This window comes from Seonamhaeicola sp. NFXS20, from assembly GCF_049132085.1.
Lineage (GTDB): Bacteria > Bacteroidota > Bacteroidia > Flavobacteriales > Flavobacteriaceae > Seonamhaeicola.
In genome coordinates this window covers 1-57,671 of the sequence record NZ_JAFMPU010000007.1, presented here as the reverse complement: position 1 = coordinate 57,671, position 57,671 = coordinate 1, and the positions used below count along the sequence as shown (strand labels likewise).

The following is a 57,671-nucleotide window of genomic DNA, read 5'->3' as shown; positions in this document are numbered from 1 at the left end:
CAATTATAATATTTCTCAGGTAGTCCATTCCAAAGTTTTATACTTCTTCTCCTTATTTCTTTAAAATTTAAAATTATAAGTTCAGATTGGGTCATTTTCTTTGTTTTTGGGAATGTTGTTTTACATTACACAGCCAACTACTGTATAATTTCAACCTCAAATAATTTGTCCCAACGTTTACCAGTTACAAAAATGGTTTTAGTATCAGGGTTGTAGGCAATGCCGTTTAAAACATCAAGTTTTTCATGTTGCGTTACCATTTTTTTAAGTGGCGAAAAATCTATAACTCCAATAACACCTCCATTTTTAGGGTTTATAATAGCAACCCCATCTTTTTGGTAACGGTTGGCAAATATTTTGCCATCAACCCATTCCATTTCATTAATTTCTATTATTTTGCCTTTATTGGTAAATACTTGTATATAGTCTTCTTCAGCTAATGTTTCTGGATTAAGCGTCCATATTTTTTCTGTACCATCACTTTTGTAAATAATGTTGTTATGGTTACATAAACCCCATCCTTCTTTGCTGTTTCCATATTTAAAGCTGCTTAGTTTTTCAAGCGTATCAACATTATAAACAAACCCAGTGCCTTTACGCCATGTTAATTGATATACTTTGTTGTTTAATATAGTTAATCCTTCGCCAAAATAGTCATCGGCAAGGGCTATTTCTTTTAAAACCTTTCCGGTTTTATAGTCAATTTTTCGGAGTTTAGACTCTTTATATTGTCCTGTGCTTTCATATAAATACCCATTATGAAATTCTAACCCTTGTGTGTATGAAGTAATATCATGAGGATATTCATTAATTATTTTATACTTAAAAATTTTAGGAGCCACATTATTAAGTAAGGTTATAGGCGTATTAATAGTCTCTACCTTATTTTCAAAATAAACTTTAGATTCTATTGTTTGTTTGCCTAATTTAAAGTCTATTAATGGTGTATTATCTGTAATTATTTTTTTATTTAAAGTATGAATAACAGAATCTACCGTATGATTTTTTTTATTTATTAACGATAGTTTTAGCGTTTCAGCAATAGAAATATTACCTTTTTCGGCATTGGTTTGTAGGGCAAATTCATTTTTTTTATTTCCTGAGTTAGAACCACAAGAAATTATTAAACCGCTTAAAAATATGATTAATAGATACTTGAGTTTAGACATGGTTTTATTTTAATTTGAAGCAAGATATTTATTTAAAATCATATAAGAAAAAACATTGTAAAAAAATTAAAAGATTGTATCTTTGCACCCGGCAAGTCCTACACAACCAGCTCCTGTAGAATCCTCCAGGGCGGGAACGCAGCAAAGGTATACGGTTGTAGCGGTGTGATGTAGGTAGCTTGCCTTTTTTTATGCGCTAAAATTAAATTTCTTTTTGCTTTTTTATGTTGTAATTTGGTGCATTATTTTTTTGAAATTTATAGATATGTCTAAAGTTGTTTTAATTACAGGAGGTTCTTCCGGAATTGGTAAATCTATTGGCGAGTTTTTAGTTAACAAAGGTTTTGTTGTTTATGGTACTAGTAGAAACCCAAATAACTATAAAAACAGTAAATTCCCTATTTTAGAATTAGATGTTAAAAATATTACCACAATACATAAAACTGTTGAAACGGTAATAGAAAAAGAAGGTAAACTAGATGTGCTAATTAATAATGCTGGTGCGGGTATTACCGGGCCTATAGAAGAAATACCAGAATCTGAAATAAAGAATAATTTCGATACCAACTTTTTTGGTCCTATAAATGTTATTAAATCTGTTTTACCACAAATGCGTAAACAGCAAAGTGGCTTAATTATAAATGTTACTTCTATAGCTGGTTACATGGGCTTACCTTACCGGGGTGTTTATAGTGCAAGTAAAGGCGCTTTAGAATTAATTACCGAAGCCTTTAGAATGGAAATTAAAGACTTTAATATTAAAATGACCAATGTTGCTCCTGGAGATTTTGCAACCAATATTGCTGCAGGTAGGTATCATGCACCTCTTTTAAAAGAGTCGCCTTATAAAAAAGCATACGGAAAAACTTTAGATTTAATGAACCAACATGTAGATTCTGGTAGCAACCCTAACTTAATGGCGCAGGCGGTTTATAAAATTATTAACACCAAAGAGCCAAAAATTCACTATAAAGTAGGAGAGTTTATGCAAAAGTTTTCTATTGTGCTTAAGCGTATTTTACCAGATAAGGTTTATGAAAAACTCTTAATAAACCATTACAAGCTTTAATTTATTGGTACGTTATTTGATGTCATTGTTTTAAATTGAAACAATGAATAAAAATCTTTCTTTAACATTTCTTTTATCTTTATTTTTATTCACCTCTTGTGCAGATATATTAGAATGTATAATTAATGTTAGACCAGAATTGGCAGACAAATCTTTAGAGCATGCTCATGTAGATCAACATTATTTTGAAACCATATCTGCAGAGGTTAAAAACGAACCACATGATAATGGTTATGATTATTATTTTACGGTTTCGGGTGATATACCCGAAGGTATTGAGATTTTTTATGACTATAGAGAAGTAATTTTAGAAGGCAAACCTAAAGAATCTGGCAGCTTTACTATAAGAGTATCTTTATATGTAGAAGCTGTTAATGAGTGCTATTACGATGAATTTGAAGAAAGAGAAAAATGCCACGACCCATTGTGCTCTAATAACACTTCTAGGGTTTATACTTTGGTTGTAATATAATTATCGGTTTATTAAACCTAATAATTGTTGCTCAAAATTTCTAGTAAACATATTTGAGTTAGGGCTAACTATTTTTTTGTTTTCATCTAAAAGAATAGTTTTTGTCATTGGGTAAACAGCTAACATTTCTGTTGTTTCCTTAGGGGTTTTAAATAAATATTGGTCGTTATATTTAAACCTGCATTCTTTTAAAGTTTGTTTTGGTTTTTCAGCATCAATATTGTCAATATTTATAGTAATAAATTTAACCTCAGGATATTTCTTTTTAAGTTCTTTTATTTTGCGCTGGCTTTTCTTAAAGTGATCATAGTAGATATGAGACCAGAAGCTCACTACTGTAGGAGATTCTACTAAAGAATTTATTTCAAACTCTTTATTGTTATAATCTAAAACCTTAAAACTAGGTAATGTAGACCCAATTTCTAATTTTTTTAATGAGTTGGCATAATTAGTTAAGGTTGTTTTTGCTTTTTTGTCTGTAGATCTATTAACGTATGATTTTAAAATAATGCTATTATTTTCTTTATTATTGCTTAAAGAAATATATTTTAAAGCATAATGATGCAACAATTGGTTTTTTATATCATCATTTTTAATTAAACTATCAACAAGGTGTAATCTATCTAAGTTATAACATAACCCTCCCCAATTAAACCCTTTTTCGTTAGAATGATTAGAATGAGTTTCAAGAGAAATAGTATTAATATTATGCCTTAAAAATGTTTGATATATGGGGTAATTTTTAAAAAAGGTATCATTGTAATTAATATGCTTTCTGTAGCTATAAAAATCTTTTGGTAACGATTTTAAAAATTTACCTTTATTTCTACCATAATGAACAAACGGATATACCTCTTTGCTAGAATAGTAACTGTAATTAATATTAGCTTTAGCTATTTTATTAAATAAGTCAGATCCTCCATATTTTTTATTAAAACGCTCAAGCTTTTGTAATTTTTTAGCTCTTAAAGAGTCTATATGTTTTTGATATGCTTTAGGTTTTAGTTGGCATAGTTTAAGAATGTACTTTTCATTCTTTTCATTTTCTAAAAACTCATTAATAATGTAGTTATTCTTTTTTGCGCCTTTACCAGTATACACTAAAGATTCATCAAATTCTAAAGTGTTTAATCTAAAAAGCACACTATCTTCTGGTTCTAACAAAATAAGCTGGTATTCACCACCATGCCTAAACGTATATAATCCTTTTTGTAAATTTTCTATTTTATAAATAAAGCGGTTTCTACCATCAAGCCTAATGGTATCGGCAGTTTCTTCGTTTTTTTCAAGAATAACAAACTTAGAGTTTGGATTAATTATTTCGCCTCCAAAATAGGCGTAATCCATTTTTGAATTAGCTCTATCATCATTGCAGCTAAAAATAACAAACAAGATTAATATTGCTGGAAAATATAATTTCATGAATCCCTTTAGGGTTACCATTAGTTTTACAAAAATATGCCTTGTATTTAAAAATTGTTGTTAATGCGTTGTTAAATGTTGAATTTATTAAGTTATTTAGAAGCATTAAAGCATTTATTATTGATTAAAATTAAAAGATTTAAGTTTCCACTTACCAATTCATTTTTCTACTTTTGCCAAAAATTTAAAGCAAGCATATGTTATCAGTATCAAATCTTTCTGTTCAGTTTGGAAAACGTATTCTTTTTGATGAAGTAAACACCACCTTTACCCAAGGTAACTGTTATGGTATTATTGGCGCCAATGGTTCGGGTAAATCTACATTCTTAAAGATTATTTCAGGGAAAATGGAGCCTACCTCAGGGCATGTATCGTTAGAGTCTGGTAAACGTATGTCTGTTTTAGAGCAAAATCATAATTTATATGATGAGCATACGGTTTTAGAAACCGTTTTAATGGGTAATAAACCATTATTTAAAATAAAAACAGAAATAGATGCATTATATGCTGATTATTCTGATGAAAATGCCGAAAAAATAGGGGAGCTTCAAGTTCAATTTGAAGAAATGAATGGTTGGAATGCCGATAGTGATGCTGCAGCAATGTTATCTAACTTAGGCATAAAAGAAGATTTACACTATACTTTAATGGGTGACTTAGATGGTAAACAAAAAGTACGTGTACTATTAGCGCAAGCCCTTTTTGGAAATCCAGATGTGTTAATAATGGATGAGCCTACCAACGATTTAGATTACGAAACTATTAGTTGGTTAGAAAACTTTTTGGCTAATTATGATAACTGTGTTATTGTGGTATCTCATGACCGTCACTTTCTAGATGCTGTTTGTACCCATATTTCTGATATTGATTTTGGGAAAATTAACCACTATTCTGGTAACTATACCTTCTGGTATGAGTCTTCTCAATTAGCGGCCCGCCAACGTGCACAACAAAACAAAAAAGCCGAAGAAAAGAAAAAGGAATTAGAAGAGTTTATCCGTCGTTTTTCTGCCAATGTTGCTAAAAGTAAACAAGCAACGAGTAGAAAAAAGATGATTGAAAAGCTAAACATTGAAGATATTAGACCTACAAGTCGCCGTTATCCTGCAATAATTTTTGAACAAGAAAGAGAAGCAGGTGATCAAATATTAAATGTTGAAGGACTTTCAGCCTCAATAGACGGAGAAATTTTGTTTAAAAACATAGATTTAAACTTAGCTAAAGGCGATAAAGTAGTTGTGTTTTCTAGAGATTCTAGAGCTACAACAGCTTTTTACCAAATAGTAAATAATAACGAAAAAGCCGATTCTGGTAAGTTTTCTTGGGGAATTACAACAACACAATCTTACTTGCCTTTAGATAATAGCGAATTTTTTAATAACGATTTATCGTTAGTAGATTGGTTACGTCAATGGGCAAAAACCGAAGAAGAACGAGAAGAAGTTAACATTCGAGGCTTTTTAGGAAAAATGATTTTTAGTGGTGAAGAAGCTTTAAAAAAATGTAATGTACTATCTGGAGGTGAAAAAGTACGTTGTATGCTTAGTAGAATGATGATGATAAGAGCCAATGTTTTAATGTTAGATGAACCTACCAATCACTTAGATTTAGAAAGTATTACGGCATTTAATAACTCACTTAAAAACTTTAAAGGCACTATTTTATTTACAACGCATGACCATGAGTTTGCACAAACAGTAGCTAATAGAGTAGTAGAGCTAACACCTAATGGCGTTATAGACAGATATACTACTTTTGATGAGTATATGCAAGATCCAAAAATTAAAGAATTACGTAATAAAATGTATGGAGAAACAGTTTAAGGCTGTAATTTAGAATTTATTTCTTCAATTATAGGGATAGCTTTATCTAGTTCATCTTTGTGTACATATATTTTTTGAAGTAAGTGACCTCCATAAATTTTAGGGTCAAGTCCAGATTCGTTTTCTTCCTTAACAATGGCATTAATATTAGAGTCTCTTAAGGTTTGAATGATACGCTCTGTTATAATTAAATTACCAGTAAAAACTTTTATATAATTAGAATCTGTCATAATACTCAGTTTTAGGTTCTTTTAAATATACAAAAAACACCACTATTTTCATAGTAAAAAAGAAACGATTACTATAGAGCGTAATAGGAAAATTAAAAAGTACCTATAACCCCAATTTTATTAGCTCCAAAAGACATATTCCAAGTAATTCTTTTGTTTGGTTTAGGGTTAGATATACCGTGAGATTCATTTTTAAATAAGAATTTATCAACACTATCAACTACAATTATGCTTAAAGCTGTACTAAAAGCCACATCTGTTAACCAATGAGCTCCATCAATTAATCTAGAAATTGGAGGTATAGCTCCTACAGTGTAAATTCCAATTTTAGTCCACGTATTATTAAATTGTTTTGCTATTGCGTGAGACATAGTAACCGATAATATTGTATGTCCTGAAGGAAAAGCATGATGACCTGCTTCTTTTGAAAATAGTTTAAAATAATAGCGCCCTAAACCTGTATCTGGTCTTGCTCTACCAAAACCATTTTTAGCTATAGTTTGAAGAAATCCGCTAGTTATAGAAGATGTAATAATTAAAACACTGGTGCGTCTTACTTTTTCGTTTTTTGTTAGTAACCCAAAACCATATATACCTGCATTGGCCATAAAATAGTTTTGTGGACTACCAAAATACCATCCAAAATCTCTAACTAAGTTTGGAAAATCTTCTTGTTGACGATTAAAAAAACGTCTGCCTTCTTCATCTGCTAAAGATAGGGTAGCGGTGCCTATAATTAACCCGCCTAATTTGGCAAAATCTTTACCTTTCCAATCTAATGGTTTGGTGAATGAATATTTTACCCCTTGCCATGTAGTATTTACATCATACTTAAATAGCGTCCAGGTTGAAGAACTATCTTGGTCTATTTTATAAAGCTCATTTTGACTAAACAAAGCACTGCTTTGTAAAACACAATAACAAAACAGAATAAAAACGTATTTAAACGGCATAATTTATCTTAATTCTGCTCCTAATTGCTTTTCAAAATTGGTTTGAAGCTTATTCATTATTTTGTCAATTTGCTTATCTGTAAGTGTTTTGTTTTCATCTTGTAATGTAAAACTAACGGCATAACTCTTTTTACCTGCTGGTAAGTTTTTGCCTTGGTAAACATCAAACAAATCAACATCTTTTAACAGTTGTTTTTCTGTTTGAGAAGCTATTTTATCAATATCTTCAAAAGAAACAGATTCATCTAAAAGTAAGGCAAAATCACGTCTTACAGCTGGGTATTTAGGTATATCTTTAAACTTTACTTTATTGTGTTTAGCCATATCTAAAATAGTATCCCAATTAAAATCTGCATATAGCACGTTTTGAGAAATTCCAAAATGTTTTAAAACAGATTTTTTCACTAAACCAAAATCAACTAATATGTTTTTTCCTAAAGACAAGCGAATACCTTCACTAAACACATCATTTTTAACAGGAGATACTTTATAACGAGATAAACCGAGTCTTTCTAAAACACTTGCAATAGTTCCTTTTAAGAAGAAGAAATCACTTTTTTGAACACTATTGGTCCATCGTTCTTGATTTCGGTTTCCTGTTACAAATACAGATAAATGTTTAAATTCTTCTCTGTTTTCACCATATTGATGATATGTTTTACCAAATTCAAATAGTTTTAAATTATCTTGTTTACGGTTAATATTGTAGCTAACAGCTTCTAAACCAGAGAAGAGTAAACTTTGACGCATAACTCCTAAATCACTACTTAAAGGATTTAACATGCTTACGTTGTGTTCTTCTTTTAGCATATTGGTTAACTCAATGTATTTGGGAGTTGTTAAGGAGTTAGCCATAATTTCATAAAACCCCTGAGAAACTAGTTGATTACCAACTACATTTTGAATTCTGTAATCATCAAATTTTGATGTACTTGAAATAGAAGCATTAAGTTTTTCTGTAGTTTTAATATTGTTATACCCATATACACGAAGCACTTCTTCAATAACATCAGCTTCACGTTGCACATCATTTCTATATGCAGGAACGGTTAATCCTAAACCAGCTTCGGTAACGTTATTAACTTTAATTTCTAATGAAGTAAGAATACTTTTTATGGTTTCTTTAGGTATATCTTCACCAATAAGTTTTTTAGCATTTTCAAAGCTTAGACGAACTTGGAAATCTTCAATTTTTTTTGGATATAAATCAATTATATCACTTGTTATTTCACCGCCAGCAAGTTCTTGAATTAGCAAAGCAGCACGTTTTAAAGCGTATTCTGTAATATTAGGATCTATACCTCGCTCAAACCTAAAGGATGCATCGGTATTTAATCCGTGGCGTTTTGCAGATTTTCTTATAGAAACTGGATTAAAATAAGCGCTTTCTAAAAAGATGCTAGTTGTGTTTTCAGTAACTCCAGAATATTCACCACCAAAAACACCCGCAATACACATAGGTTTTTCGGCATCACAAATCATGAGGTCATCTTCATGTAATTCGCGTTCAACGCCATCTAGAGTTACAAATTTGGTTCCTTTCTCTAGTGTTTTAACTTCAATTTTATTGCCTGCAATTTTTACAGCATCAAAAGCGTGTAGTGGTTGCCCTAAGTCATGTAATACATAATTGGTAGCATCTACCACATTGTTAATAGGTGTTAAACCAATAGCTTTTAATCTATTTTGTAACCAAGTGGGTGATTCTTTTACTTTTAGTCCTGAAATTGTTAGTCCGCAATATCTAGGAGCTAGTTCCTTATTAATGACGTTGACATCAATTTTTAAGATTCTGTTATCAACATGAAATGCACTAACTGATGGTGTAATTAACTCTAAGTTTATATCTTTTTGTAATAAGCCTGCTTTTAAATCTCTAGCTGTACCTAGATGACTCATGGCATCGGCTCTGTTTGGAGTTAAGCCAATTTCAAAAACATAGTCATTTTCAATGTCAAAAATATCAGCACAGGGTGTTCCAACTTCTAAAGTTTCATCTAAAACCATAATGCCATCATGAGATTGACCCAAGCCTAATTCGTCTTCGGCACAAATCATTCCGTGGCTTTCTTCACCTCTAATTTTACCTTTTTTAATTTTCCAGCTTTCTCCTTCTGGAGTATATAAAGTAGTACCAATAGTTGCAACAGGAACTTTTTGACCCGCTGCTACATTTGGTGCACCGCATACTATTTGTAGCGGAGTTTCTGCTCCAATATTAACTGTGGTTATTTTTAGTTTGTCTGCATTTGGGTGTTTGGTACAGGTTAATACCTCTCCAACTACTACACCTTCTAAACCTCCTTTTACAGATTGATAGGTTTCAATTCCTTCTACTTCAAGTCCTAAGTCTGTTAGCAGTTCCCCAGTTTTTTCGGGTGTCCAATCTATTTTAATAAATTGCTTTAACCAATTGTATGAAATCTTCATAAGACGTACTTCTGTTTAAAGCAGCAAATATAAAACTATTGAGACTAGCATTCAAATAAAGTGTGTGGATTTGAAGTAAGGTTTTAATAGACAAATAAATATAAAAAAAGGGTTTAAAATTATATTTAAACCCTTGATTGTGTTGTGTTTAATTGAATGTTTTAAATGTGGTTTATTAGTTTAATGCTGGTTTGAAGTATTTTTTTCTAAGCCAGAATGATACCCTAACTAATAAAATAAGTGCTGGTACTTCTACTAAAGGACCAATAACACCTGCAAAGGCTTGCCCTGAATTTAAACCAAAAACAGCTATAGCAACAGCAATTGCCAATTCAAAATTATTACCAGCAGCAGTAAAAGCAACCGAAGCTGTTTTATCATATTCTGCACCCATAGCTTTAGAAAAGAAGAAACCAATAATGAACATTAAAGTGAAATACACTAACAACGGTACTGCAATAATAAGTACGTCCATTGGTATTTCAACAATAAGTTCTCCTTTTAAAGAAAACATTACAATGATGGTAAATAAAAGAGCAATTAGTGTTAAAGGCGAAATGGTAGGAATAAATTTTTTGGTGTACCATTCTTCACCTTTTAGTTTTACTAATATAACACGACTTAAAATTCCTAAAAGGAAAGGAATACCTAAATAAATGGCTACACTTTCTGCAATGGTTGCAATAGAAATATCAACTATAGCACCTTCAAAACCAAAATAAGGAGGAAGCACAGTAATGAATATCCACGCATAGAAACTATAAGCAAACACTTGAAAAATACTATTTAAAGCTACCAAGCCAGCACCATATTCGCTGCTGCCTTCAGCAAGGTCATTCCATACTAAAACCATGGCAATACACCGCGCTAAGCCAATTAAAATGAGTCCTACCATGTATTCTGGATAATCTCTAAGAAAAGTAATAGCCAAAATAAACATTAAAACGGGACCAATAATCCAATTTAATACCAGTGAAATAGATAAAATTTTCACATTACGGAATACTTTTGGTAAAAGTGAGTAATTAACCTTTGCTAATGGTGGATACATCATTAAAATTAACCCAATAGCTATGGGAACATTAGTAGTGCCACTATTAAATGAATTTATAACGTTTGGAAAGGTTGGGAAAAAATAACCTAACCCAACTCCAATAGCCATTGCTACAAAAATCCAAAGCGTTAAATTTCTGTCTAAAAAACTTAATTTTTTTATTGCCATGATTTATTTATTGATTTGAGAAAAAACGTAAAATAATTCGGTTGCGATTTGAAGACTTCGTTCATTATATTTTTCGGCCTGTTGCGGCGTATTGTCAAATGCTTTTGGGTCTTCAAAAGTTATAGGAATTCGTTTTTCAGCTCCTGGTACAAATGGGCAAGCTTCATTAGCAGAATCACATGTCATGATAGCTGCAAAAGCAGATTTTGGATTAAAATCATCATCTAATTTTTTAGAAAAACCAATAACAGGATGTGCGTTATCTGCGTATTTAATACTGTACACAGGGTTGTTGCTTTTAGACAAGGTTTTTACTGTAAACCCTGAATTTTTAAGAGTTTCTGCAACCATTGGAAAAAGCGCTGTTGCTTCTGTGCCTCCAGAATAACAAAACACATTTTTAATATTGAAGTAATTTGCCATGGTTTGTGCCCAAATCTGTGATAAATGACTTCTTCTTGAATTGTGTGTACAAATAAAATTGATACGAATATCTTCATTATTTGATACTTTTTCCTGAATGAAATCTACTAGAGGTTGTAAAACGGTTTTACGTTCTTCTGAAATAGAATTTGGGTCTAAGGTTTTAATTAAATTTTCTATTTCAGAAAATACGTTTGATTGTGTAGTTATCATATTTTTATTTTTTTATTGTATAATATTTAACAACAGTTTCCATCAGGAGAGCAACAAGGTTCATTATTTAAATCTGATAATCTTACTTTTGGTTTTTCTGTTGGAATACCGCATTTGTCTTTAGCCAAACAATCGGTTTGTTTGGTTGTTAGTAAGAAATATTTGCCATCGAAATCTATTCCAAATTTTTCAATAGTATTTCCTTGGTATTCAACTTCAACTTCTAAATCTCCAATGTTTAGTGTTTTTTCAGAAAGTTCAATAATGTTTATTAATTTTTCTGGGTGTAATCTATGGTCGTAATCATTGGCATTCCAAAGTTGAAAGTTTACTACTTCTTCATTTCTAACGGTACCACCACAGTCAATAAAATGTTTGGTTATTTTACCAACTTCGGTAACGTGAAAATGACTAGGAACTAATTCTCCGTTAGGTAATTGAAACCCAATGGTGTCTAATTCTTTTAAAATTAATTTAACTTCTGATAATTTCATGATATGATTTTTTATTTATTGTAATTTTACGATTAATGATTTCAAAATTTTTTTAGCAGCAATCTTCTTTGTTAGCTAAGTCTTGATTTAAGAAATCTTGCATAATGTTTTTCATTTCTGTCCAAGTTTCAGCATCAATACAATAGCAAACGCTTGTGCCTTCTACATTTCCTTTTATTAAGCCTAAAAGTTTTAATTCTTTTAAATGTTGCGAAATAGTAGGTTGTGCTAAACCAATTTCATCAACAAGGTTGCCACAATAACAGATATCTGTTTTAAATAGTTGTTGCAAAATAGCTACCCGTGCTGGATGCCCAAAGGCTTTAGCAAACACTGCTATTTTATTTTGTTGATCTGTGAATATTTCTGTTTTGGCTAATCCCATCTTTAATATTTATATATTGCAATATTACGATTAATAAAATAATTCACAAACTATATTTTAAATATTTACTATAATTCTTCTAAAATTAAGTTATAATCATATTGTAAATCTTCATGAAAGGTAGTAATATGTTTTTTGGCTAATTGTAATTGCCGGTTATACATATTTTGAAGTTGGGTGCTTTTACTAATACTAGGTTTAAAATGTTTTAATTTTTCACAAAAATAGAGTAGTAGTTCTACTTCGGTTTCTTTGTTTTGTGAATAGCGAACAAACTTTTTAATATTTCTTAAAATTTTTCTAACGCTTTTTCTAATGTAATAATAGCTGTCTGTATTAATTAAATTGAATTCTTCATCAATGTATTGTTTTACACTTGTAATATAACCAGCCTCATTATGAGATTCAAATAGTAAATAGGTGAGTAGTTCTTTGTTTTCTTTTTTAAACCTTGCTAATCTTAAACAAATGGTTTGAATTTCTTTGTGTGAAAGCGTATTTAATTCTTGCTTAATTTCTTTTTGAGATACGGCTTTCATTTTATTTTGTAATGTTTTTTTATTAATTTTTTAACATAAAACAGACGAATTAATCCAATGATTAGAATAATGGGTGATATAATTAATAGTATTACACCAAATGATTCCATTTCAGAAAAAAATTCTAATTTCAAAATAGTTATTCCTGTGCCTAAAAACACTATAAAGGTTCTGAAATATGCTAAAAAAGTTCTTTCATTAGCTAGTTTAGTTCTTTCTATTGCTAACCAGTCTCTGGTTATAAGATGAGATTCTTTATTCATTAAATATTGATTAGACTATAAATATAAAGTCTTTAAACTAACTTGAAGAAAAATGTACTTATAACTTTAATTAACTTGATTAGTTTTGTCTATAGCGTATTTTCCGGGGCCAGTTAAAAATAAAATCAAATAACACATAAGGTAAAGTAAGGCTTTTTCTTTTGTACCAATAGGGTCATTAAGATGTACCACAAAGGCAGCTACTAACATTGTTATTATTACAGGTATAGAAGCCATTTTAGTTTTATAACCAATTATAACTAATATAGGAGCAATAACTTCACCTAGTAATGTTAATATGAGTGAAGGGGTTTCTCCAATACCAATAGGGTCTGCAAATTTAACGGGAGATTCAAAAAGTTTAGATATTTTAGGAATGCCATGAGTTAGCATAAGCCCACCAGCACCTAATCTTAGAATTAGTAATGCTAGATTATTATAGTTTTTAGTCATCACATTAAATACTTTAGATTGTTTGTTTCACTTAATTTCTATCTAAGTTTTGGATAATTTGAAGGGTTAAGTTCATGCATAACGTCATACACAGCTTCAAAAATATCTTCGGCAGAGGGTTTAGAAAAATAGTCACCATCATTACCATAGGCGGGTCTATGCGCTTTTGCAGTAAGTGTTTTGGGTTCTGAATCTAAATATTGAAATGCTTTTTGCTTGCTTAATAATTCGTCTAAAATATATGCAGAAGCTCCACCGGGAACGTCTTCATCAATAATCATAACTCTATTGGTTTTGGCAATACTTTTAACAATGTCATGATTTAAATCGAAAGGTAGTAGAGATTGAACATCAATAACTTCGGCATCAATACCTACAGATAATAAATCTTTAGCAGTTTTTTCAACTAATCTTAAGGTAGAACCATACGAAACTAATGTGATATCTGTACCTTCTTTAACAGTTTCAACTACTCCAATGGGTGTTTTTAGTTCTCCTAAATTGTTTGGCATTTTCTCTTTTAATCTGTAACCATTAAGACATTCTATAACTATAGCTGGGTCATCACCTTGTAAAAGGGTATTGTAAAAACCTGCAGCTTTGGTCATGTTTCTAGGTACTAATATGTTAACACCTCGGGCTAAACTAAGAAGTCCGCCCATTGGTGATCCAGAATGCCAAATACCTTCTAGTCTGTGCCCTCTGGTTCTAATAATTAGAGGGACTTTTTGTTTGCCTTTGGTACGGTAGTGTGTGGTAGCTATATCATCACTAATTGTTTGTATTGCATAAAGAATATAGTCTAAGTACTGTATTTCGGCAATAGGTCGTAAGCCTCTTAAAGCCATTCCAATACCTTGACCTACAATAGTGGCTTCTCTAATACCAGTGTCTGCAATTCTAAGTTCACCATATTTATCTTGTAAGCCTTCAAGCCCTTGATTTACATCACCAATGTTTCCGGTATCTTCACCAAATACTAGAGTATTTGGGTTGTTATTAAAAATAACATCAAAATTATCTCTTAGTATTATTCTGCCATCTACAGTTTGCGCATTATCATCATATGTTGGTTTAACTTCTTTAATTCGTGTGTTAGAATGTGCAGTTTCAGAATATAAATGCGAGCTAAATTTAGGTTCGGTATTTTCAATTATTGTATTAATCCAATTTCTTAGATTTTGTTTTTCTTTTGAAGATTCACCTAATAACAGTCTTAATGCTTTTCTTGCATGCGATAGAATATCTTTTCTAGTAGGCTCATCAACAGCGGCAATACTTTCTCTTAATTTATTAATAAAAACGCCGTTGGTAGACTTTTGAGTTATTTGGGTTAGAAGAGAAATTAATTCATTTTTTTCTTTAACTATGGGATTTAAAAACCTATTCCACGCATTCTTTTTAGCTTCTCTAACCTCTCTTTTTACGGTGCGTTCAATTTCTGTTAAATCTTCATTTGAAGCAATGCCACTTTCAATAATCCAATTACGCATTTTAAGGTTACAATCATGCTGTCTTTCCCATTCTAAACGTTCAGCATTTTTATAACGTTCATGCGAGCCAGATGTTGAATGTCCTTGAGGTTGTGTAAGTTCTGTTACATGAATTAAAACAGGAACATGTTCTTCTCTTGCAATAGCACTAGCTTCTTGATAGGTTTCAACTAAATTGGCATAATCCCATCCTTTTACGCGTAAAATTTCATAACCTTTATTTTCATCATCGCGTTGAAAACCTTTTAATATTTCAGAAATATTTTCTTTGGTAGTTTGGTGTTTAGCATGAACAGAAATTCCGTATTCATCATCCCAAATGCTAATTACCATAGGAACTTGAAGAACACCAGCGGCATTAATGGTTTCAAAAAATAAGCCTTCGCTTGTACTAGCGTTACCAATGGTACCCCAGGCAACTTCATTTCCGTTAATTGAAAAGTTGGTGGTTTTTACGCCTTCAACATGTCTGTATATTTTAGATGCTTGTGCAAGACCAAGTAAACGAGGCATTTGACCTGCAGTACAAGAAATATCGGCACTAGAATTGTATTGTTTTGTAAGATCTTTCCAGTTGCCATTTTCGTCTAAACTATGTGTTACAAAATGTCCTCCCATTTGTCTGCCAGCAGACATAGGTTCTTGTTTAATATCTGTATTAGCGTATAAGCCAGCAAAAAATTGTTCAATATTAAGAGCGCCTATAGCCATCATAAAAGTTTGGTCTCTGTAATACCCAGATCTCCAGTCGCCTTTTTTAAAGGCTTTTGCCATGGCTAATTGAGGTACTTCTTTACCGTCTCCAAAAATTCCGAATTTAGCTTTTCCTGTGAGTACTTCGCGCCTTCCTAATAAACTACATTCTCTACTTCTTACAGCTATTTTATAATCATTAATAACTTCTGTTTTAAAGTCTTCAAACGATATGTTTTTTAAGTCAGGGATACTTTGCATACTAAGGCGGTTTTGCTTTTGCAAAAGTACTTAATGTTTATCTTTTTTGCAATTATAGTATGCTTTATGTTTTTGAGAATTATTTAAAAAAAACTTAAAAAATACAAAAATACTATTGAATTTATATTAAAATATTAATTTTGGTAAGAATCCTTAAAACCAGCGTCTTCTAAAAAGACCTAGTAGTACTTGTGGGTCTGCTGTAAATTTAAATCTTATTTTTTGGTCGTAGTTAGGTTGTCCTATTTCCCAGCCTAAGTTTGAATATACTGGAAAGTATATTTCAAAGTAATCTGTAACTAAATTTAATCTAATACCAGAATCATATACAAAGCGTGTAGAGTCGTATTTATTTTTAACCAACCCAACATCTCCATAAGCTAATATGTATTTCCATAGGGTAGTACTAGTGTTAATGGTAGATATCCATTGATTAGCAAATGGTGTGTTTAATTTAGATTTAAAACCTCCTTCTGCAGTTATGTATTGTTGACTAAAAATTCCTGAAGATTCAGAGCGCCCCAAATAGGCATAATCAAACAAGTAATCTGTTGGTCTATCTAGAGCAAAACTAAAATAATTAGCGTTTAAATCGGTATTGTTTTTTAGAAATATTCCTGTAAATAATCTTAAATTAAGTTGTCTGTTACTTTCAAAAAGTTTTCTGTACTCATAATTAAAAGCTACTTTGCTAAACTTATCGGCTAACTGTAAATCTATATACCATTTATTAAAGTTTATTAAGTTGTCATTAGAGTGGACGTAGCGTGTATTAAAAATACCGTAGTTAGGTTCGTTTGAGGTTAGAATGTTATTAGCATCTTTATCTCTGTTGATGTCTACGTATCTAAAAATTAAAGATTGTCTTTTATTTGATCTAAAATCATTGTCTTCTCTAAATTGTAAAATTAATGAAGGTGTTATTTGCCTTACAAATAAATCTTGAGCGTATGATGAATAACCTGCACCAATACCATAACTTAAGTAGTAAAGATCTGAATCTTCAAAATAATGAATTTTAGAAATTGATGCAGAACCTGTTAAAGTTCTAGATTTTAAAGCATATTGAGGTTCAAATTTATAATTAAAAAGCTTACGAAGCACTGTTTTGTTATACACTCTTGCTCCTAAGGTAAAACCATCATAAATATTATTAAACTCTGCAATTGGCATAAAGAAAACTTGATTGTAATTAGGGTCTTCAATATCTTGAAACAGCCTAAACTGAAGTGGTTTATTGTTAAAAAAGAAGCCTTTTAAAGATTTCCAGTTATCTCTAATATTAATTTCGGGTATAACTTTATTGTAGTTTAAAACAAGTTTATTTGCATCATTTCTAAGAATAGTTAGTGTTTTGCTGTTAGATATATTCTCAATCCAAGTTTTAGAAATTATGCTATCATCTTTTAGTGTGTATAATGACACAGGCATGCTGTTTCCTCTCTTATTTTTAATAGTTAAGGTTACAGAATCTTCTGTTTTTCTTACTTTTTTAATTTTAAAATCTATTTTTTTTCTAGTAGCTAGATAATCATTAAAAAACCAATCTATATTTTTATTTGTTTTAGATTTTATAAAGATTTCAAAGTCTTTAGCCGATGTTTCTTTTAATTTTTGTTGTTTAATGAAAGATGATAAGCTGTTTTCTACTACATCATGATTTACAAAATCATCAAGATACCTAAACCCAATACCAGCCTTGTATTTGTTTGCTATATGTGCATTAAACTTTAAAAGAGAATCTTTTGCCATAGTTAGCTTTTGGTCTCTATTGGTTCTTGCCATAAGCATAAAAACAAGAATATACTTGTCATTAAACTTCATGTCTGCTGCATGAAACGAACGCACTCCCCAAATATCTGCAAAAGACCCTAAAAACTTCATGTTAGGGTAGTGTACATCAACATATTTCATTAAGTAATATACCAAAATACCATCTAAAAGCCATTGTTCTTTTCTAGGGTTAAGTAGTATGGTGTTTTCTAAATAATTATGAATGGCAACTTTTAAAAGTTTGAGTTCATATTGAAAATGATTTGGGTATGGTTTAAGAAATTTTGGTAAAAAGTTTAAGCCATAAATGGGGTCTTTATCATAATCAATTTGAGAAAGTAATAATTTTTCATGCGGATATTTACCCAAATTGTTTTCTATAAAATCTAGAACTTTTTCGGTAATTAAAACCTTATCTATAACTTCTAAATCTTCGTCTTCAATACTAGATACTAGTGATAAGTTTTTATTTTGAATGGTTGTAAAGTCTTTGTTTTTTCTTAAAAACAATTTGGTGTTTAATCTGTTTTTACCATAAAGCGTAATGTTTTGATTTGCAGTATTTTGAAAATGTTTTTTTGAGTTTAATTCTGAAGTTATATTGTAGCCCTTTGGAAATTGAATATTAAGAGTAACATTTGCTTTTGGTATATATAAATCGTCTAAATCTTTATTGCTGTAATATTGCCATTCGCCATCATAAACTGCAGGTGTTATATACCAGTATCTTAAGTTGATATCTCCCGTTTCGGTAATACCATACTGTGTGAATTTAGAGTTTGGTATTTGTACAATATTCTCTATTTTTAAATTATAAAACTCACCCGGAATCAGCTGTTTGTTTAAATTTACTTTAATGATATCTGGTGATTTTTCTAGCTCACAATAAACCAAATTTTCATTGTTTTGCTTAATAGATGTAACTATAGAATAGCCTCTATCTTCGTTTTTAGCCAGATGAAAATCATTTTTATATTCTTCTGCAATTCGCTTAGCTAAAGGCGTGGTTTTAGTAGCGTAACTATTGGCCCAATTGTTAAGATAAACTACTAATAGTGTATCTTTTGATGTGTTTTGATATTGTATAGTTTGAGAAATTGTAATTTTCTTGCTTTCAACATCAAACACAGCATTTAGGTCAATTTTATTTTGACCCAAGCTATATATGCTAATAAAACTATATAGTATAAAATTTAGAAAGCGAAAATTCAAATTATAGTCAAAACATTAATAAAGGTTACAATTCTACTTTTAAGGCAGTGCAATATATAAAATTATGATATTATAAAGTATTACAATGCTTTAGATAATTATATAACAGATAAAACTATTAAAAGCCTAATTAAAAATTAGGAGTTAATTGTGATTCTTCATAGAATCCATCAAGAATTTCAGTAACTTCCTCTGGAGTATCAACTAAATGAATTAAGTCAAGATCTTTTGGGCTAATGTTGCCATAACCGTTTAAAAGTGTTTTTTTAATCCAATCTATTAGGCCTTCCCAAAAGTCAGTACCAACAAGAATTATTGGGAATTTTCCAATTTTATGTGTTTGTATTAATGTAAGGGCTTCAAAAAATTCATCTAAAGTACCAAAACCACCAGGCATTACCACAAATCCTTGTGAATATTTAACAAACATGACCTTGCGGACAAAAAAGTAATCAAAATCTAAATTTTTATCATGGTCTATGTATGGGTTATCATGTTGTTCAAAGGGCAATTCAATATTAAGTCCTACAGAAGTTCCTCCACCAAGATGAGCACCTTTGTTGCCAGCTTCCATAATTCCTGGGCCACCGCCAGTTATAACACCATAACCAGCTTGCACAATATTTTGAGCAATTTGCTCGGTAAGTTTATAATATTTATCTTCTGGTTTGGTTCTTGCAGATCCGAAAATTGACACACAAGGTCCTATTTTACTCATTTTCTCAAAACCATTAACAAACTCTCCCATGATTTTAAAAATAGCCCAAGAGTCGTTTGTTTTAATTTCATTCCATCCTTTATGATGCAGTTCTTTTCTCATTTATTTAAATTTTTTATTTAAATTAGTTCTTTTCTTAAAAATTTAGCTGTGTGGCTTTTTTTGTGTTTTATAATTTCTTCTGGGGTTCCCTCAACAATTATTTGTCCGCCGCCTTTTCCTCCTTCGTAACCAATATCAATAATGTGATCAACGGTTTTAATAACATCTAAATTGTGTTCTATAATTAATACAGTATTGCCTTTATCTGCAAGTTTATTTAATACTTGCATAAGTACTCTAATATCTTCAAAATGAAGTCCTGTTGTGGGTTCATCTAAAATATAGAAGGTGTTACCGGTGTCTCTTTTACTTAATTCTGTAGCTAATTTAATGCGTTGAGCTTCTCCACCAGATAGTGTTGTACTTTGTTGCCCTAAAGTTATGTAACCCAAACCTACATCTTGTATGGTTTTAAGTTTTTTGTAAATTTTAGGAATATGTTCAAAGAAATCTACCGCTTCATTAATAGTCATGTTTAAAACATCACTAATAGATTTTCCTTTATATCTAATTTCTAATGTTTCTCTGTTAAAACGTTTTCCTTGGCAAGTTTCGCATTCTACATAAACATCTGGTAGAAAATTCATTTCTATAACGCGTAAACCACCGCCTTGACAAGTTTCACAACGTCCTCCTTTAACATTAAAGCTAAAACGTCCAGCTTTATAACCACGTATCATAGCTTCTGGAATTTTAGCAAACAAAGCCCTAATTTCACTAAATGTTCCTGTATATGTTACAGGGTTGCTTCTTGGGGTTCTTCCAATAGGAGACTGGTTTATGTCTATTACTTTATCAATATGTTCTAAACCTTTGATGTTTTTATAAGGCATAGGTTTTTTTACCCCATTAAAATAATGAGCATTTAAAATAGGGTAGAGGGTTTCATTAATTAAAGTAGATTTTCCGCTTCCCGAAACACCTGTAACTCCAATCATTTTACCTAAAGGAAATTTAACCGATACATTTTTAAGGTTGTTACCAGTACAACCATTTAGTTCTAAAAATTTTCCGTTGCCTTTTCTTCTTTTTTTAGGAATTTCAATTTCTTTATTCCCATTAAGGTAATCTGCCGTTAGTGTATTATGCGTTTTTAATTCTTTAACATTTCCGGTGCTTATTATTTCACCTCCGTGTTTTCCAGCTTTAGGACCAATATCTATCACATAATCGGCACGTTCTATCATGTCTTTATCATGCTCTACAACAATAACAGAGTTGCCAATATCGCGAAGCGAAACTAGAGAATTTATAAGTTTTTCATTATCACGTTGGTGTAAACCTATGCTAGGTTCATCTAAAATGTAGAGTACACCCACTAGTTGAGAACCAATTTGTGTAGCTAACCTAATACGTTGCGCTTCACCGCCTGATAAGGATTTTGAACTTCGGTTTAAAGATAAATATCCTAAGCCTACATCTAATAAAAACTGAAGTCTTGATTTAATTTCTTTTAAAATTTCTTCAGCTATTTTAAATTGTTTATCAGATAAATGTTCGTGTAAATTATTAAACCAATTTGCTAATTCAATAATATCTGTATTGGCTAGTTCTGCAATGTTTTTGTTGTTTATTTTGAAGTAAAGTGATTCTTTTTTAAGTCTGCTGCCGTTGCATTCTGGACATTTAATTTTGTCCATATAACTTTTGGCCCATCGTTTTAATGAAGTAAATTCGGCTGTTTTGTATTGGTTTTCAATAAAGTTAGCAACACCTTCAAAATCAATATTATAATTTCTAGTTACACCAAGGGTTTTACTTTCAACAGAAAACTTTTCATTGCCACCAAAAAGAATCATGTCTTTAGCTTCTTTAGGAATGCTTTTGTAAGGATCTGTTAATTTGAAATTGAAACGTTGCGCAATGGTTTCAAATTGTTTAAAAATCCAACTATTTTTTTGAGGCCCATGAGGTGCTAAAGCCCCATTTGCAATAGAAAGGGAATCATCTGGAATAATTTTATTAACGTTTACTTTGTAAAGTTCTCCAATACCGTTACAGTGTGTACAGGCTCCTTTTGGAGAATTAAAAGAGAAATTATTGGGCTCTGGGTTTGGGTATGAAATACCAGAGGAAGGGCACATTAAATTTCTGCTAAAATAACGTGCATTATCAGTATCTTGGTCTATTACTAATAAAACATCATCACCATGATACATGGCAGTATTAATAGTTTCTGTGAGTCTTTTATCGTTATCAGCAGAGTTGTTTATAACCAATCTATCAATAACAATTTCAATATCATGGGTTTTGTAACGGTCTAGCTTCATACCTTTTACAATATCTCTAATCTCACCGTCGGTTCTTACCTTTACAAAGCCTTGTTTTGCAATTTGCTCAAATAACTCACGGTAATGCCCTTTTCTAGAGCGCACCACAGGCGCTAAAATATTAATGCGCTTACCGTTAAAATCTTTTAAAATGAGTTCTTTTATTTGCTCATCACTGTAGCTAATCATTTTATCGCCAGTATTATAGCTGTAAGCGTCACTGGCACGTGCAAATAATAAACGTAAAAAATCGTAAATTTCAGTAATGGTGCCTACAGTAGAACGAGGCGACTTACTCGTAGTTTTTTGCTCTATGGCTATAACTGGCGATAAACCGTCAATTTTATCAACATCAGGACGTTCTAATCCGCCTAAAAACTGGCGTGCATAGGCAGAAAAAGTTTCTATATATCTTCGTTGGCCCTCGGCATAAATAGTATCAAAAGCTAATGACGATTTTCCACTACCCGACAAACCAGTTATAACTACTAATTTTTCACGAGGAATGGATACATCTATGTTCTTTAAATTATGAACACGCGCACCTTTAACTTCAATAAAATCTTCAAATTGACTCATAACATAGCAAAGTTGCGAAGTTACAATTTTAGTTGTTAATTTTTTGTAAAGATTTCTTTTGGATTTATTATAATTGTAAGAGGAATTAATAAAATGTAAATAATGAAATTATTAGGAATAGGTTCTAGAATTAATCATAATGAATACGGAAAAGGCGTAATTACTAATGTAACTTCACAACATTATTGGGTTACTTTTATTGATAAAGGTTTAGAAACTATAGATTTAGACAGTGAATTTGATGTTATAGAGGCTGCCTATGATGATGTTGATGCAGTGAGTTTTTATGATGTAGAAACTAGTTTGGTAAATATTTTGAAGCAATGGAGTGATGTTAGCGAAATTGTACCCATTGCAGATAAATATAAAGGCGGAAAGTTAATATTACAACCAGCAGATGAAAGTTTAAAACCTTATGAGTTACCTATTGATAAGTTTTTTCATAAAATTACCATGGTAAGAGATAGGTTGCGTGTTATGGAGCAGCGCATTAATGCCAGTGATTTAGATGAACAAGGTAAGATTGATTTACAGCAATATATTACTAGAATTTATGGAAGCTTAACTAGCTTTAATGTGCTGTTTAAGTCTAAATCTCACAATTTTGTAGGGCAAAGAAGTAAGTAGTACATTAATTTAGTCTGTACCTTTAATATCTGATATTTCCATTCCAAAAAACAAAATTTTGTGAAATGTAGGCAGATAAACACCTGTTTCGGTATTTGCCCAATCTGTCCAAGAGGCTTCTAAACCTTTAATTGGTAATTCTGATGTCCACATTTTAAAACTATTAGGCATACCGTTATCATCTAATTGCCATAAGTAAGAATTGCCATTAGAATAGGTTACTAGTAAATCATTACCTATAAGTTCTCTTTTTGTATTTTGATTAAAAATCCTGTAAGGAGCAAATACCCAAAATGAATCATTTTTGTAATATTTCAGGGCTTTTTTTATAAGTTTTTCGGCTAAATCTCCATCAACCTGAAAGCTGTGTACATAAGCTTGATGGTTATTTTCATCTTTTAAATCTAGGTTAACTTTATATTGTTTCCAGTAAACATCACAATTGTTTTTAGATTTTTCCCATTTGTAATGGCGTCTTTTTTTATAAGTCCATTCAAAAACTTCGGTACTTACAAAAGCCTCGTAATTTAGGGCAATTAGCATTTTGGTAGCTACTGCATCTGCTTGTTTTCCTTCTGTTCCTTGTGGTAAATCTTCGTTATATTTAAAATAGAGGAAGCCAAAAAATAATAGGCTTGGTAGGGTTAAAAAAATAACAGTACCAAGAATTATTTTTAATATTTTTTTTGGTTTCAAAATGTAGGTTTTAGCGTGATTTGAGTGTCTAAATTATTAAATACAATTCAGTTACTGAAAGAAAATTATTAAAAACCGATAGTATGAACTACTTTTCGATAATCTGCATATTAAGTTTTAGATAATCTATTAAACATGTATTTGGTCAAACTATTGTTGCATTTAGTTCTTTTAATTTAATGTTTGAAAAAGTAATGAGTTCATGAAAAAAAGAAGTGAATTCATTTTCAAATTCATTATAAAACGCTTCTAGTTCGTGTACAGCTTCATTCATGCTAGATTTATTTTTTGTGCGTTTGTTCATACCATCTAAAACTCTAGAAATGCCTTTAATAGAAGCGTAACTTAGTAACCAGTTGTCTGCAATCATATATGGCATCATTTTTTGAATTCTTAGAGGTAAAATTTCAAAATTACCTTCTAATGAATCATAAAAATTATCAATATAAACATTTAATGGTGTTTTAGAATAAGAACTCCAGTTTTTTGCTAAAAAATGGTCATAAAGAATATCAACAATAATACCAGCGTAATGCCCATATTTTTCATGTAAACGTTTAGTGCTAATTCTAACTGTTTTGTGAGCATCAGTAAAAGTATCAATATGCCTATGAAGCATGATTCCTACTTGTATGTCCTTCTGATATTTTTTGTAATTACTTCCCTTAATGCCATCTGCAATAAAATTACCAATAGTTACTAATTCATTATCTCCAGAAAGATATATATGTGCTAAGTAGTTCATCTGTGAAATATATGTATTTTTGAAGTTAAAAACACTAAATTAAATTTGAAAAAATTACCAAACTTAGATGCGCTCCGTTTTTTTTTAGCGTTTTTAGTAGTTATATATCACCTACCTAGTCTGTCTAAAAACCAAGGACTACCTTACTTTAATGATTTAGCTATATTTAACAGAGGTACAGAAGCTGTTTATATGTTTTTTTCTTTAAGTGGCTTTTTAATAATTAGAGGAATTTATATAGATAAACTAAATAAAACGTTTTCAATTAAAAAGTTTTATATGCGGAGGATTTTGCGAATTTTTCCGCTTTATTATTTAATTGTAGCTTTTGGCTTTTTATTTTATTGGGTTATATTACCAATTTTAAATATTCCTTTTGAAAACAATTATGAATTAATAGATGGAATTTTACTTACCGTTTTTTTTCTTCCAAATGTTTTTGCTTTTTTACATTATCCAGGAGGTATTTTAGAAATTTTATGGTCTTTAGGTATAGAAGAACAATTTTACCTTTTAGTTGCACCTGTTTTATATTTTTTTAACAAAAGATATATTGTATTTGTTTTAGCTTTAGTAGGTTTTGGTTTTTTAATAATCTATAATTTAGATGTATTTAAAATTCTTAAAACCTATAAATTCGTTTACTTTTTTTTAATTTTTGGAGGGTTAACAGCAATTTTAGAGGTGAAAGGAAAGTTACAGTTTTTAAAAACAAGTGTGTTTTTCCCAATCATTATAGTTGCGATAACCATGCTATACTTTACAACTAACTATTTACAAATAGATAATAGGTTTATGTATTATTTCTTTTTATCTGTTTTATTTGGGCTTTTTATTCACACTTTAAGTTTTAATAATAGGAGTATTGTAATTAAGCAAAAAAATATTAATTATTTTGGTAAAATATCATACGGAATTTATATGTATCATGTTATTGCTTTGAATTTAGTTGTATTTATTTTTTTAAAAATTCATCACTTTTTTAATGATATTGTTACAATAGTTTTAATAAATATTGCAACATTTGTACTTACTATTGTTATGGCGCACCTATCATATAAACTATACGAAACCCCTTTTTTAAACTTAAAACGAAAATTTAGATAAATGACACTTATAAAATCAATTTCAGGAATTAGAGGAACCATTGGTGGTCAAGTAGGCGATAACTTAACCCCAATTGATGCCGTAAAATTTGCAGCTGCTTACGGTGTTTGGCTAAAACAAAACAGACCTAATAAAGAAAACTACCGAGTAGTTGTAGGTAGAGATGCACGCATTTCTGGTAAAATGATTCAGAATTTGGTTATGAACACGTTAATTGGTCAGGGTATTAATGTTATAAATATAGGGCTTTCAACTACACCAACAGTTGAAGTTGCTGTACCTATGGAACATGCCGATGGAGGAATTATTTTAACAGCTAGTCATAATCCGAAACAATGGAATGCTTTAAAATTATTAAATGAAAAAGGAGAGTTTTTAGATGCCGTTGAAGGTGCTAAAATTTTAGAAATAGCCGAAAGTAATGCTATTGATTTTGCAGATGTAGATAGCTTAGGAAAAATAACTAAAAATGATGCCTACATAGATTTACACATTATTGAAGTTTTAGATTTACCTTTAGTAACAGTAAAACCTATAGAGAGTGCTAAATTTAGAGTAGTAGTTGATGGAGTAAATTCTACCGGAGGTATTGCTATTCCATTACTTTTAGAACGATTAGGGGTTGATGTTATTAAAATTCATTGTGAACCAAACGGACATTTTCCACACAATCCAGAGCCTTTAAAAGAGCACTTAACAGATTTGTCTGAAGCGGTTAAAAAACACAAAGCAGATTTTGGTATTGTAGTAGACCCAGATGTTGATAGACTTGCTTTTATGGATGAAAATGGTGAGATGTTTGGTGAAGAATACACCCTAGTAGCCTGTGCCGATTATGTGTTGAGTAGAACACCAGGAAACACTGTAAGTAATATGAGCTCTACCAGAGCATTAAGAGATGTTACTGAAAAATATGGAGGCACTTATGAAGCTAGTGCAGTAGGAGAGGTTAATGTGGTTAAACTTATGAAGAAAAATAAAGTAGTAATTGGAGGTGAAGGTAATGGAGGTATTATTTATCCAGAAGCGCACTATGGGCGTGATGCCCTTGTTGGTGTAGCACTATTTTTAAGTTTATTGGCTGATAAAAATATGTCTGTTAGTGAACTTAGAAAGACATATCCTAACTATTTTATGAGTAAAAAGAAAATACAACTAACACCAGATTTAGATGTTGATGCTATTTTAAAAGAAATAGAAAATCGTTATAAAAACGAACAGTTAACTACTATTGATGGCGTAAAAATAGATTTTCCAGAAAATTGGGTGCATTTGCGTAAAAGTAATACAGAGCCTATTATAAGAATTTATACCGAAGCAAAATCACAAGAAGAAGCCAATAAATTGGCAGATAAATTTATTGAAGAAATAGGAGAAATAGCTAAAAACTAATTAGGTTTCTTGTTTCGGTGTTTCCAACGTTTGTGTGTCCAAAAATAGTACTCTGGAGTTTCATAGATTTGTTTCTCTAATTCCCTAAGAAACATATCTGTTAACTCATAATCTTTATAAATATTAGAGTCTTCTGCTAAAGTTATTATCTCAGCTTGATAATAACCACGCTTAACTTTGTTTATTTTTAAATAAGCTGTAGAAAAATCTAATTTTTTGGCTAACCGTTCGGCACCTGTAAAACACGGCACTTCAATGCCCATAAATTTGCCCCAATAAACTTCTTTTTTTCTTTTAGGTGATTGGTCACTTAAAAAACCTGTAATGGTTTTTATTCCAGAGGTTTCATATTCAGTAATGGTGTTAATGGTTTCTTTAGTACTAATTAGTTCTGTGTTAAATTTAGAACGGATGTTTCTAACTAGTTTATCAAAATGTTTATTTCGTAATTTTTTATAAACCGCCAACCCTTTAAAATTAATGTAACGCTGTACAACTATAGCCCATTCCCAACTGGCATAATGACCAAAAATTAAAATAATACTTTTATTTAATGTTTCTAGTCTTTTAAATTCTTCTGGATTAGTAATAAAAAAACGTTTTTTAAGTTCTTTTTCAGAAATAGACATGGTTTTAATCATTTCTAAAAACATATCACATAAATGTTTGTAGAACTTTTTTCTTAAAGAAATAATTTCTTTTTCAGATTTATCTGGGAAAACAAGCTGTAAATTACTAGTAACCACTTTTCTTCTGTATCCAATAATATAGTATAAAAGTAAGTAAACACCATCTGAGATTAAGTAAAGCAATTTAAACGGAAGTTTAGAAATACACCATAAAAGCGGATAAACAATAATATAAGTTAGTAATTGCATGAATTAATTTTAGATTTGTAACAGCAAATATATATTAATTTGATTTTAAACGTTAATACCTTATGGGTGATTTAGATGCAATAACCATTGTAATTATAGCAGCAAATGTATTAGTCTCATTTAAAGGCTTTAATGACTATAGCTTTTTAGATAAGTATAAGTTTCATGTTGGAGGGGTTCAAAGAGGTGAAAAAATAAGATTATTCAGTTCAGGATTTCTACATATAGATATGCAACATTTATTATTTAATATGATTACCTTATTTTTCTTTGCAAATATTGTAATAGATTATTTGGGTAATGCAGGCTTTGTAGCGGTTTATATAGGAAGTTTGTTGTTAGGTAATTTACTATCACTTTATTTTCATAAAAACGAATATCACTATAGTGCAGTAGGGGCTAGTGGAGCCGTTACAGGAATTTTGTATTCTGCCATTTTGTTAAGACCAGAGATGAATTTACTTGTGTTTTTTGTGCCTATGCCAGCCTATGTTTTTGGTATTGGGTATTTATTATATTCTATTTACGGAATGAAAAAACGCATTGGTAACATAGGTCACGATGCACATTTTGGAGGCGCCATAGGCGGTTATGTTATAACCTTGTTTTTAGCTACTTGGATATTTGAAAGAAATCTTCTTATGGTAGGGCTTTTAGCAGTGCCTATTGTACTCTTGTTTATTTTAAGAAAGGCTGGAAAAATATAATTTTTCTCAATAAACTTAGTTGTGGCACACCTATTGACTTTATTTAAGTGATTTATCTTTTAGGTTTTAATCAACTAATTGATAATCAGATAATTGATAATTTATTAATAATATAAAACAGAATGGTTAATTTGTTTTAAATGACAGATTGACTTAATTATATATATGAAGAAATCTAATTTTATAACGCTTGACAGTTTGTCATTACAGGAATTTGACGAAAACGCAGAGTTAATTCCTTTAATGACTCCCGAAGATGAAGAAGAAATGAATAACGAGGCATTACCAGAAACATTACCAATTCTTTCATTAAGAAATACTGTTTTATTTCCTGGTGTAGTAATTCCAATTACAGCAGGACGCGATAAATCTGTTAAGTTAATAAACGATGCTAACAAAGGTAGCAAAGTTATTGGTGTAGTAGCACAAAAAGATGAATCGGTTGAAAACCCTACAGCCAAAGAAATTAACGAAACAGGTACTGTAGCCAGAATTTTAAGAGTTTTAAAAATGCCAGATGGCAATGTAACCGTTATTATTCAAGGTAAAAAACGCTTTAAAGTAGCCGAAGTTCTTACAGAAGAACCATACATGAATGCTACTATAAGAGATTTACCCGAAGCTAAACCTGCCGTAGATAATGAGGAGTTTAAAGCTATAATAGAATCTATTAAAGATTTAGCGTTAGAGATTATAAAAGGAAATCCAAACATTCCTAGTGAGGCCTCTTTTGCAATTAAAAACATTGAAAGTAGTTCATTTTTAATAAACTTTGTATCATCTAACATGAACTTAAGTGTTGCTGAAAAGCAATCACTTTTAGAAATGGATGACCTTAAACAACGTGCTTTAACTACGCTTAAATATATGAATGTTGAGTATCAAAAGTTAGCACTTAAAAATGATATTCAATCTAAGGTTCAAATGGATATGAGCCAGCAACAGCGCGAGTATTTCTTACATCAACAAATGAAAACCATTCAAGAAGAATTAGGTGGTGTAAGTCATGATGAGGAGATTGAAGAAATGAAAGCCAAAGCCAAAGAAAAGCTTTGGGACGAAAAAGTGGCTAAGCATTTTGATAAAGAAATAGCAAAGCTACAGCGTATGAATCCGCAAGTAGCAGAATACTCTATACAGCGTAATTATTTAGAGTTATTTTTAGATTTACCTTGGAATGAGTTTAGTGAAGATAAATTCGATTTAAAACGTGCTAAAAAAATATTAGATAGAGATCATTACGGTTTAGATGATGTAAAACGAAGAATCATAGAGTATTTAGCAGTATTGAAACTTCGTAATGATATGAAATCGCCTATATTGTGTTTATACGGACCTCCAGGGGTAGGTAAAACATCGTTAGGTAAATCTATAGCAGAGGCTTTAGGTAGAGAATACGTTAGAATTTCATTAGGTGGTTTACGTGATGAAGCAGAAATTAGAGGACATAGAAAAACCTATATTGGAGCTATGCCAGGGCGTATTATTCAGAGTCTAAAAAAAGCAGGAACCTCAAACCCTGTTTTTGTTTTAGATGAAATAGATAAGCTGTCTAATTCACATCAAGGAGACCCTTCTTCTGCTATGTTAGAAGTATTAGACCCAGAGCAAAACAGTGAGTTTTATGATAACTTTTTAGAAATGGGTTATGACCTATCTAAAGTTATGTTTATAGCCACTTCAAACAGCTTGTCTACCATTCAACCAGCATTGTTAGATAGAATGGAAATTATTAATGTTACAGGCTATACTATTGAAGAAAAAGTTGAAATTGCTAAACGTCATTTACTTCCAAAGCAATTAAAAGAACATGGTTTAGAATCTAAAGATTTAAAAATAGCAAAACCTCAGTTAGAAAAAATTGTTGAAGGTTACACGCGTGAGTCTGGTGTTCGTGGGCTAGAAAAACAAATAGCAAAAATGGTACGTTATGCTGCCAAAAATATTGCTATGGAAGAAGAATACAACATTAAGGTATCTAATGAAGATATTATTGAAGTGTTAGGAAGCCCTAAATTAGAGCGTGATAAATATGAAAACAACAACGTAGCTGGGGTAGTTACAGGTTTAGCATGGACTCGTGTTGGTGGAGATATACTGTTTATAGAATCTATTTTATCAAAAGGAAAAGGTTCTTTAACTATTACAGGAAACCTAGGTACTGTAATGAAAGAGTCTGCTACCATTGCTATGGAGTATATAAAATCAAATGCAGAGGAGTTTGGTATAAACCCAGAAATATTTGGTAAATACAACGTACATATTCATGTGCCAGAAGGCGCTACACCTAAAGACGGACCTAGTGCAGGTGTAACTATGTTAACATCGTTAGTATCATTATTCACCCAAAGAAAAGTAAAGAAAAGTTTAGCCATGACTGGTGAAATCACGTTAAGAGGAAAAGTGCTTCCAGTAGGCGGTATAAAAGAGAAGATTTTAGCTGCTAAACGTGCCAAAATAAAAGAAATATTACTTTGTGAAGAAAACAAGCGAGATATTGACGAAATAAAACCAGAGTATTTAAAAGGTTTAACATTTCATTATGTTACAGACATGAGTGATGTTATCAAAATAGCAATAACAAATCAGAAAGTAAAAAACGCTAAAAAGTTATAGAAGGAGACCTGACTGAAAAATTAATATTTGTTAAACTGAGTTTATTTCAGGTTGGCAGATTAATTATTTTTTAGTCAGGTTTTTTTATAATGTAAAATAAAAGATACTTACTATCGTTTTAAGATAGATTTACTTTCTTTGTACCTAAATATGCTAAGAAAAATCATTTCTTTATTTTGTCTGTGTTTTAGTGCCTCAATCTTTGCGCAAATAGGAGGGGAACACACCTACCAGTTTCTTAACTTAATTTCTTCTCCCAGACAAGCAGCTTTAGGTGGTAAAGTACTTACTAATGTTGATTACGATGTAACTCAAGGTTTGTTTAATCCAGCTACTATAAATGTAGAAATGGATAATCAGTTAGCTTTAAACTATACAAGTTATTTAGGGGGTATTGGTTACGGTACAGCTTCTTATGCATATACAATAGATAGAAGAACCCAAACGTTTCATGCAGGTATAACCTATATTAACTATGGTTCTTTTGATGGTTATGATGAAGATGGTAACTCTACAGGAACTTTTTCTGGTGGTGAAACTGCATTATCTTTTGGCTATGCACGCCAAATAGGATATTCTGATTTTTATTTAGGAGGCAATATAAAATTTATAAGTTCTAAATTAGAGCAATACACCTCATTAGGAGCTGCAGTTGATGTAGGATTGTTGTATATTAATGATTATTTAGATTTTAATGCAGCTTTGGTTATAAGAAATTTGGGAACTCAAATAACAACTTATGCTGGGCTACATGAAAGTTTACCTTTTGAAGTTAGCTTAGGCATGTCTCAACGTTTAGAAAATGTTCCAATTCGTTGGCATGTTACTTTTGAAAACCTTCAAGAATGGCCCATTGCTAGTCCAAATCCAGCAAGAACAACTAGCGATTTAAGCGGTAATCAAACTAGCGAAAAAATAGGGTTTTTAGGCCAAGTAATAAGGCATACCATTGTTGGAGCCGAAATATTTCCAGAAGGCGGATTCAATATTAGATTAGGTTATAATTTTAGAAGAGGAGAGGAGTTAAGAATTGTAGACCAAAGAAATTTCTCAGGACTTTCGGCAGGTATTTCAATAAAAATGAATAAAATGCGATTTAGTTACACGCATGCCAAATATACTAGTGCTGCTAACTCAAACTTTTTCGGATTGCAAATAGATTTACAATAAATGAGTAATAAAATTACAATTGCTATAGATGGGTATTCTTCTACAGGAAAAAGCACCATAGCAAAACAAATAGCAAACAAATTAGGTTATGTATATGTAGATTCTGGAGCTATGTATAGAGCTGTAACTTTATACGCTATGAAACAAGGCTTAATTAATGAAGATGATTTTAATGTTGAAGCGCTTATTAATCAATTAAATAAGATTGATATTAGTTTTAAATTTAATGAAAACTTGGGATTTGCAGAGGTTTATTTGAATGATGAAAATGTAGAAAAAGCCATTAGAACTTTAGAAGTTTCAGGATTTGTTAGTAAAGTGGCAGCAGTACCTGAAGTACGAAAAAAACTAGTAGCTATACAGCAACAAATAGGAAATAACAAAGGTGTGGTTATGGATGGTAGAGATATTGGTACTGTGGTTTTTCCTAATGCAGAACTTAAAATATTTATGACAGCCTCAGCTGAAACTAGAGCAGAAAGACGCTATAAAGAGCTAATAGATAGGGGTGATGATGTTGTCTATGAAAATGTTTTAAAAAATGTTCAAGAACGCGATTATTTAGATTCTACACGAAAAGATTCTCCCTTAATAAAAGCATACGATGCTATAGAAATTGATAATTCTAATTTATCATTACAAGAACAATATGAAAAGGTGTTGGGTTTAGTAACAAAAATTATAAAATTAAATTAATAATAGTCTCATTATAATAATAAGTCTTTTTTCATTCAAAAAAAAAGCTCATCACTAATAGATGAGCCTTAATATTATAGTTTTTAAGAAAAACTTATTCAGCACTTGAAGTCAGATATAAATAAGTACCTTCATAAGTTCCTGTGATTTCTTTACCGTCTGCTCGTGTAAAGCTGAACGATAAACTAATAGCCTCCACAGTGTAATCTATAACTGTAATACTACCATCAACTACTCTTAAGTCCGAAGTTCCATCACCTAAATAAAATTGACTCACGCCATTTTCAAAGTCGGCACCAATAAAATCACCATCAACAACAAACTCTAAACTTGAAATTTCTGATAGGTTGTAAGTTCTATTAGGTGTAAGATCCAACGCATTAATTCGAGCCGAAAACAAATCCACATTATTGATTGTCGTCCCATTAATAGCAGCTGTTATTTCTGCCTCAGATTTATTGCTTACACTTAAATATACATACTGACCTATTGAAGCAGGTTCTACAATGGCTGTTTTCATTTCATAAACCGATGCTCCTACTGTAATATTGTTTTCGTTGTTGGTACCTGAATTATCATCATCAGAAGAACAAGACACACTTAAAATAACTAAGATTGCGAATGCAAAACGTTTTATATGTTTCATAGATATGACATTTTAAAAGTTAGAAAAGGCCCACCTCTTACAATGGACCATTTGATATAGATTCTAAAATATGGACTTATTTTTTAAGGAATTTTTGAGTTGTAGTATTGATATTTGTTTGTATTTGCACCATATATAAACCGCTTGGTAACTGAGATACATCAACACCGTTTGCTAGTGCATTTGTTTGCTTTACCAATTGACCATTGATATTGTAAATAACAAGACGTTCTACTTGTGCCGTTGTACTAATAAACAATTTGTCGCTTGCTGGATTTGGGTATAGTTTTACTGAATTTGTATTTAAAGATACATCATCAATTCCTAATGTTGAATTGTATTCATAAGCTCCTAAATCTATAGTAGTATTGAAAACTCTATCATTACCAGATAGGTCTAAATCACCAAATAAAGCGACATCATAAAGTGAATTATCTCCTTGGTCTATGATATAATTTGAAGCAGATGTTGGTTTGTATTCTGCATCTAAATTTAAATTATCAGTAGCCGGATCTAAAGTGGTTAGGTCAGTCGTTGAAAACGTTCCGTAAGTTCCAGCATTTGAAGGTACTGCTGCAATGGTATTTTTAATAAACACATCGTAATAACGTTCCGCACCATAAGAAATATCTCTAGTTGCTGCTGCTCCATTAACAGTATTCTCCCAAAAAATAGAATTATTAACATTTAGGTTGACACTTCCATTACCTGATGCTCTAATAGAATTACCATAAGTACCATTATAATCATTATTAACAAACGTACTATTATTAATTACAACGTCTAAAGTACTTCCGTTACTCCAATCTGATCTATAAATATCTAAGGCCGCAACATTAATATCGTTATCTGCCACTAAAACGTTTGCCCAACGTGTAAAAATATAACTGTTTGTACTATCAGACTGTATATAAACCAATCCCATGTTTACAATGGTATTATTAATAAATTTGCTGTTTTCAATAAGTAATCCTTGATTAAATTTTCTAATTTTAAGTAAATAGCCATTAGAATAGTTGTTCCTAAATACCGAATTTTTAATTTTCAAATTATTAGCATTTAAACTATTTGGTATAAAAATCACACCGTTTTCTTCTACTCCACCAGATTGTGAAGTGTCATAAATGTTTTCAAAAATAATACCATCAAAAGTGACGTTGCTAGTTCTTAACTCAAATAAACGTTCTGCATTATCTGTTTTGTTGGATGAGAAATCTCCATCAATATCATCACCATTGATATCACCCGTAAAAATGGTTGCATTGGTGGTGTGAATAGCCGTTAAGTCTCTATCTGCTAGAGTCATTTCTGTTCCTGCAAAACCTCCAATAATATCTACCTCGTTTGTATTAACAGCTATTGGTGTATTTTTATCTGCTAATGTATATGTTCCTTTTGCTACCCAAACAGCATCATTTAAATTGGTAAGTGCTAAAGCGTCTGTTACGTTTGTAAAAGCATCTGTCCATGAGCTACCATCGTTGGCGCCTGTTGCATTTGCATCTACATAATAAACTGCTGGTATACAATTTTCGCTATAACTTGTTTGATTATCTTTAGTCCAACCTACATTATACTGACCGCTATTTGCTGGTGGCGAAAAGCCTGCATCAACTTGAATACAAGTTAAACTTGGATTATTATACGCTTTCATGTAGATGAAATTGCTATTATTTCCGTTGGCTACGTTTAACTCTACCAATTGATTGTTTTGGCAATGAACTTGCTCTAATGTTGAAATGTCACTAACATCTAATATAGTTAATTGATTACTTCCACAATGTAATCTTGTTAGATTAGTGTTGTTACTAACATCAATAGTAGTTAAGTTATTATTAGGAACATCTAAAAGTGTTAAATTTATAAATGCTTCAATACCTGTTAAATCTGCAATACCAATACCGTTCATAATTAACTCTGTAGTCGCTTGCGCTTCTGCCATCGTTATTTCAGAATCTCCATTTAAATTGATATTGTTATCGCTTACTAAAAAGTTTTTAAAATTGGCATCAGGAATGTTTACTACTTGATTAAGAGCAACACAATCGTCGCCATAAACTGCTGAGTTACCTTTAGTCCAACCTTGGCTGTATATTCCGGCATCTGCTGGTGGTGTAAAACCAGCATCTATTTGAATGCATGATAAGCTATTACCATAGGCTTTCATCCAGTTAATATTACTGTTATTACCATTGGCAATGTTTAATTCATATAAAACACCATTATTATGGCATTGTATATCTGTAATTGATGTATTTGCACTAATATCCAACGTTTCAATTTGATTAGAACCACAATGTAAACGTGTTAATGCTAAATTATTACTAACATCTAATGACGTTAGATTATTGCTATAGCAATCTAAACGCGTTAATGCCAAATTATTACTAACATCTAAAGACGTTAAATTATTATTGTAACAATCTAATCTTGTAATGTTTATAAATTCTTCTATTCCTGTTAAGTCTGAAATTGACAAACCATTAATTAATAATTCTCCTGTAAAAGCCTGTGCTTCAGTAACTGATATTTCAGAGTCACCATTTGTATTAATAGCTGGATTTCCAACAAGATAAGCTTTAAAATTAGCATCGGGAATGTTTATTTGTGCATGTATGCTACACCATGCAGTTGCTATTAAAAAGGAAAATAAGAGTAATGTTTTTTTCATTGTAGTTAAGATTAATATTAATTTCATCTACAAAATAACAGTAACACTAAAGGTTTTAAATTTGCTTTTTTCTGAATAGCTCTAATTTCTTTCTGAATGATTTATAAAAATTAGTCTTACACTTTAAATCAAATAAAAAAGCCTGCTTAAATAAGCAGACTTTAAAAACTTTAGGTTAATAGCGTATATTCATTATTCGCAGTTCATTTTTTGTCCGTAAGGCATTTGTCCGTGAATAACACCGCCAAATTGTGAACTGCCATAACCACTACCATTGTACTGTTGCTTGATTAAAAAACCTTGTAAATAGCAGTCGTTATTTTTGTTTTTTTCTGTGAATGCTCCTTTAATCCAACGGTATAAAATACGACCTGTGTATTTGTTTTTTACAATACTCCAATCGTTAGATTCTATATTTAACTTTAGAAGTTTTGCACCATCTTTTGCAATGGTTTTAGATACATTTTCTTTAGCAAAACTCACTAATGAAGCATTACTATTCATGCTACCTGCTTTTGGCATTTTTATTGCATCCATGGTTGATTTTGCAGCAGCATCGTAATTTGCTTTTAACGTTGCTTCAAATTCTTTTACAATTGGTTTGGCTTTTTCTAACCACTCTAAATGAAATTGTTGTTCGCCTTTACCAATCACATTTAGAATGGTAATATCATCTTGAATCATGTATGATGGTACATTAAATGCATGTCCGCCTTGATGCGATGCGGCATAAATAACAAAAACATCGTCTGCAATTAACATTCCTCTTACTAAAATTGGCATACCTGTACCAAGCTCTAAAGTTTGCGATCGGTCTGCACCTACTTTGGTTGTAAACATTCCCGAAACCAACTCATAACCAATATAACCTTCTGGTGACATAGCTACTAGTTCTGGTGTTGTTAAAAAGCGTAACCATGCATAATCTGGATCTTGTGCAGGCAATAAATCTACATTATCACCCATATCTGTCATTTGGCGTCTTAACTTTACACGATCTACACCAACTGCACTCATACCTTTGGTCATAGCAAACGGGTAAGACATGTATAAAAAATCATCACTTACTGTATTGGCTGATTTAGGCTTATTAGCGCCTGCTTCTTGTTGCTTTTTCTCAAGATATTTTTGATAGTATAAATCTTGCTTTGCCTGGTCGTTTGGATATTTTTTGGCTAATTCTGCTTTAAATTCTTCATCGGTATATTCTGTTTTTGATGAACTTTCTGTTGAAGTATCACCAACCATTCCTGAAGCGTTTTCCGATTTTGAAGATGAACTGCTCGTTTCTTTTTTATCTAACTTTTTCTCTACTGCTGCTTTGGCTTTATTTTTTAGCATTTTACCAAATTGGGCATGAGAGACGTTGTAGCATAATGCCAAAACGAATAATAAAACTATTTTTTTCATAAGAATTGTGTTTAATAGACTTCAAAATAAAGTCCTTAACCACTATTCTTAATTTGGTTTTTTCTAAAATTGAGGTTTTTTTTTCTGAAGGAATTTCAGAAATTTCAAATAAATCACATGAACGTTTCCTTAATCACTTCAAGAAACTGATCGCGTTTAGATTTTGAAATTGGGATGCGCTTTTGATTGTTCATTAATAAATAATCGCCATCGTCTTTAACCAATTCATCAACATATTTTAAGTTGATTAAATACGAACGATGGCATTTAAAAAACATCGCATTGCGTTCTAATTGCTCAACAAAATGCTTCAACGGTTTGCAAATGGTTTTTTGTTTGCCATCAATAAGTTGTACGTTTGTGTACATGCCATCGGCTTCAAAATATACGATATCATTGTGCGACGCGAACATAATACCTTTAGGGATCTCTAAAGCAATCTTATCTATGGAGAGCTGCTTTAACGAGTCGCGTAACTTATTTAGTTGGTCGTTTAAATTGTTGGCTTTTATGGCTTCTTCAGCTTTTGCAACAGCTTCTTTTAACTCGGTTGTATCCACTGGTTTTAACAAATAATCGACTGCTGATAATTTGAAAGCTTCAATCGCATATTGGTTGTATGCTGTTACGAATATGATTTTAAAATCTATCTGATTTGGGAAATATTCTAAAATATCTAATCCAGACTGATTTGGCATTTCAATATCTAAAAAAACAACATCAGGTTTACTGGTTTTAATCAAATCTACACCAGACGCTAAATCTTGCGCTTCTTCAATGCTAGTAATACTTGCGCAATGTTCGGTTAGTAAGTTTGATAGTAAATGTCTGGCGTGTTTTTCATCGTCTATAATTATCGCTTTCATATTTTAATGTATTGGCATGGTGATGACCACTTTTGTACCTGCAGCTTCGTTATTTTTGTCATACAAATCGTTGGTAGTAATGGTTATATCACGTTTTAATTTGTTTTTATAAAGGTGTACACGTTCTTTGTTTGCTTTGGTAGCAAAGGGTTTGTGTTGTTGGTTTGGTCGTTTTAATTTTTCGGATTGTTCACGACCAATTCCGTTATCTTCAACTGTAATTTCTAATTTATTCTGCTGAATAATTTTAGCTTCAATATGTAATTTTCGGTCGTTTAATTTATGTAACAAACCATGTTTTAAGGCATTTTCTACATATGGTTGAATGAATAATGACGGTACTTTTATTTGTTTCGTATTCAACTGATTATCAACAGTAATATTGTATTCTAATTCATCTTCAAAACGTACTTTTTCTAATTCTAAATACAGTTTTAAGGCGTTTAATTCTTCTTCTAAAGTAATTTCGTTTTGCTGACTGTAATCTAAATACATACGTATCAATCGGCTAAACTTTACTAAATACGAACTTGCTAATTCTTTTTCGTTTGAAACAATATAATCTTGAATGGAATTTAAAGCATTAAAAATAAAATGCGGATTCATTTGCGAGCGCAGATTTTCTAATCTTAAATTGGTTATTTTTTTATCGATTAAAATTTTATCAATTTCATCAATGCGTTGTGCTTCTTTTTGTTGTAATTGCCATCTAAAATACAACCAAATCACCCCAATAATAAATGCTAAAACCAAACCGTAAAACCAATAGGTTTCCCAAAATGGTTTTGTTATAATAAAAGTAATTGGTGTAGCAAAAACAGGTGTTTTTGCACTGATATTTTTAGCTTTAAGTTCAAAAGTATACGTGCCACTAGATAGACTATTAAAATTGACAAAGTGGGTGTTTAAAGGGATATTTTGCCAACTTGTATCAATCTGCTTTACACGGTATTGATATTTAACATGTTGGTTAGATTGAAACCCGTTAGAGTTGAATGTAATACCAATTTTATTAAGATTGTATGGTAATTTATAATTGGCTTGTACTAAGGTGTCTAAGTCATTAATACTTACCGTTTCTATTTTTATATTGGATGTTTTAAAAGCCTTGAATAAGTCCTTGTTTTTTGGGAGTATGTAAAATACCTTTGGTAGAATTACAATAATTTTGTCTTGAAGTACTAAAAAGCTATTAACCGCTGTATTTAAACCGTCTTGGGCACTTAAAGATTTAAGGATTTTGGTTTGTATATGATACTGAAATAAACCTATGTCTGTAGAAATCCACAATAAATTATTATCACAATATATGTTGTTAATTTGAAGATTTTTAGGTAGTTGAATATTTGGTTGCGATAACGTATTGTCTTCAAATTTTAATAATCCATTATGCTGTGTTACTAACCAAATTGTGTTTTCATTTTTTGTAATAGCATTAACCAATATTTTTTTTGTGTTGAAAGTTATTTCTTCTGAAGAAAAAGTTTTTAAATTGTATTTATAAAACCCATCAATATATGCCACAAAAAGATGATTACCCAAAACAACTGATGTTTTTACACGGCTTTCTCGAATTACTTGTTTTTGTGGTGAAGTAAAAGGATTTTTATATACTATACCTTGCCGGTAGTTGCCATAAAACAAGGAATTATCTTCAATTTTTGAAAATGTTTTGGCAACTGAAAACCGGTTATTTACGTCAGTAATTTTATCGGTTTTTAAATCAACTAAAAAAGATTCTGAAGCATTAATACTAACAATTAGTTTTTGTTTTTGAGAATTAAAATGGAGTTTACCAATAATTTTTTTACCTGGTAATTGTAAAGTTTTTATAAGTTTATCTTGGTTATAAAACAGCAACTTTCCGTTGTTTGTACCCAACACAAAATGATTATTATCTAATCCAACAGAAGCTGTTACTTTGGCTTCAATATTACTTAATTCTAAACGTCTAATATTGAGGTTAGGAGATACAAACACACCATTATCTAAAGTTGTAAACCAATAATTGTTATTAAAATCTATTTCAACATTTGTAATAGATTCTGTTTTATAAAGTTGTTCCTTAAAGACTAAAGTATTTTGATTTAATGAAAATATAAATATGCCAGAGCTAGTTAAAAACCAATAATCATCATTAAAACTTAGAAGATTATAAATAGTTTCATTTTGTAATTGTTTTGGTGTTTTTAGCTTTTTAGAGGTGTTTTTAGTTTTGTCTATTAAATAAATGATATTTTCTTTGGTACTTTTATGAGTGAAAAAAGCAGCCTTGTTAAACACAAAAATTTTAGGAGATTGTATTCGTGTTAAGCTTGTAATTTCTAGAATTTTTTTGGCTTGTTCATTTTGAAATTTGTAAATACGATGGCGTTCTAAATCGCCTTCAAAATTAATAACAAAGGTATAATTAGAATTACCATCATTGGCATTGCTAATACACATGCCTTCAAAAACTTTGGTGATATTTTTAGTAAGTTTATCAATATCGTAAATTCCTGTTATGGTAAATAACCGAATGCTGTTTTCTAAAATTTCATAGGGTGCCAATTGCCCTTTTACTAATTTGCTAGCATCATAAAACAGTTTTAGTGTGTCATTTTCAATGTAAAATAATTGTCCGTAAATATTGTTACACCAAAGTTGTCCTTTAGCATCAAATTTTAATTGAAATAGTGAATTTGATTTTTGTTCAGGGTGACTATAGTGTTTGTAATCTTTTCCGTTATATCTAAAAAGCCCTTTATCTGCGGCCAACCAAATGTAGTGTTGTTGGTCTTCTAAGACATCATAAAATTCGGTATCAGGTAAAGCCGAAATATTTTGTAGGTAGTTATGTGTTGGGTTTTGTCCCAATACCATCAAAGTATTAATTATCAATACTATTAAAATAATATTTTTAAGGTTTTTGTGAGTCACAAAACAAACTTATCACATATTACCAAGTTTTTAAATAAGAATTTTCTAAAAACAGATATATTTCTTCTTAAAACACTATAAATCATTAAAAAATTAAAAAATAGCAAATAAAAAAGCGGCATAAAGCCGCTTAAATATAAATAGATTAAGTTTCTATAAATTTGGAATAATTAGTTCCTGATCTGGATAAATTAAATCTGGGTTTTTTAAAATATCACTATTAGCATTAAAAATTTCTTTATATTTCATGGCATCACCATAGTAATGCTTTGCTATTTTACCTAAGGTTTCACCACTTTTTACAACATGTCTATGGTAAACACTTTCGTCTGCAACTTTAATATCTGCCATAATATCAGATGGGTTTTCGCCACCAATTTCTTTAATCTTATCCCAAATTAGGTTTTTTTCATATTGAGTATTTGCTGTACCCCATACTTTAAGCATATCGCCTTCAACTTGCACATCGCCGTTTTGAATATTTAAAGATTCTCCTAAATCTAAAATCTCTTGGTATTTTGCTTTTACTGCCATTTTTAAAAATTTATGTTAATGTTAAGGTTAAATATAATGAATTTATTAAGGTGATACCTTATTAAAATTTAAGTTTCTGTTAATTAAGACACAAGATATTTTAAATAGTCACATTTAATATTGTTTGTTCATTTTTAGGTAATTAAGTCAATAATATGTATTTTTGCGCTCCTTTTGGCGAATTATGGAAAGACAAAAGGAACGAAATAGTAGTAAAATTAACACTTCTGTGTGTTATTTGCTTAATTCTTTCCAAGCATGCAGAATACAAATCACAATGTAGTTACTTTTCCTTTTATAATATGGGAATTTAAACATTGTTTAATTATTAAATGGCTGAAAAAGCAAAACAAGCTGAAGTTGAAGCACAAGAAACTTCAACAGTAGAAGAAGCTCCAGTAGTATCTGAAGCTCAAGCAAATCCTGAAAAATTCTTAAAAGAGTTTAACTGGCACAATTACCAAGAAGGTATTGATGAAGTTGATGATAAACAACTAGAAGAATTTGAAAAATTAGTAGCAGAAAATTTTGTAGACACTTTAAATGATGAAGTTGTTGAAGGTACAGTAGTTCACATTTCTGATAGAGATGCAATTATTGATATCAATGCAAAATCTGAAGGTGTTATTTCATTAAATGAGTTTCGCTACAATCCAAACTTAAAAGTAGGAGATAAAGTAGAGGTATTAATTGATGTTCGTGAAGACGCTACAGGACAATTAGTATTATCTCACAGAAAAGCAAGAGTAATTAAAGCGTGGGATCGTGTAAATAAAGCACACGAAACTGGTGAAATTGTTAACGGTTTTGTTAAATGCAGAACTAAAGGTGGTATGATTGTAGACGTTTTTGGAATTGAAGCATTCTTACCAGGATCTCAAATTGATGTAAAACCAATTAGAGATTACGACCAGTATGTTAACAAAACTATGGAATTCAAGGTTGTAAAAATTAACCACGAATTTAAAAACGTAGTAGTTTCTCATAAAGCTTTAATTGAAGCTGATATTGAAGAACAAAAGAAAGAAATTATTGGTCAGTTAGAAAAAGGTCAAGTATTAGAAGGTGTTGTTAAAAACGTAACTTCTTATGGCGTATTTATTGACCTTGGTGGTGTAGATGGATTAATTCACATCACAGATCTTTCTTGGTCTAGAATTAATCACCCTAACGAAATTGTAGAATTAGACCAAAAACTTAATGTTGTAATCCTTGATTTTGATGAAGATAAATCAAGAATCCAATTAGGATTAAAACAATTAAGTAAACACCCATGGGAAGCTCTTGCAGAAGAGGTGAAAGTAGGTGATAAAGTAAAAGGTAAAGTTGTTGTAATTGCAGATTACGGCGCATTTATTGAAGTAGCTGATGGTGTTGAAGGATTAATTCACGTTTCTGAAATGTCATGGTCTACTCATTTACGTTCTGCTCAAGATTTTGTTTCTGTTGGAGATGAAGTTGAAGCAGTTATCTTAACACTTGATAGAGAAGACAGAAAAATGTCTTTAGGTATTAAGCAATTAACTCCAGATCCATGGACAGATATTACAGGTAAATATCCATTAGGTTCTAAGCATACAGGTGTTGTTCGTAACTTTACAAACTTTGGTGTTTTTGTAGAATTAGAGGAAGGTATTGACGGATTAATTTATATTTCAGATTTATCTTGGACTAAAAAAATTAAGCACCCAAGTGAGTTCTGTTCTGTAGGAGATAAATTAGATGTTATTGTATTAGAATTAGATGTTGAAGGACGTAAATTAAGTTTAGGTCACAAACAAACTACTGAAAACCCATGGGATAAATACGAAACAGAATTTGCTTTAGATACAACTCACAAAGCAACTATTGAAGAAATAGTTGACAAAGGAGCTACTGTTAAATTTAATGATGATATTGTTGCATTTGTACCTTCTCGTCACTTAGAAAAAGAAGATGGTAGCAAACTTAAAAAAGGAGAAGAAGCTGAATTTAAAATCATTGAGTTTAGCAAAGAATTTAAACGTGTTGTAGCATCGCATACAGCAATCTTTAAAGAAGAGGAAGCTAAAAACGTTAAAGCGGCAGCTAAAAAAGCAGCAGCAGCGGCGGCAGAAGCTAAACCTACTTTAGGTGATGCAAATGATGCTTTACAAGCGCTTAAAGATAAATTAGACGGAAAATCTTAATTAAAATTAAGATTTTCTAAATAAATTAAAGCCTCCAAGAAATTGGAGGCTTTTTTTTATACGTTCATTGTGAGTGCAGTGAAGCAATCTGTTTATAGATAAAGAGACTGCCACGTCGTGCCTCCTCGCAGTGACGGTTAAGAACTACCGCTGCGAACAGGTGCGCAAGGGATAGTAGTGGAAAGCCCACAGCTTCTACGCCTAAGCGTGAGAGCGAGGACTTGCAGCGGATAGCCCGACCCTTTTGGGTTGCGCCAAATAAAGTTTGACAATAATGGTTTTTACTTCTAATTTTTTGCATTACCTTTGTATTCCAAATACGTTTGGATAGTATATGAGTCAAAAAGTTTTACTTAACGCAAAAGAGGTAAACATCATTCTTCACCGATTGGCTTGTCAACTCATTGAAAACCATAATGATTTCTCTAACACAGTTTTAATAGGTATACAACCCAGAGGTAAATACTTAGCAAATCGTTTGGCTAAAATGCTAACCGAAGACTATAAAGTTAAAGATATACAATTAGGACATCTAGATATTACATTTTTTAGAGACGATTTTAGACGGGGAGAAAAAATTCTAGAAGCCAACACTACTGAAATTAACTTTCTGGTTGAGAATAAAAATGTAGTTTTTATAGATGATGTTTTATATACAGGCAGAAGCATTCGGTCTGCATTAACAGCAATTCAATCATTTGGAAGACCCAATGAAATAGAACTTTTAACGTTAATTGATAGACGTTTTAGTAGGCATTTGCCAATTCAGCCTAATTACAGAGGCCGTCAAGTAGATGCTATAAACAAAGAAAAAGTAAAAGTAAACTGGAAGGAAAATGATAAAGAAGACGCTGTTTACTTAATTGAAACATAAATATTAACTAAAGTTTTTAAACTTTAAACCTTAAACTTAACAATGAGCGAATTAAGTGTTAATCACTTATTAGGAATTAAATATCTCAACCAAAAAGATATTCAACTTATTTTTGAAACAGCCGATCATTTTAAAGAGGTTATTAATAGATCTATTAAAAAAGTACCTTCGCTAAGAGATATTACCATTGCCAACTTATTTTTTGAGAACTCCACAAGAACAAAATTATCATTTGAACTAGCCGAAAAGCGTTTATCTGCAGATGTTATAAATTTCTCATCAGGACAATCATCAGTAAAAAAAGGTGAAACTTTAATTGACACAGTAAACAATATTTTATCAATGAAAGTTGATATGGTTGTTATGCGTCACCCTAATCCTGGAGCAGGAATATTTTTATCAAAACATGTAAATGCAAGTATTGTAAATGCAGGTGATGGTGCACACGAACACCCAACACAAGCACTTTTAGATTCTTATTCTATAAGAGAAAAACTAGGTGAAGTAGGCGGTAAAAAAATAGTAATAGTTGGTGATATTTTACATAGTAGGGTAGCTTTATCAAACATATTTGCGTTGCAATTACAAGGCGCAGAAGTTATGGTTTGTGGTCCTAAAACTTTATTGCCAAAGTATATTGATAAACTAGGGGTTAAAGTAGAAACAAATTTACGTAAAGCATTAAATTGGTGTGATGTAGCAAATATGTTACGTGTACAAAATGAACGTATGGATATAAGTTATTTTCCATCAACAAGAGAATATACACAACAGTTTGGTGTTAGTAAAGAGTTGTTAAATTCTTTAGATAAAGAAATAACAATCATGCATCCCGGACCCATTAACAGAGGTGTTGAAATTACAAGTGATGTAGCAGATTCTAATCAATCTATTATTCTAGACCAAGTAGAAAATGGTGTAGCAATAAGAATGGCTGTTATTTATTTGCTAGCATCTAAAATAAAACAGTAAATTATGATTTTTGATCAAGACGGAAATATTACAATTATAACTCAAGAAAAAGCCACAACTGTAGAGTTGGTTAAAAAACTTCAGACTTTATACCCAAAATATAAAAACAATAATATTATAGTTAATTTAACTACACTAAACAAAATTAGTATAGAAGAAATAGTTGAGTTTTTACAACTATCTAATACACATAGAGCAGCTAAACAATCTTTTGTAATAGTTACTAATAAAATAGATTTAGAAGAAGTTCCAGATGAAATTATTGTTGTACCTACCATACAAGAAGCTTATGATATTATTGAAATGGAAGAAATGGAGCGAGATTTAGGGCTTTAAAATACAAATTTGTTAACTGTTAGGTTGTTAAGCTTGTAGCATACAACAAAACAACAAGCAAATGAACAACAAAAATAATTAATGAAATTAACCATTTTAGGCTGTTATAGTGCCACACCAAGAATTTTAACTAATCCAACATCTCAGGTTTTAGAGACGCAAGGACATATGTTTTTAATTGATTGCGGAGAAGGTACCCAAGTAGAGCTAAGAAGACACAAAATAAAGTTTAATAGAATTAAACACGTATTTATTTCTCATTTACATGGCGATCATTTTTTTGGTTTAGCTGGCTTAATTTCAACCTTCAGACTGCTTACTAGAGAAGCAGACTTGCATATTTACGGCCCAAAAGGAATTAAAGAAGTTATTACGTTACAAATGAAATTAGCCGATTCATGGACAAATTATAATCTTATTTTTCATGAATTGACTTCAACAGAATCTGAATTAATTTTTGAAGACGAAAAGGTAGAAGTACATACCATTCCTTTAAATCATAGAGTATATACCAATGGTTTTTTATTTAAAGAAAAAGAAGGAAAACGAAAATTAAATATTAAAGAGGTTGAAGAAGCTAATATTAATGTAGCTTATTATAGAAAACTAACACAAGGGTTTGATGTTGAAAATGAAGATGGAGTAATAATAAAAAATGAAACCGTTACAAAAAGTGGGGAGAAACCAAAAAGCTACGCCTTTTGTAGTGATACAATGTATAAAGAAGATATTGTACCATTAATAAAAAATGTAGACTTATTATATCATGAATCAACATTTTTAGAAACTCAAGCACATTTAGCACCAAAAACTAAGCATTCTACAGCAAAACAAGCCGCTACCATAGCAAAACAGGCTCATGTAGGTAAGTTGCTATTAGGCCACTATTCTACGCGTTATAAAGACCTTAGTGGCTTTAAAACAGAAGCACAAGAAGTATTTGAGCCAGTTGAACTAGCAGAAGATGGTAAAACTTTTGAGTTTTAATTTAGCTCTTTTAATTTAACTGTCCAGTTTATTGCTTCTTCTAAAGACAAACATCTTTTTATACTATTATCAGAAAACTGTTTTTCAATTGTAGCATTCATAAAAGTCATGGTGCTATAAGTAACAATGGCACTTGCTACAATTATATTGTATTCTTCCTTAACCATATTCCATGATTGAGGATTCATTGAGTAAGAGTTTACTCTGTTAGAAATGTAGCCTAATTTCACGTCACTTCCATAAAAGGTAATAGCCTCATCCATAACTTCTTTTATCATATCCCAATCAAAATGAACTCCATCATTTATTTCAGACAAGATAAATTTTTCAAAAAAATAAAAATTTCCAAAAGGCTTTACAATTTCAACATGTTTAAGGTTGTTAAAAAACTTAGAATTTTTAAATTTCATAATTAGTTATTAGGGGTATCAAACTTAATAAAGTTCTTTAATATTTAATAGCTAATGTGAAATTTAATTTTTGTTATTTTGTACTATTATGGAAACAGATTTAAGTAATTATAGAAAGTCTTATGAAAAGGGTGAGTTACTATTAAATGAAGTACCTGAAAACCCTATGGAGTTGTTTCAAAAATGGTTTTTTGAAGTTGATAAATTTTTCACAGAAGATGAAACAAATGCCATGACAATTTCTACTTTTGGCCTTGATGGATACCCAAAAAATAGGGTAGTATTGCTTAAGAAATACACCTATGAAGGTTTTATTTTTTATACCAATTATTTAAGTGAAAAAGGGAGAGCAATAGAACAAAATCCTAATGTTTGTTTATCGTTTTTTTGGCATGGTGCAGAACGTCAAATTATTATTAAAGGAAAAGCTGAAAAAATAGCTGAAAATTTAAGCGATGGTTATTTTGAATCTAGACCACGTGGTAGCCAGTTAGGGGCTTTAGTTTCAAACCAGAGTGAGGTTATAGATAATAGAGAATCTTTAGATAAAAAATTATCTGACTTAGAAATTAAATATTGTGGTAAAGAAATACCAAGACCAAAACACTGGGGTGGTTATATTGTAAAACCAGTAGAGTTTGAATTTTGGCAAGGTAGACCTAATAGGTTACATGATAGAATAAGATACACACTTTTGCCAGATTATAATTGGCAAATAAATCGATTATCTCCTTAATTAACCCGATGAAATACATTTATAAATACGTTGAATTACATTTAATCGTTAAAATATGTTTTTAATCGATTTGAAATATGTCGTTTATCGAATTTAATATTTAACATATGTAGTAGCAGTATATAGTTAATAACTTTATAAGACCAAATCTAAATTTACCTACTTATGAAGTTGTTAACAAAACTGCCATTATTGGCGCTATTAGCTGTTTTGAGCTTCTCTTGCTCAACAGACAGTTTAGATGATAAGACTGAAGAAATAGAGTTAAGCCTTATTACACCAGAAACAAAATCAATAGAAATTGAAATTTTAGAGTATATAAATGACTACAGGTTATCTTTAGGCTTAAAACCTTTAGAAAGTATGACCATAGTTAAATCTGTTGCATACAGTCATACAGATTATATGCTTGATACAGGAGAGGTTTCTCATGATTATTTTTATACACGTAGTAATTATTTAAAAGAAAATGCCGGAGCTGTAAAAGTATCTGAAAATGTTGCTTACGGTTATAGTACTGCAGAAACCGTTGTAAACGCATGGTTAAAAAGTGAAGGACATAAAGCCAATATAGAAGGTGATTTTACCAATTGTGATGTTGCTGCTGAAATGAATGATAAAGGCAGATGGTATTTCACTAATATTTTCATAAAAAAATAGCGTAACTCATTAGTTACGTAAACCTAATAACCTTATTTGATTTACTGATTATTAGCAGCTTTACATAATAGAGGTATTGTGTAATTAAAAAATTAAATAGGTTATTTTAATGACTTTTTGTTGTTAAATTTAGCTTTAGGTAAAACCCTTTCATTTCTGAAAGGGTTTTTTATTATATAGTTATTATTTGTTTTAAAACTTCTTAGTATATGAAAACACAAACCATCAATAAAATTAATCTCTAATGATGGTTTGTGAGTTATAATATATTAATATCTATTATTTCATTTTTACAACAATAAATTGTGTGCGGCGATTTAATTGATGTTCTTCTTCTGTACATTTAGCTGTTCCATCACATTTATTGGTTAGTTTTTCTTCTCCATAACCTTTATATTCTGTAATTCTGGAAGCGTCTACACCGTTTTTAATTAAATAATCATATGTTGCTTTTGCTCTTTCCTGAGAAAGAATAAGATTATAAGCATCAGGACCTCTAGAGTCTGTATGAGATTCTATTTTAATAACCATATTAGGGTATACATTTGTCATTAAATTAACAATTCTATCTAATTCAACTGTACCATCTTCTCTAATGTTATATTTATTAAAATCGAAGTAAATAGGGTATAGTTCTTCAATAGGAATATCTTCAATAGAAACCGGATTTAGCGATATATTTGTTGTTATGCTTGTTACACTTTTTTTAATTCCTTTTGAGGTAATATTTTTAGTGTTATCAACATAGTTTTCTTTTTTAGTATCAAGAATATAATTAGAATCTCTATCAATATTTATTTGGTAATAACCATTTTCATCTGTAACTAAGTCTGCAATTTTATTACCACCAATATCTTTTAAAGTAACTAAGGCATTAGCTACGGGTTCATTGCTATTGGCATCTGTTACGGTGCCTTCAATAATTAAATTAGGAATTCTATCGTAAGCATAAATGTCATCACCACCAACGCCACCATTTCTATTAGAGGCAAAGAAACCAGATAACCCATCTTCATTCATAAAAAACGAAAAATCATCTTTACTGGAGTTTACTGGTACTCCTAAGTTTATTACGCTTACTATATTGTTGTTTTTATCTAAAACAGTTCCAAAAATATCAAGCATGCCTAACCCTGGATGACCATCTGAAGAAAAGAATAAAACACCCTCACTATTTACAAATGGGAAGCGCTCATTTTTATTAGTATTAATTATACTTCCTGCGTTTTGTGGTGTTCCGTATGTACCATCTTCTTTTATATCAACGTAATAAATATCAGAACCACCATATCCACCAGGCATATCAGATGCAAAATATAATTTTGTTTCGTCATGACTTAAAGCTGGATGCCCATTAGAATATTGATTGTTATTAAAACTAAGTTCTTCAATATTAGTCCATTCTCCATCTATTAATGTGGCTTTATAAATCTTTAGATTAGTAATGCCATTTTGATCATTACCTAATATATTTTTATTGTAATCATTTCTTGAGAAATACATGGTTTTACCATCTTTAGTAATGGTAATAGGACCTTCATGATAAACAGTATTTACATCTCCTTTTAATTTAGATTTATGGTTTACAATACTATCGGTACGATTGCTTGTTGTATAGATATCTAGAAAAGGTTCTCCATTCCATCCATAAATATGTTTAGAAGAAACACCTTCGTCTCTTGATGAAGCAAAATAAATAGTACCGTTATGTTCATAGGCCCCAAAATCTGCATATTTTGAATTGAACTTAACATCGGTTAAAAAGTATTGTTGTTTGGCATTAAAAATAGAGCTTATAAAATCTTGGTCTTTTGAAAAATTAAGATCATTAATTTTACCACCTTCTTTTTTGTATTTGCGTAACCATTTACGAGATTCTTTATAATCTTTTATCCCTCTTAATGCTTGTGCATAGTTATAATAATATGCTATAGGAATGTTTTTTTGCTCAACTACTTTTTTATAGTAAACAACAGCACTATCTGGATTACGCATAAATGCATAACTATCTGCTAATTGTCTTGTAGCATATTCTGCATTATAGTTTTTGTTAATAAGTTCTTGATATACTTCTACAGCATTTGCAAAAGCGAATTTATTAAATAAATTATCTGCTTTTTTTTGAGAGCCATATTGAGCATACGTAGTAATACTAATTAGTATAGCAAAACAGGCTATTATGTAATTTTTTAATTTCATGGGGTCTTTTTTAAATTAAAAATCTACTGGTTATAGTTTATGTAAACACACAAATAGTTGTGAGTTTATTCCATTTTTACCACAATAAATTGTGTACGACGGTTTAATTGATGTTCTTCCTCTTCACATTTTGAACCATCTTCACATCCATTTGTTAATCTACGTTCTCCAAAACCTTCATGTGCAGTAATTCTTGCAGGATCTATACCGTTGGAAATTAAATATTCATACGTAGAATTAGCTCTATCAATAGATAATTTATCATTATAAGTAAGCGCTCCTCTTGAGTCTGTATGAGATTCAATTCTAATGACCATTTCTGGATAATCATTAGTCATTAAATCAACTATTTTATCAAGTTCTTCGGCAGCATCTTCACGTATTTTATGACTATCAAAATCAAAATAAATAGTATTTAATTCTGCTAATTTCACCACGTTAGGAACTGGGTTTAATAATAAATTAGCATTAATAGTAATTAACTCCGTTTGAATATTTTTTGAAGTGAATTCTCTATAATCTTCAATGTATTTATCTTGACTTGCAACAATTTTATAATCTTGGTTTCTGTCTATGTTTATTTGATAAAAACCGTTTTCATCAGTTTCCATATAAGCAATTTGGTTGCCTTTATCATCAAATAGAGTAATTTTAGCGCCTTCAATAGGTTGTGTATTAATGGCATCTGTAACTACGCCTTCAACATGTAATGTTGGTTCTCTATGGTAAGCATAAATATCATCAGAACCACGGCCACCAGTTCTATTTGAAGCAAAATAACCAGTTATACCGTTTGGGTTCATAGTAAAAGAAAAATCGTCTTTGTTTGAGTTAATAGGTACTCCTAAATTAACCACATCGGCAATGTTTCCTTCTTCATCTTTAATAGTTGCAAAAATGTCTAAAAGTCCTAATCCAGTATGTCCATCAGAAGAAAAGAATAGTACATCTTCTTGATTTATAAAGGGGAAACCTTCAGCATTTTCTGTGTTTATTATTGGACCTAGGTTTTTAGGCTCACCCAAAGTACCATCTGGATTGATGTCAACTACATAAATATCAGAACCACCATAACCACCTGGTCTATCTGAGGCAAAATAAAGTTTGTTATCATCTTTATTTAATGCAGGGTGCTGCGTAGAAAAAGCATCACTATTTATTGATAGGTCTTCAATATCTGTCCAAATACTATCTCGATAGGTAGCACGGTATATTTTCATATTGGTCATGCCTTTTTTATCCTTAAATTCAATTTGATTACTGAAATTATTACTAGAGTAGTACATGTGTTTACCATCTTTAGTAATAGTAACAGGCCCATCGTGATAAATTGAATTGACATCACCTTTTAGTTTTCCTGTGTGATCTACATTTCTTCTAGATCCAACATCTGTTACATAAACATCTAAAAAAGGTTGTTCATTCCAACCGTATAAGCGTTTTATAGAAACACCTTCATCTCTAGAAGAAGCAAAATATACTTTGCCATTATGCTCAAAAGCACCAAAATCACTGTATTTTGAGTTAAATCTAACTCTATCTAAAAAATATTGCTTTTTGGCATTGAAAACACTGGTGATAAAATTTGCATCTTTTGAGAAGTCGTTAGAATTTACAACACCTCCAGAATCTTTATATTTCTTTAACCAGATACTAGACTCTTTGTATTTTTTTATACCGCGTAAAGCTTGTGCGTAGCGATAGTAATAATCAATAGGAACATTTTCTTGTTTAACAACACTTTTGTAATAACGAGACGCATTTTTAGGATCTCTCATTAACGCGTAACAATCTGCTAAACGTCTTGTTGCGTAATCTTTATTATAATTTTTTTGAATAAGTTCCTGATAAACTTTAGCAGCTTTAACAAAAGAAAATTTGTTAAATAAAGTATCTGCTCTTTTTTGTCTTCCTTGTTGGGGGAAAGCAGAAAAACTTAAAGCTAGTGTGATACAAACTAATATGTAATGTTTTAATCTCATATCATGATTTATATTAGAAATATCTTGGTGATTTTAGTTTAGAACTTAAGAATTTGAATTCATACATTAATAAAATTTCATGAGTTCCTGATGTATAATCTGCAATATCTGAAATTGGTTTTTCGTAGGCGTAACCTATACGTAGTTGCCTAGATATTTGAAAATCTGCAATTCCACCAATAGCTGCAGTTTGCTCATTAATTCTATAAGAGCCACCTAGCCATAACTTTTCATTAAACAAGAAGTTTGCTGTTAAATCAAAAGACAAAGGAGCTCCGTTAGTGGCTTTAATTAAACCAGCTGGTTTAAATTTAATGCTTTTACTTAGGTCTATCACCCCGCCAACTGTAAAGTAGTAACTAATACGTTCTAAAGCCTCAAAATCATCATTTTTATTGCTAAAGTCGTTATTTAATATTCTTGGAGCAGATAAGCCTGCATAAATTCTATTGGTACTCCAATAAACTCCAGCACCTAAATTAGGGGTCCATCTGTCTTCTGTACCATAAATTAAGGGGTCATTTTGATTATCTGGATCTAGACGAAAATCTGTATCAAAACTAAACTGTGTAAAACCAGCTTTTAATCCAAATGATAATTTTCCATCGTATCCTGTTGGTATTGAATATGAGAAATCTCCATATAGGTATGAAAAGTTTTGCGGACCTAAATCATCTTCTATAAAAGATAATCCTAAACCAATTCTATCATTACGTAAAGGGGTGTGAATTGAAAAAGTTTGTGTAATTGGTCCACCTTTAAAACCAACCCATTGGCTACGGTGTAATCCTACAATGCTTAAAGCCTCTCTGCTACCAGCATAGGCAGGATTTACAGAAATTGTATTGTACATGTATTGTGTAAATTGAGGTAATTGCTGCGCAATTCCTGTAGCACAACCAAACAATGCAAAGGCTAATATTAAATGTTTTAAACGTGTCATAGGTTAAGGTTTTTTATTTGGTTCCGATATAAAGTGGTCCAGTAAATGGAGGCAATCCACTATCTTTTATAGTTATTATATAATAATATGTTCCGTTAGGTACTTTACCAGCACTACCAACAGATGCTTTAGAGCTAGTACCATTCCAATCATTTTGATAATCATCAGATTCGTACACTAAGGCTCCCCATCTATTGAAGATTTTCACATTATATTCAAAACCACATAGTTCAATTCCTTTTATTTCAAATGTTTCATTGTAGGCATCACCATTGGGTGTAATAGCGGTAGATATATCTACATCTTTTTCGCCACATGGTAAAACAACACAGTCTGCATGAATGTTCATTGTTATTTCTGTGATACTTATACATCCTTCATTAGTAGTTGTGTATCTAAATCTGTAATCAATTCCGCCGTCATCAGGTAAGAAATCAAAGCTCAATTCTAAGGTGGTAGGGTCAAATATATTACCTGTTAATGTTGCCGCAGTATCACCTTCTAACATTTCCCAAGTACCGTTAGTGTTTAAATCTTCTGGTAATAAATCATTCATATTTATAATGCCTTCATCAAAACACCAATCTGGAGCAACAATGTCTGTAATTATTTCATCTAAAATAACGTTAAGAGTTTGAGTGTATATAGCTTCATTGTTACATTCATCTTTTACAGTCCATGTTCTAGTAATTATATAGTCTTCATAAACATTTTCTTCATAAGTACTAGTTTCATTAAACACTACAGTTAGATTGTTAGAACAGTTATCTTCAAACTCTAACTCTGGAGCATCAGGAATGTCTGTACAGCTTACATCTAATGTTTCTTCATATGTTGAAGTTGGAGTAGGGGCTGTAGTATCTTGAACAGTAATTATTTGTGTGTGTTTTGTTGTTAATCCGCATTCATCAGTAGCTGTATAGGTTCTATTAATGATGTAGTTGTTAGGGCAATCACCATCAGTTATTACATCTTCTACGGTTACTTCTGCATCACCACAATTATCAGTTGCAGTTAATGTTTCTACATCTGGAATATTATCACATTCAACTGTGATATCAGTTGGAAGATTAGATTCAAACACTGGAGCTGTAGTATCTTGAACTATGATTGTTTGAGTATGTGTAGTTGTTAACCCACACTCATCAGTAGCTGTCCATGTACGCGCAATAACATAGCTGTTAGGACAATCTCCGTCAGTTCTTACGTCTTCTACAGTTACCGAAGCATTACCACAATTATCAGTAGCTGTTAATATTTCGGCTTCTGGAACAGCATCACACTCTACAACTAAATTTGTAGGAGGAAGCGTTTCAACAAAAGTTGGAGGTGTTACATCTTGCACAGTTATAGTTTGAACATGAGTTTTAGTTAACCCACAATCATCGGTTGCTGTATAGGTTCTTTTAATTATATAATTGTAAGGGCAATTACCGTCAGTTCTTTCGTCTTGAACTGTTACAGTTGCGTTACCACAATTATCAGTAGCAGTTAAGGTTTCAGCTTCAGGTACCCCATCACATTCTACTGTAATGTCACCAGGTAATTCGGTTTGATCAAATTCTGGAGCTGTTAAATCAGATGTTGAAATTATCTGATCTTTACTTACAGAGTTTCCACAAGCATCTGTAGCGGTCCAAGTACGAGTAATAGTAAATGTACCTTCGCATGGGCCTTCTGTTTTAACATCAATAAATGTAATATCAGGATTGTCATCACAGTTGTCAGTTGCTGTTGCTGTTCCAAAAGAAACAGGTGTTAAATCATCACTACATTCAGCAGAAACATTAGGCGGTAATGTCAATTCAGGAGCAGTAGTGTCTTGAACTGTAATGGTTTGCTTATGTGTAGCTGATACATCACAAATATTAGTTGCAACCCAAGTTCTTTCAAGAACATAAGTATTAGCACAATTGCCATCTATTCTATTTTCAGTATATACAACATCAATAGCGCCACAAGAATTCGAAGCCGTTAGAACTACAGGAGCAGGAACAGCATCACATTCTACTGTTATGTCTGTTGGTAAAGTAGCTTGATCAAATACGGGTTCTGTTGGTTTGGTAAATGTATATGTTGATGTTAGGTTGAAAGTTTCACATAAATCTTCAACAGTCCATGTAATAGTTATTGATCCACCAGTACAGAAATCAATAGAGTCATTGTTATAATCGCTTGATATAACTGGAGAACAACCACCTGTAAGACTTCCACTAATTATTCCTTGTTGAGAATTATACCAAGCTGCAATATCAGCATCAAGTTCTGCTTGAGCAGTATTTAAATCATCAGTATTAAATTCACATGCATCTGAAGAATCATCAGAAAGGGCATCATAAGTAATAGCACTAGCAGGATTTACAGTATAAGTAGCCGCAACATTAATATTTTCGCAAATATCATCAATAGACCAAGTGATGGTTATAGAACCACCAGTACACAAATCAATAGATTGGTTAGTAAAGTCATGAGTTACTTCAGGAGATCCACCAGTAAGAGTACTAGTAATGATATTAGTTTGCTCTGTTACCCAATTGGCAATATTTGCATCAAGGTCTGTTTGCGCTATAGCTGGGTCATCATTATCAAAGTCGCAAGTATCTACAGTTTTGTTAGAAGGATTAGTAAAACTAATACTATCTGGTTGTGTAAAGGTGTAAGTAGCTGTGATATTATTAATAGTTTCACATTTATCAGTAATTGTCCAAGTAACGGTAACACTACCCGAAGAACAGAACGTTAATGTTTGTCCAGCATAATCATTAGTTATCACAGGAGAACACCCATTAGCTACGCTTCCATTAATTGTTGCGTCTTGTGCAGCTATCCACGCCGCAAGGTCAGCATCAAGATTAGCTTGTGCTGTAGTGGGGTCTGGGTCATCTAACTCAGAAGCTGTAACAGAATCATTAGATGGTGCTGTATAAGTAATAGCACTAGGCGGTGTAACAGTAAAAGTAGCCGTGTCTTGCCCACTTTCACATAAATCAGTCACATTAAATTCAACGCTTACAGCACCACCATCACATAAATCAGGTGCAGTTAATGAACTAATATCAGTAG

General features: G+C 31.1%; 48 protein-coding genes and 1 other RNA gene (1 of these 49 running past the window's edge). 18 read left to right on the top strand and 31 right to left on the bottom strand.

Annotated elements, in window-relative coordinates; all coding sequences use genetic code 11:
• Positions 1 to 95 carry the start of a DinB family protein gene (locus J1D01_RS11240; protein WP_421150874.1) on the bottom strand. It extends 373 nt beyond the left edge of the window, so the window shows 95 of its 468 coding nt (coding positions 1-95); the start codon lies at positions 93 to 95; its stop codon lies beyond the left edge, outside the window.
• A gap of 42 nt (positions 96 to 137) precedes the next feature.
• Positions 138 to 1,169, bottom strand: a complete 1,032-nt coding sequence (locus J1D01_RS11235) for a glutaminyl-peptide cyclotransferase (RefSeq protein WP_372938923.1) — start codon at positions 1,167 to 1,169, stop codon at positions 138 to 140.
• 89 nt (positions 1,170 to 1,258) lie between these two features.
• On the opposite strand from J1D01_RS11235, the gene ffs reads away from it, so the two are divergent.
• The 3 genes from ffs to J1D01_RS11220 all read left to right on the top strand — a co-directional run bounded on the left by ffs (position 1,259) and on the right by J1D01_RS11220 (position 2,710).
• An RNA gene (ffs, locus tag J1D01_RS11230) (signal recognition particle sRNA small type) lies at positions 1,259 to 1,357 on the top strand.
• 77 nt (positions 1,358 to 1,434) lie between these two features.
• The gene (locus tag J1D01_RS11225; protein ID WP_421150873.1) at positions 1,435 to 2,238 is read left to right on the top strand and encodes an SDR family oxidoreductase; all 804 of its coding nucleotides are present in this window, start codon (positions 1,435 to 1,437) and stop codon (positions 2,236 to 2,238) included.
• A 43-nt stretch (positions 2,239 to 2,281) separates the two neighbouring features.
• Entirely contained in the window at positions 2,282 to 2,710 is a 429-nt protein-coding gene (locus J1D01_RS11220; RefSeq protein WP_372938863.1) for a hypothetical protein, read from the top strand.
• On the opposite strand, the gene J1D01_RS11215 is transcribed toward J1D01_RS11220, so the two are convergent.
• A complete protein-coding gene (locus J1D01_RS11215) occupies positions 2,711 to 4,132 on the bottom strand; it encodes a TlpA family protein disulfide reductase (RefSeq protein ID WP_421150872.1) in 1,422 nt (473 codons plus the stop codon).
• A gap of 197 nt (positions 4,133 to 4,329) precedes the next feature.
• Here J1D01_RS11215 and J1D01_RS11210 point away from each other — a divergent pair, with 197 nt between their 5' ends.
• Complete coding sequence (locus J1D01_RS11210) at positions 4,330 to 5,955, top strand: ABC-F family ATP-binding cassette domain-containing protein (protein ID WP_372936937.1); 1,626 nt, start codon at positions 4,330 to 4,332, stop codon at positions 5,953 to 5,955.
• On the opposite strand, the gene J1D01_RS11205 is transcribed toward J1D01_RS11210, so the two are convergent.
• The 14 genes from J1D01_RS11205 to uvrA all read right to left on the bottom strand — a co-directional run bounded on the left by J1D01_RS11205 (position 5,952) and on the right by uvrA (position 22,661).
• On the bottom strand, positions 5,952 to 6,185 hold the full coding sequence (locus tag J1D01_RS11205) for a DUF2007 domain-containing protein (protein WP_421150871.1): 234 nt from the start codon (positions 6,183 to 6,185) through the stop codon (positions 5,952 to 5,954). The two genes, J1D01_RS11210 and J1D01_RS11205, sit on opposite strands and share 4 nt — an antisense overlap.
• A 92-nt stretch (positions 6,186 to 6,277) precedes the next feature.
• Complete coding sequence (locus J1D01_RS11200) at positions 6,278 to 7,138, bottom strand: phosphatase PAP2 family protein (protein ID WP_421150870.1); 861 nt, start codon at positions 7,136 to 7,138, stop codon at positions 6,278 to 6,280.
• A 3-nt stretch (positions 7,139 to 7,141) separates the two neighbouring features.
• Positions 7,142 to 9,568, bottom strand: a complete 2,427-nt coding sequence (gene pheT, locus J1D01_RS11195; protein WP_421150869.1) for a phenylalanine--tRNA ligase subunit beta — start codon at positions 9,566 to 9,568, stop codon at positions 7,142 to 7,144.
• A 175-nt stretch (positions 9,569 to 9,743) separates the two neighbouring features.
• On the bottom strand, positions 9,744 to 10,790 hold the full coding sequence (gene arsB / locus J1D01_RS11190) for an ACR3 family arsenite efflux transporter (protein ID WP_372936933.1): 1,047 nt from the start codon (positions 10,788 to 10,790) through the stop codon (positions 9,744 to 9,746).
• Positions 10,791 to 10,793: 3 nt separating this feature from the next.
• A complete protein-coding gene (locus J1D01_RS11185; RefSeq protein ID WP_372936932.1) occupies positions 10,794 to 11,426 on the bottom strand; it encodes a low molecular weight phosphatase family protein in 633 nt (210 codons plus the stop codon).
• A gap of 26 nt (positions 11,427 to 11,452) precedes the next feature.
• Entirely contained in the window at positions 11,453 to 11,920 is a 468-nt protein-coding gene (locus J1D01_RS11180; protein ID WP_372936931.1) for a DUF6428 family protein, read from the bottom strand.
• A 52-nt stretch (positions 11,921 to 11,972) separates the two neighbouring features.
• On the bottom strand, positions 11,973 to 12,305 hold the full coding sequence (locus tag J1D01_RS11175; RefSeq protein ID WP_372936930.1) for an ArsR/SmtB family transcription factor: 333 nt from the start codon (positions 12,303 to 12,305) through the stop codon (positions 11,973 to 11,975).
• Positions 12,306 to 12,373: 68 nt separating this feature from the next.
• Positions 12,374 to 12,844: a hypothetical protein gene (locus J1D01_RS11170; protein ID WP_372936929.1), complete on the bottom strand. Its 471-nt coding sequence runs from the start codon at positions 12,842 to 12,844 to the stop codon at positions 12,374 to 12,376.
• Complete coding sequence (locus tag J1D01_RS11165; RefSeq protein ID WP_421150868.1) at positions 12,841 to 13,107, bottom strand: DUF202 domain-containing protein; 267 nt, start codon at positions 13,105 to 13,107, stop codon at positions 12,841 to 12,843. Before J1D01_RS11165 ends, J1D01_RS11170 begins: the two co-directional genes overlap by 4 nt.
• A gap of 66 nt (positions 13,108 to 13,173) precedes the next feature.
• The gene (locus tag J1D01_RS11160) at positions 13,174 to 13,560 is read right to left on the bottom strand and encodes a DoxX family protein (protein ID WP_372936927.1); all 387 of its coding nucleotides are present in this window, start codon (positions 13,558 to 13,560) and stop codon (positions 13,174 to 13,176) included.
• Between the two features lie 38 nt (positions 13,561 to 13,598).
• On the bottom strand, positions 13,599 to 16,007 hold the full coding sequence (locus J1D01_RS11155; protein WP_372936926.1) for an alpha-ketoacid dehydrogenase subunit alpha/beta: 2,409 nt from the start codon (positions 16,005 to 16,007) through the stop codon (positions 13,599 to 13,601).
• A 153-nt stretch (positions 16,008 to 16,160) separates the two neighbouring features.
• Positions 16,161 to 18,938, bottom strand: coding sequence for a metalloprotease (locus tag J1D01_RS11150; protein ID WP_421150867.1), 2,778 nt, complete (start codon positions 18,936 to 18,938; stop codon positions 16,161 to 16,163).
• 184 nt (positions 18,939 to 19,122) lie between these two features.
• A complete protein-coding gene (locus J1D01_RS11145; RefSeq protein ID WP_372938718.1) occupies positions 19,123 to 19,812 on the bottom strand; it encodes a TIGR00730 family Rossman fold protein in 690 nt (229 codons plus the stop codon).
• A gap of 17 nt (positions 19,813 to 19,829) precedes the next feature.
• Positions 19,830 to 22,661, bottom strand: coding sequence for an excinuclease ABC subunit UvrA (gene uvrA / locus J1D01_RS11140; protein WP_421150866.1), 2,832 nt, complete (start codon positions 22,659 to 22,661; stop codon positions 19,830 to 19,832).
• Between the two features lie 102 nt (positions 22,662 to 22,763).
• Between uvrA and J1D01_RS11135 the strand changes: the two genes are divergently transcribed.
• Positions 22,764 to 23,288, top strand: a complete 525-nt coding sequence (locus J1D01_RS11135; protein WP_421150865.1) for a hypothetical protein — start codon at positions 22,764 to 22,766, stop codon at positions 23,286 to 23,288.
• A gap of 9 nt (positions 23,289 to 23,297) precedes the next feature.
• Here J1D01_RS11135 and J1D01_RS11130 read toward each other — a convergent pair whose 3' ends face one another.
• On the bottom strand, positions 23,298 to 23,984 hold the full coding sequence (locus J1D01_RS11130) for a hypothetical protein (RefSeq protein WP_421150864.1): 687 nt from the start codon (positions 23,982 to 23,984) through the stop codon (positions 23,298 to 23,300).
• A gap of 145 nt (positions 23,985 to 24,129) precedes the next feature.
• Entirely contained in the window at positions 24,130 to 24,729 is a 600-nt protein-coding gene (locus tag J1D01_RS11125) for an ACP phosphodiesterase (protein WP_372937579.1), read from the bottom strand.
• A gap of 45 nt (positions 24,730 to 24,774) precedes the next feature.
• Between J1D01_RS11125 and J1D01_RS11120 the strand changes: the two genes are divergently transcribed.
• Both J1D01_RS11120 and glmM read left to right on the top strand, forming a co-directional pair.
• Positions 24,775 to 25,836: an acyltransferase family protein gene (locus J1D01_RS11120; protein WP_421150863.1), complete on the top strand. Its 1,062-nt coding sequence runs from the start codon at positions 24,775 to 24,777 to the stop codon at positions 25,834 to 25,836.
• Positions 25,837 to 27,228 carry a phosphoglucosamine mutase gene (glmM, locus tag J1D01_RS11115; protein ID WP_421150862.1) on the top strand — a complete coding sequence of 464 codons (1,392 nt, stop codon included), beginning with the start codon at positions 25,837 to 25,839 and terminating at the stop codon, positions 27,226 to 27,228.
• Here glmM and J1D01_RS11110 read toward each other — a convergent pair.
• On the bottom strand, positions 27,225 to 28,106 hold the full coding sequence (locus J1D01_RS11110) for a lysophospholipid acyltransferase family protein (protein WP_421150861.1): 882 nt from the start codon (positions 28,104 to 28,106) through the stop codon (positions 27,225 to 27,227). The genes glmM and J1D01_RS11110 overlap by 4 nt on opposite strands.
• A gap of 62 nt (positions 28,107 to 28,168) precedes the next feature.
• Here J1D01_RS11110 and J1D01_RS11105 point away from each other — a divergent pair, with 62 nt between their 5' ends.
• The 4 genes from J1D01_RS11105 to cmk all read left to right on the top strand — a co-directional run bounded on the left by J1D01_RS11105 (position 28,169) and on the right by cmk (position 33,295).
• Positions 28,169 to 28,813 (top strand): rhomboid family intramembrane serine protease, encoded by a 645-nt coding sequence (locus J1D01_RS11105; RefSeq protein ID WP_372937576.1) that lies wholly within the window; start codon positions 28,169 to 28,171, stop codon positions 28,811 to 28,813.
• Between the two features lie 165 nt (positions 28,814 to 28,978).
• Positions 28,979 to 31,429 carry an endopeptidase La gene (lon, locus tag J1D01_RS11100; RefSeq protein ID WP_421150860.1) on the top strand — a complete coding sequence of 817 codons (2,451 nt, stop codon included), beginning with the start codon at positions 28,979 to 28,981 and terminating at the stop codon, positions 31,427 to 31,429.
• A gap of 150 nt (positions 31,430 to 31,579) precedes the next feature.
• Positions 31,580 to 32,599: a type IX secretion system protein PorQ gene (gene porQ / locus J1D01_RS11095; protein WP_372937574.1), complete on the top strand. Its 1,020-nt coding sequence runs from the start codon at positions 31,580 to 31,582 to the stop codon at positions 32,597 to 32,599.
• Positions 32,600 to 33,295, top strand: coding sequence for a (d)CMP kinase (gene cmk / locus J1D01_RS11090; protein WP_421150859.1), 696 nt, complete (start codon positions 32,600 to 32,602; stop codon positions 33,293 to 33,295).
• A 94-nt stretch (positions 33,296 to 33,389) separates the two neighbouring features.
• On the opposite strand, the gene J1D01_RS11085 is transcribed toward cmk, so the two are convergent.
• The 6 genes from J1D01_RS11085 to J1D01_RS11060 form a co-directional block, all read right to left on the bottom strand.
• The gene (locus tag J1D01_RS11085) at positions 33,390 to 33,941 is read right to left on the bottom strand and encodes a hypothetical protein (RefSeq protein WP_421150858.1); all 552 of its coding nucleotides are present in this window, start codon (positions 33,939 to 33,941) and stop codon (positions 33,390 to 33,392) included.
• A 76-nt stretch (positions 33,942 to 34,017) separates the two neighbouring features.
• A complete protein-coding gene (locus J1D01_RS11080) occupies positions 34,018 to 36,612 on the bottom strand; it encodes a T9SS type A sorting domain-containing protein (RefSeq protein WP_421150857.1) in 2,595 nt (864 codons plus the stop codon).
• 192 nt (positions 36,613 to 36,804) lie between these two features.
• Positions 36,805 to 38,022, bottom strand: coding sequence for a hypothetical protein (locus J1D01_RS11075; protein ID WP_421150856.1), 1,218 nt, complete (start codon positions 38,020 to 38,022; stop codon positions 36,805 to 36,807).
• A 113-nt stretch (positions 38,023 to 38,135) separates the two neighbouring features.
• Positions 38,136 to 38,888: a LytR/AlgR family response regulator transcription factor gene (locus J1D01_RS11070; RefSeq protein ID WP_421150855.1), complete on the bottom strand. Its 753-nt coding sequence runs from the start codon at positions 38,886 to 38,888 to the stop codon at positions 38,136 to 38,138.
• Between the two features lie 3 nt (positions 38,889 to 38,891).
• Positions 38,892 to 41,750, bottom strand: a complete 2,859-nt coding sequence (locus J1D01_RS11065) for a sensor histidine kinase (protein WP_421150854.1) — start codon at positions 41,748 to 41,750, stop codon at positions 38,892 to 38,894.
• Between the two features lie 210 nt (positions 41,751 to 41,960).
• On the bottom strand, positions 41,961 to 42,341 hold the full coding sequence (locus tag J1D01_RS11060; RefSeq protein ID WP_421150853.1) for a LysM peptidoglycan-binding domain-containing protein: 381 nt from the start codon (positions 42,339 to 42,341) through the stop codon (positions 41,961 to 41,963).
• A gap of 332 nt (positions 42,342 to 42,673) precedes the next feature.
• On the opposite strand from J1D01_RS11060, the gene rpsA reads away from it, so the two are divergent.
• The 5 genes from rpsA (at position 42,674) to J1D01_RS11035 (ending at position 47,678) form a co-directional block, all read left to right on the top strand.
• The gene (gene rpsA / locus J1D01_RS11055; protein ID WP_372937357.1) at positions 42,674 to 44,509 is read left to right on the top strand and encodes a 30S ribosomal protein S1; all 1,836 of its coding nucleotides are present in this window, start codon (positions 42,674 to 42,676) and stop codon (positions 44,507 to 44,509) included.
• Between the two features lie 334 nt (positions 44,510 to 44,843).
• Complete coding sequence (pyrR, locus tag J1D01_RS11050) at positions 44,844 to 45,383, top strand: bifunctional pyr operon transcriptional regulator/uracil phosphoribosyltransferase PyrR (RefSeq protein ID WP_372937356.1); 540 nt, start codon at positions 44,844 to 44,846, stop codon at positions 45,381 to 45,383.
• A gap of 42 nt (positions 45,384 to 45,425) precedes the next feature.
• Entirely contained in the window at positions 45,426 to 46,355 is a 930-nt protein-coding gene (locus J1D01_RS11045) for an aspartate carbamoyltransferase catalytic subunit (protein ID WP_076701008.1), read from the top strand.
• Positions 46,356 to 46,358: 3 nt separating this feature from the next.
• Complete coding sequence (locus tag J1D01_RS11040) at positions 46,359 to 46,691, top strand: ribonuclease Z (protein WP_421150852.1); 333 nt, start codon at positions 46,359 to 46,361, stop codon at positions 46,689 to 46,691.
• An 81-nt stretch (positions 46,692 to 46,772) separates the two neighbouring features.
• Positions 46,773 to 47,678: a ribonuclease Z gene (locus tag J1D01_RS11035; RefSeq protein ID WP_372937354.1), complete on the top strand. Its 906-nt coding sequence runs from the start codon at positions 46,773 to 46,775 to the stop codon at positions 47,676 to 47,678.
• Here the strand turns inward: J1D01_RS11035 and J1D01_RS11030 are convergent.
• On the bottom strand, positions 47,675 to 48,088 hold the full coding sequence (locus J1D01_RS11030; protein ID WP_372937353.1) for a hypothetical protein: 414 nt from the start codon (positions 48,086 to 48,088) through the stop codon (positions 47,675 to 47,677). The two genes, J1D01_RS11035 and J1D01_RS11030, sit on opposite strands and share 4 nt — an antisense overlap.
• Before the next feature lie 88 nt (positions 48,089 to 48,176).
• Between J1D01_RS11030 and pdxH the strand changes: the two genes are divergently transcribed.
• Positions 48,177 to 48,824 (top strand): pyridoxamine 5'-phosphate oxidase, encoded by a 648-nt coding sequence (gene pdxH, locus J1D01_RS11025; RefSeq protein ID WP_421150851.1) that lies wholly within the window; start codon positions 48,177 to 48,179, stop codon positions 48,822 to 48,824.
• Between the two features lie 165 nt (positions 48,825 to 48,989).
• Entirely contained in the window at positions 48,990 to 49,484 is a 495-nt protein-coding gene (locus tag J1D01_RS11020; RefSeq protein ID WP_421150850.1) for a CAP domain-containing protein, read from the top strand.
• Positions 49,485 to 49,763: 279 nt separating this feature from the next.
• On the opposite strand, the gene J1D01_RS11015 is transcribed toward J1D01_RS11020, so the two are convergent.
• The 4 genes from J1D01_RS11015 to J1D01_RS11000 form a co-directional block, all read right to left on the bottom strand.
• Positions 49,764 to 51,683, bottom strand: a complete 1,920-nt coding sequence (locus tag J1D01_RS11015; protein WP_421150849.1) for an OmpA family protein — start codon at positions 51,681 to 51,683, stop codon at positions 49,764 to 49,766.
• Positions 51,684 to 51,748: 65 nt separating this feature from the next.
• Positions 51,749 to 53,665, bottom strand: a complete 1,917-nt coding sequence (locus tag J1D01_RS11010; RefSeq protein WP_421150848.1) for an OmpA family protein — start codon at positions 53,663 to 53,665, stop codon at positions 51,749 to 51,751.
• Positions 53,666 to 53,678: 13 nt separating this feature from the next.
• Positions 53,679 to 54,608 (bottom strand): PorP/SprF family type IX secretion system membrane protein, encoded by a 930-nt coding sequence (locus tag J1D01_RS11005; protein WP_372938038.1) that lies wholly within the window; start codon positions 54,606 to 54,608, stop codon positions 53,679 to 53,681.
• Between the two features lie 13 nt (positions 54,609 to 54,621).
• Positions 54,622 to 57,671 (bottom strand): gliding motility-associated C-terminal domain-containing protein (locus tag J1D01_RS11000; RefSeq protein WP_421150847.1); only part of this gene is annotated, 3,050 nt, incomplete at its 5' end.

Coding starts and splice junctions, on each gene's coding strand:
- J1D01_RS11200 (WP_421150870.1), bottom strand. CDS start 7,138: ATGCCGTTTAAATACGTTTTTATTCTGTTTTGTTATTGTGTTTTACAA.
- glmM (WP_421150862.1), top strand. CDS start 25,837: ATGACACTTATAAAATCAATTTCAGGAATTAGAGGAACCATTGGTGGT.
- J1D01_RS11125 (WP_372937579.1), bottom strand. CDS start 24,729: ATGAACTACTTAGCACATATATATCTTTCTGGAGATAATGAATTAGTA.
- J1D01_RS11215 (WP_421150872.1), bottom strand. CDS start 4,132: ATGAAATTATATTTTCCAGCAATATTAATCTTGTTTGTTATTTTTAGC.
- J1D01_RS11075 (WP_421150856.1), bottom strand. CDS start 38,022: ATGAAAAAAATAGTTTTATTATTCGTTTTGGCATTATGCTACAACGTC.
- J1D01_RS11180 (WP_372936931.1), bottom strand. CDS start 11,920: ATGAAATTATCAGAAGTTAAATTAATTTTAAAAGAATTAGACACCATT.
- J1D01_RS11155 (WP_372936926.1), bottom strand. CDS start 16,007: ATGCAAAGTATCCCTGACTTAAAAAACATATCGTTTGAAGACTTTAAA.
- J1D01_RS11110 (WP_421150861.1), bottom strand. CDS start 28,106: ATGCAATTACTAACTTATATTATTGTTTATCCGCTTTTATGGTGTATT.
- J1D01_RS11185 (WP_372936932.1), bottom strand. CDS start 11,426: ATGATAACTACACAATCAAACGTATTTTCTGAAATAGAAAATTTAATT.
- J1D01_RS11160 (WP_372936927.1), bottom strand. CDS start 13,560: ATGACTAAAAACTATAATAATCTAGCATTACTAATTCTAAGATTAGGT.
- J1D01_RS11070 (WP_421150855.1), bottom strand. CDS start 38,888: ATGAAAGCGATAATTATAGACGATGAAAAACACGCCAGACATTTACTA.
- J1D01_RS11045 (WP_076701008.1), top strand. CDS start 45,426: ATGAGCGAATTAAGTGTTAATCACTTATTAGGAATTAAATATCTCAAC.
- porQ (WP_372937574.1), top strand. CDS start 31,580: ATGCTAAGAAAAATCATTTCTTTATTTTGTCTGTGTTTTAGTGCCTCA.
- J1D01_RS11145 (WP_372938718.1), bottom strand. CDS start 19,812: ATGAGAAAAGAACTGCATCATAAAGGATGGAATGAAATTAAAACAAAC.
- J1D01_RS11040 (WP_421150852.1), top strand. CDS start 46,359: ATGATTTTTGATCAAGACGGAAATATTACAATTATAACTCAAGAAAAA.
- arsB (WP_372936933.1), bottom strand. CDS start 10,790: ATGGCAATAAAAAAATTAAGTTTTTTAGACAGAAATTTAACGCTTTGG.
- J1D01_RS11105 (WP_372937576.1), top strand. CDS start 28,169: ATGGGTGATTTAGATGCAATAACCATTGTAATTATAGCAGCAAATGTA.
- J1D01_RS11225 (WP_421150873.1), top strand. CDS start 1,435: ATGTCTAAAGTTGTTTTAATTACAGGAGGTTCTTCCGGAATTGGTAAA.
- pyrR (WP_372937356.1), top strand. CDS start 44,844: ATGAGTCAAAAAGTTTTACTTAACGCAAAAGAGGTAAACATCATTCTT.
- J1D01_RS11165 (WP_421150868.1), bottom strand. CDS start 13,107: ATGAATAAAGAATCTCATCTTATAACCAGAGACTGGTTAGCAATAGAA.
- J1D01_RS11030 (WP_372937353.1), bottom strand. CDS start 48,088: ATGAAATTTAAAAATTCTAAGTTTTTTAACAACCTTAAACATGTTGAA.
- J1D01_RS11085 (WP_421150858.1), bottom strand. CDS start 33,941: ATGAAACATATAAAACGTTTTGCATTCGCAATCTTAGTTATTTTAAGT.
- J1D01_RS11020 (WP_421150850.1), top strand. CDS start 48,990: ATGAAGTTGTTAACAAAACTGCCATTATTGGCGCTATTAGCTGTTTTG.
- J1D01_RS11010 (WP_421150848.1), bottom strand. CDS start 53,665: ATGAGATTAAAACATTACATATTAGTTTGTATCACACTAGCTTTAAGT.
- J1D01_RS11035 (WP_372937354.1), top strand. CDS start 46,773: ATGAAATTAACCATTTTAGGCTGTTATAGTGCCACACCAAGAATTTTA.
- J1D01_RS11205 (WP_421150871.1), bottom strand. CDS start 6,185: ATGACAGATTCTAATTATATAAAAGTTTTTACTGGTAATTTAATTATA.
- J1D01_RS11170 (WP_372936929.1), bottom strand. CDS start 12,844: ATGAAAGCCGTATCTCAAAAAGAAATTAAGCAAGAATTAAATACGCTT.
- uvrA (WP_421150866.1), bottom strand. CDS start 22,661: ATGAGTCAATTTGAAGATTTTATTGAAGTTAAAGGTGCGCGTGTTCAT.
- J1D01_RS11175 (WP_372936930.1), bottom strand. CDS start 12,305: ATGGGATTAGCCAAAACAGAAATATTCACAGATCAACAAAATAAAATA.
- rpsA (WP_372937357.1), top strand. CDS start 42,674: ATGGCTGAAAAAGCAAAACAAGCTGAAGTTGAAGCACAAGAAACTTCA.
- pdxH (WP_421150851.1), top strand. CDS start 48,177: ATGGAAACAGATTTAAGTAATTATAGAAAGTCTTATGAAAAGGGTGAG.
- J1D01_RS11220 (WP_372938863.1), top strand. CDS start 2,282: ATGAATAAAAATCTTTCTTTAACATTTCTTTTATCTTTATTTTTATTC.
- J1D01_RS11135 (WP_421150865.1), top strand. CDS start 22,764: ATGAAATTATTAGGAATAGGTTCTAGAATTAATCATAATGAATACGGA.
- J1D01_RS11080 (WP_421150857.1), bottom strand. CDS start 36,612: ATGAAAAAAACATTACTCTTATTTTCCTTTTTAATAGCAACTGCATGG.
- cmk (WP_421150859.1), top strand. CDS start 32,600: ATGAGTAATAAAATTACAATTGCTATAGATGGGTATTCTTCTACAGGA.
- J1D01_RS11210 (WP_372936937.1), top strand. CDS start 4,330: ATGTTATCAGTATCAAATCTTTCTGTTCAGTTTGGAAAACGTATTCTT.
- J1D01_RS11005 (WP_372938038.1), bottom strand. CDS start 54,608: ATGACACGTTTAAAACATTTAATATTAGCCTTTGCATTGTTTGGTTGT.
- J1D01_RS11015 (WP_421150849.1), bottom strand. CDS start 51,683: ATGAAATTAAAAAATTACATAATAGCCTGTTTTGCTATACTAATTAGT.
- J1D01_RS11060 (WP_421150853.1), bottom strand. CDS start 42,341: ATGGCAGTAAAAGCAAAATACCAAGAGATTTTAGATTTAGGAGAATCT.
- J1D01_RS11065 (WP_421150854.1), bottom strand. CDS start 41,750: ATGGTATTGGGACAAAACCCAACACATAACTACCTACAAAATATTTCG.
- J1D01_RS11235 (WP_372938923.1), bottom strand. CDS start 1,169: ATGTCTAAACTCAAGTATCTATTAATCATATTTTTAAGCGGTTTAATA.
- pheT (WP_421150869.1), bottom strand. CDS start 9,568: ATGAAGATTTCATACAATTGGTTAAAGCAATTTATTAAAATAGATTGG.
- lon (WP_421150860.1), top strand. CDS start 28,979: ATGAAGAAATCTAATTTTATAACGCTTGACAGTTTGTCATTACAGGAA.